Source organism: Frankia sp. AgPm24 (genome assembly GCF_023243055.1).
Classification (GTDB): Bacteria; Actinomycetota; Actinomycetes; order Frankiales; family Frankiaceae; genus Frankia; species Frankia umida.
This window is the reverse complement of the sequence record NZ_JALKFW010000203.1, coordinates 1-56,151: the sequence shown is the minus strand read 5'-3', so window position 1 is coordinate 56,151 and position 56,151 is coordinate 1. Positions and strand designations below refer to the sequence as shown.

Genomic DNA, 56,151 nt, shown 5'->3' with positions numbered 1-56,151 from the left:
ACTGACCGATCTCGGCCGGTCGTTGTTGCAGCTCATCGACGCGGCTCGGCGGTGGTCGCGGGACAACCTCGACGATCTGCTCGCCGCCCGCGAACGCTACGACGACGACGCCCGGCTCGGCGCGGCCGGGCGGCTCTGATCGGCCGGGCGACCCTCGGTGCCGCGGCGGGCGATCGCCCGGTGCGAGCCGCCGAACTAGACTGATCAGCGTGACTGTCACCCTTACCCTGCTGGGCGGGGTGCGGTGGGAGGGCGCCGCGGTGGTCGGCGATCGGTCGCAGGCTCTGCTGGCGGCGCTCGCCGCCGAGCCGGGGCGGCCGGTGCGGGCCGAGCGGCTGGTCGAGCTGATCTGGCGGGGTGAGCCGCTGGCCAACGCCGCCAAGGGTCTGCAGGTGGTGGTCTCCCGTACCCGGGCGGCCTGCGGTGCCGCGGCCGTGGTGCGTGACGGGGCGGGCTACCGGCTCGGCCTCGAACTGACCCAGGTCGACAGTGCGCTTCTTGGCACGCTGGTGGCGCAGGCCCGCAGGCTGGTCGCCGCCGATCCGCGGGCCGCCGCTGACCAGGCCCGCCAGGCGCTGGAGCTGGGCGCCGCGCTGCCGTCGGTGCCGGCGGACGAGCAGGGGCCGCTCGCCGACGTGCGGCGCGCGGCCGAGCGCGATCTCACGGCGGCGCGTCTGCTGCTGGCCCGGGCCCGTTCCCGCACCGGGCAGCACGCCGAGGCCTTCCCCGTCCTGCTGGCGGCCTGGGCCCGGGCCGAGGCGCGGGGTGGGGCGGGGTCCCCGCCCGGGCGCCGGGGAGACGACGGCGACGACGGCGACGACGAGGAGCTGCTGGCCGATCTGCTGCGCAGCGAGGCCGCGGTGCGGGGGGCCGGCGCGGCCCTCGAACGTTACGAGCGCTACCGCCGCGACCTGCGCGAACGTCTGGGAACGAGCCCCGGGGAGGCGCTTGTTCGGGTGCAGCGGGACCTGCTCGCCCGCGACCGGCCCGTGCGCACCGGCATCAGCCATGACGCCACTCCCCTGCTCGGACGTCAGCATGATGTCGAGCGGCTGCTGGGTCTGCTCGGTCAGTCCCGGGTGGTGTCGATCGTCGGACCGGGGGGTCTGGGTAAGACGCGGCTGGCGAACCTGCTCGCCCGCGAGGCCGAACTGCCCACGGTGCATGTCGTCGGGCTGGTCGGGGTGAGCGCGCCCGAGGATCTGCTCGGGGAGATCGGGTCGGCGCTCGGCGTGCGGGAGTCGATCGGCGAACGTCGGGTGCTGACCCCGGCGCAACGGGCCGACCTGCGTTCGCGCATCGCGGCACGGTTGTCGCGGGGGCCGACCCTGCTGGTGCTCGACAACTGTGAGCATGTGCTCGCCGAGGTCGCCGGGCTGGTGGCCTTTCTCGTCGCGACCGTCGCTGACCTGCGGGTCCTCACGACCAGCCGAGCGCCGTTGGCGATCGGGGCCGAGCAGGTGCATCTGCTCGGGGAGCTGGCCCATCCCGATGCCGTCGAGCTGTTCCGTCAACGCGCCGCGGCCGCGCGCCGGTCGGTACGCCTCGACGACGAGGTGGTCGGGCGGATCGTCCGGCGCCTCGACGGCCTGCCGCTGGCGATCGAGCTGGCGGCGGCGCGGGTGCGGGTGATGTCGGTGCACGACATCGACCGCCGCCTGGCCGACCGGTTCGCGCTGCTGCGCAGCGGGGATCGGACCGCCCCCGACCGTCACCGCACGCTGCTCGCGGTGATCGACTGGTCGTGGAACCTGCTCGCCGCACCGGAACGCCGCTCCCTGCGCTGGCTGTCGCTGTTCCCGGACGGCTTCACTCTGGACGCCGCCACGGACGTCCTCGCCGAAGCCGACCGCGCGGACCGCGCGGAGCCGAGCGCGGTGGCCACCGACACCGACGCCGACGCCGCGGACGCCATGGACACGGTGCAGGCGCTGGTCGACCAGTCGCTGCTGGGGGTACGGGAGTCCGCCGGCGGGGTGCGCTACCGGATGTTGGAGACCGTCCGCGAGTTCGGCCGGCTGCGGCTGGCCGAGGCCGGTGAGCTGGCCGCGGCACGGCGGGCGTTACGGGTCTGGGCGGTGGGCCATGCCAGCCGGCACGGCGCCGAGCTCACCACCGCGGGGCAGTTCGCCGCGATCGACGCGGTCGCGGCCGAGGAGACGAACCTGGCCGACGAGCTGCGAGCGGCCCTCGCCGACGGCGATGTGGAAGCCGCCGTCCGGCTGGTCGCCGTGCTCGGCACGTTCTGGGAGATCCGCGGTGAACACACCCGGATACTGCTGCTGCTCGATGCGATCAACGCCGTCCTGTCCGGGTGGACGCCGCCACCGCCGCTGCGCACCGTCGCGCTCACGGCGGTGACCGTCGTGGCCCGCACCATGCTGTACATCGGCGACGGCGGTCTGCCCGCGGCGCTGCGCGAGCTGCTCGTCGAGCTCTGCCCGCGGGCGGGGGACGATCCGAGGCTGCAGGGCACGGCCCGGGCGCTGCTCGCGATCGGCCAGCTCGAGCCGGCGCAGGTCGAGGCGCGGCTGGCGATCCTGGCGGCGGACGCCGACCGCCACACCCGGCTGGTCTGTCTGGTGTGGCTGACGCACTGGCGGGAGAACGCCGGCGCGCAGCGGGCGGCGGCCGAGGCCGCCACCGAGGCGCTGACCCTGGTCACCGCGCGGGACGGCCCGTGGATCACCGCGCTGCTCCACGCCCAGCTCGCCGAGTTGACGATGCAGCTGGGCGAAGCCGACCTCGGCCGTTCCCACGCCCAGGCGGCGCTGCCCGTGCTGGAACGTCTCGGCGCCCGCGACGATGTCGCGCAACTCCACGTCGCGCTGGCGATCGACGCGATCAACGACGGTCGGTTCGCGCAGGCCGAGGACTATCTGGACGGGATCGACCCGTCCGGCGGGGCGCCGTTGGGCGGGGCGATGCTGGCGGCGATCGGCCGGGCGGAGCTCACCCTGGCCCGCGGCGACATCGCCGAAGGTCTGCGCCGTCATCGGGCCGCGACGACCAGAATGCGTCAGATCCAGCTGCCCGGTGTCGAGCTGACCGGCACCGAACCGTGGGTGGTCGTCGCGGATGCGCTGTCGCTCGCCGCGTTCACCTGGCACGCGACCACCGCCGACGAGCTGGCCACCGGCCGCGGCCTCTTTCGGGACAGTCTGCGGCGCTGCGTCACCACATTGCGGCGCGAGGCCACCTCGATCGACTATCCCGCGTGCGGCGCGCTGCTGTTCGCCCTCGGCGCCTGGTGCCTGCGCCACGGCACGGACGGCGAGGGCCGCACGGACGGCGAGACGCTGGGCGGCGAGGGTCTGGACGGCGAGACGTTGGACGGTCTCGGTGGCGGCGGACGGGCATGGGTGACGGTGGGGGAGGCGGTGGAACTGCTCGCGCTGGCCCGCCGGTTCTCCCATGTCACGACAACGCCGTCGCTGTCGTGGCCACGGGTCGAGGAGCTCGCCGAACGGCGGGCACCCGGGGCGTTGCGCACCGCCAAGGCCCGGGCCGGCGATCAGGCGGATCGACGCCAGCCGCTCGACGAGGCCCGCCTCCTCGTCGACCGGCTGGTCGAGCGGCTGGTCGAGCGGCGGACCGGGTCGCCCACCCGGGTGGTCAGAGCTGGCGCCGGTAACTGAGCACGGACAGCGGCAGGAAGATCACGATCACCGCCAGTCCGGCCAGCAGGGTCCAGCCGACCTGCGCGGTCAGCACGCCGTTGTTCGCCAGGTCCCGGCTGGCGGAGACCAGATGCGACACCGGGTTGACCCGGACGAACGCCTCCAGCCAACCCGGCAGGGTGGTGGCCGGGACGAACGCGTTCGACAGGAACGTCAACGGGAACATGATCATCATGGAGATGCCCTGCACGCTGCGGGCGCTGTGGGCGATCGTGCCGATCCAGGTGAACGCCCACGCGATCGACCAGCCGGTGACGACCGCGAGCACGACCGCCCCGAACACCCCGAGCGCTCCGCCGCCGGGCCGGTACCCGAGGATCAGACCCATCGTGTAGGTCAGTGTCGCCGCGAGCAGGTATCGGACCAGGTCGGCTACCATCGGCCCGGCCAGCGGCGCGACCCGGGACATCGGCAGGGACCGGAACCGGTCGAAAACCCCCTTGTCCATGTCCTCGCGCAGCTGCGTTCCGGTGGCCATGCAGGTGGTGAGCACCGTCTGCGCGACGATTCCGGGAACCAGCAGGGGCAGATAGGTGTGCACGCTGCCCGAGATGGCGCCACCGAAGACGTAGGCGAACATCGCGGTGAACAACAACGGCTGCAACGCCACGTCGAAGTACTGCTCCGGACTACGCCGCATCTTCATCAACGAGCGCCACGCCATGGCGAACGTCTGCGTGACGGTGTCGCCGAGGCCGGCGCGGTGGCGCGTACGGGCGACCGCCGCGGCCGGATCCACGGTGGCCCGTGGTCGCGTGGGCGTGGCGGGTGTCGCGACGGGCGTCGCGGCGGATGGTGCGGACACAACGGTGCTCATCGGGCCACCTCCAGGATGTGGTCGTCGGCCTGCGCGCCGGACGTCGTCGGATTCTGTTCGGGGACCGAACCGTGGCCGGTGAGCGCGAAGAACACCTCGTCCAGGGTGGGTTTGGCCACGCTGACCGAGACGATCTCGATGCTCGCCGCCCGCAGCGCGATCAGCACGTCGGCGGCCCGGTCGGCCACCTCGAGCGGCACGCTGAGGCGACCCGCCTCGGGGGTGGCGACCGGCTCGGCGCCAAGCACGCGCCATACCACCTGACGGGCGGCCTCGGTATCGGCGCCGGGTGAGAGCTCGAGCTGCAGGGTCGAGGCACCGACCTGGGACTTCAGCGCGTCCGGGGTGCCCTCGGCGACCTTGCGGCCCTCGTCGATCACGCAGACCCGATCGGCGAGCTGATCGGCCTCGTCCAGGTACTGCGTGGTGAGCAGGACGGTGCAGCCGTCCTCGACCAGGCCGCGGATGGTGTCCCACATCTGGCCGCGGGTGCGCGGGTCCAGGCCGGTCGTCGGCTCGTCCAGGAAGATCAGGGGTGGGCGGGTGATGAGCGAGGCGGCGAGGTCGAGGCGGCGACGCATGCCGCCGGAGAACTCCGAGATCCTGCGGTCGGCGGCCTCGCCCAGGCCGAACTGGTCCAGCAGCCGGCGGGCGGTGGCCCGGGCGTCCCTGGAACTCAGCCCCTGCAGACGGCCGAACAGCCGCAGGTTCTCCGCGCCGGAGAGATCCTCGTCCACCGAGGCGTACTGGCCGGTCACGCCGATGAGCTGGCGCACCCGGTGTGCCTCGGCGGCGACGTCCACCCCGAAGATCTCGGCCCGGCCACCGTCGATCGACAGCAGCGTGGCCAGCATCTTCAGCGTCGTGGTCTTCCCGGCGCCGTTGGGCCCGAGCACACCGAAGATCTCCCCGGTGCGCACCTCGAGGTCGACGTGGTCGACGGCGCGCAGGTCGCCGAACTTCTTGACCAGGCCACCGGCCAAGACCGCGGGCATCGTGGTCACAGCTGCTCCTTCCGTCCAGGATGGGATGCGGGCCGAGCGGGAACCGGGCGCCGCGGGATCGGACCTGACAGACGTTAGGCAGCGCCGGTATCACCGCCCCTACACGCCGGTTTCACCAGCACCCGGCCCCTGACAGCCGGCCGACACCCGGGCGCAACTCACCAGGATGAGACGGCCGGGTGCCCGGTCCTCATGGGGCTCGACCGTCCCCCGATCGCAGACGACCAGGGGCTGGCAGGGTGGAACGGTGGACATCGCGCCTTCAACCCACGCACCCCGCCCGTCGCCGCAGGTTCGGGAGCCCGACCCGTTGGCGCTTGATCCCGATACGCGGCCGGGACTGGCGATCAAACAGGCCGAGCAGGCACTCATGCGCGAGAAGTCACGGCTCCTGCGCGCACTGGGCCTGACGGTGCCGCAGTATGCGGCGATGCTGACGCTTTCTCGCTTCCCGGAGCTGTCCGGCGCCCAGCTGGCCCGGCACTGCCTGGTCACACCTCAGTCAATGGCGAGCCTGCTGGCCACACTGGAACGGCGATCCCTGGTGCGCCGAACGACGTCGGCCGTACACGCGAAGGTCTTCCCGGTCCACCTCACCGAGGCCGGCGCCGCGCTGCTGGCCGAGGCCGACCAGGCGGCGGTCACGGTGGAGCGGCGGCTCGCGAACGCCTTCACGGACGCCGAGCTGGACGTCCTGCGCTCCCTGCTGGCCAGAGCCACGGTGGCGCTGACGGGCGGCACGGCGGAGGACGTGAGGCATGAATCAGAGCTCTGACATGTATTCGAATACTGATACTGTGCAGGCATGCTGATTCCCGAAAGCCATCTGGACCTGCTGGAACGGCCGCTGTTCGGCCACCTCGCGCAGCTACGCCCCGATGGGCGACTCCAGTCGAATCCCGTGTGGTACCTCTGGGATGGCGACCGGCTTCGACTCACGACGACCAGCGACCGGCAAAAGGGCCGCAACGCCGTGGCCGACGCCAGGGTCGCGCTGTCGGTGCACGATCCCGATCAGCCGTACCGGTACCTGGAGGTGCGCGGCGAGGTCGTGGCGACAGAACCGGATCCCGAGGGCGAGTTCTTCGACGTTCTCGCGAAGCGGTACAACCTTGCCTACGACGAGCTGCCGGACGCTCCTCGCCGGATCGTGCTCGTCCTCGCACCAGCCGCCGCCTCCTGGCAGTAGCTGGTCGCGTGCCCGGCTGGCCAGGCGGGGCACTGATGACCCGTTCAGACATCGCCCTTGCCCGCGCGGTGCCCGCGAGGTCCTTCCCCGAGTCGCACTGGCCTGCGATGGTCAAGCCGTTGCCGTCGTGCTCCAGTGGGAGGGACCAGCGCGCACCAACATCGAAAAACCACACGTGGAGCGCCCCGTACCAGCCCGATCCCGGTCAGGGCAGGCGCCCTCCCCGACTGCCGAGCAGGTCCTGCCCCGGTCGGCTCAGGGGATCATGGAGTTGCAGCGCACCATCGGCAACGCCGCGGTCACACGCCTGATCACCGCCCAGCGCCGGATGGCCGCCCCCCAGCAACACGGCAAAGAGCCGGCAACGGCACACGAGGTACTGAAAACGTCGGGTACTCCCCTGAACGCCTCGCTACCGGACCATCCCGTCGGCGCCGTGACCGACCCTCGCCCCGCGCGCAGCCATGTCCGTCCCTGCCGTCCGTATGCCCGCTATCAGAGCATCACCAGGTCAGGCCCGCGCCTCCGGGGTGCGCAGCAGCGGCAACAGCTGGGTGCCCTGGCGTTCGGCCTCGCGCAGGTAGGGCGTGTCCGACAGGACGAAGTGGGTGATGCCGAGCTCGGCATAGCGGTGCAGGGAGCGGGCGACGTCCGCGGCCGAGCCGACCAGCCAGGTGGTGCCGGCGCCCTCGCCGCCGATGCGGCCCGGCGCGGTGTAGAGGTTGTCGTCGAGGACCTCACCGCGGGTCCGCAGGTCGAGCAGCCGCTGCTGGCCCACGGCCTGGGCGGGATCGTGGCGCCCGGGGAGGTCGCCGGCGCGGTCGACGGCCGTCAGGGCGGCGACCTTGGCCTCGGCGTCGGCCCAGGCCTGCTCGGTGGTGTCGCGCACGACGGTGGTGATCCGCAGCCCGAACTCCAGCGGCGGGTGTTCGCGGCCCAGCTTCTCGGACAGCTCCCGCAGGCGGGCGATGCGCTCGGCGATGTCGTCACGCGGCTCGCCCCAGAACAGCTGGACGTCCGCCTCGGTGGCCGCGACCTGCTCCGCCGCGGCGGACGCCCCGCCGAAGTAGAGCGTCGGGTGCGGCCGGCCCGGGCGGGCCTGCACCTGGGAGGCCAGGCTCGAGCCGGTCACCTGGAAGTACTCGCCGCGGAAGGTGACGTCCCGCTGCGTCCACAGTCGGCGCACCAGACGCAGGAACTCGCCGGTGCGGGCGTAGCGCCCGGCCCGGTCCGCCTCGCTGTCACCGTAGGCGGCGAGCTCGTCCTGACCGGAGACGATGTTGATCCGCACCCGTCCACCCGAGAGCTGGTCGAGGGTGGCCGCGGCCGCGGCGAAGTGCGCCGGGCGCCAGTAGCCGGGACGGATCGCGATCAGCGGCTCAAAACCGGTCGTGCGCGCCACCAACGCGGTGGCGACGGTGAAGGTGTCCGGCCGGCTCCAGCCGGCGCCCAGCAGCGCACCGCGAAAGCCGTACCGCTCGATCGCGACGGCCTGCCCGGTCAGCGTGTCCAGGCTGTTGTGGTCGGCCACCGTGTCGTCGCCGCGATGCCCGGGCCGGACCTCGTTCGGGATGTACCAGAGAAACTCCGGGCTGGTCACCTCGCTGGCCGTGGTCATACCGACGACGCCGGGGCGGGAAACGGTCGGCTCGGGATGTCGGCGCGCAGGACCGGGGCGATCTCGGCGTGGAACAGTTCCAGTGTCGCCCGGTGCTCGGCCGGGGTGAGGCCGTCGGCGTCGATGGGCAGGTGCATCACCTCGTGGCCGAGCCGCTCGTGATACCAGTGCACCTTCTCGATGATCTGCTGCGGGCTGCCGACCAGGATCGAGCTGCGGGCGATGGCGTCCTCAAGTGTCGGGAAGACCGGCGTCTGGCCGAGCCCGCGCTGCAGCGCCGTGCGCGCGTCGAAGATCGGCCGGTAGCGGGCGATCGCGTCCTGCGAGCGGCGGGCGGCGTAATAGCCGGCGGTTCCCGCGCCGATGAGAATGTCGGCCGGATCGTGCCCGTGATCCACCCAGCGTTGCCGGTAGTGGCGGACCAGCCGCTCGTACGGCTCCACGGGATTGGTCACGTTCGCGGAGAACAACGGGTCGCCGTAGCGGGCGGCGAGCTCCACCGAGGCCTCGCTGGTCGCGCTGCCATGCCAGATGCGCAGCTCCGGTTGCAACGGCCGCGGCCAGGTCTCGGCCTCGTGCAACGGCGGGCGGAACCGGCCGGACCAGGTGACCTTCTCCTCCCGCCACAGCCGGCGAAACAGCTCGTAGGACTCGCGGTTACGGTCCCACTGATCCTCGGCCGTGACGTGGAACAGCTCCGCCTGCGCCGCGCCGTTGCCCTTGCCGACCATCAGCTCCAGGCGCCCGCCGGAGAGCTGGTCGAGGGTGGCGTAGTCCTCGTAGGCCCGCACCGGGTCGAGCAGGCTCAGCGTCGTGACCGCGGTGAACAGCCGAATGGTGGCCGTGCGGGCCGCGATGTGGCTGAGCACCACCGGCGGCGACGACGAGATGAACGGCCGCTCATGGCGCTCCCCCACCCCGAACCCGTCGAATCCGAGCTCCTCGGCCAGCACCGCGCCGTCGACCACCGCCCGCAGTCGTTCGGTGGTCGAGCTGCGCACCCCGGTCAACGGGTCAGGAGCGTGCACGATCAGGGTGATCGCCAGAAACTTCACGTTTCGCTCCCGACCTTTTGTTGATCACCGCAGGAATGCTGTTGGCCTGATGCCACACCATTGCTCGGCCCGAGCGCAATACCCCGCAACAGTTCAGCAACAAATGCGCTCCGCGTGTCCGCTCCAGCCAGGCGCGTCACCCATCAGCCTGAGTGACAACGGCACGCTGCGTGATCCCGACAAGCTGGGGCCGCACGGTGAGCCGCTGGGTATCAGCCGCCTGGGCCGACCGGGTCGCCAGGCAGGGCGTCCCGTTCGCGGTGCCGGAATGGGGTGTGAACGACCAGAGCCGAGGTTCGACGGTTCGGCCGGCTCGGCCACCGCCCTGTTCTACTGGCGGGTGAGGCCGTCGAGGAGATGGTCGAGGGCTGCTGTCATCTCCGCGCGCGCGGTCGCGGGGTCGTCGGCACGGGCGATGTAGAGGGCGGCCTCGTCGCTGGCGCCCATCAGCAGGTGGGCGAGGGGGCCCACCGGCTGCGCGCTGATGCGTCCAGCGTCCATACCGGCCGCCAGCACGTCGCGGACCAGACCGAAGACATGGCGTTGGCACAGTTCCCGCCACCGCGCCCAGCCCAGCACGGACGGCCCGTCCAACAGGACCACCCGGTGCACCTCCGCCTCGACGCAGATCCGCAGCCAGGCGCGTGCGGCCAGGCGCAGCGCCTCGACCGGGTCGGTGCTGCCGGCGGCCGACACCTCGGCGGCGATGCGCGCCGCGACGTCCGCCTCGACCGCCTCGACCACGGCCGCGAACAGTGCGGTCTTGTCGACGAACTGGTGGTAGAGCGCCCCGCGGCTCACCCCGGCCGCGGCCACGAGCGCCTCGGTGGTGACCGCGGCGAAACCCTGCCGCGCGAACAGCCGGCGTCCGACGGTGATCAGTGCCGTGCGCGTCGCCGCGGACCGGTCCGCCTGGCGGCGCCGTGGTGGTCTCGGATCCGGATCCGGCAGCGCGGGCACGAGCTCGATTCTGCCCGCTCCCACCCGGGATTGATTTACATACAGTCAGTCCGTATGTTTTCTGCCATGGATGCCGCACCGCACGCCGCTGTCCTCGACCTCGCGCAGGGCCAGATCTCCTACCGCACGGCCGGCCCGCGCGACAGCGACCGTCCGCCGGTGGTGTTCCTGCACGGGCTGCTCGTCGACGGGCAGCTGTGGGAGGCCGTGGCCGCCCGCCTCGCCGAGCAGGGCGTGCGCAGCCACGCACCGACCCTCCCCCTCGGCGCCCACCCCACGCCGATGCGTCCCGAGGCGGACCTGACCCCCCGCGGCATCGCCCGGCTGGTCCTCGACTTCCTGGTGGCGCTGGACCTGCGCGACGTCACCCTGGTCGGCAACGACACCGGTGGCGCGATCGCCCAGTTCGTCCTGGCGACCGACGCCACCCGCATCGGCCGCGTGGTGCTGACCAACTGCGATGCCTTCGACACCTTTCCGCCGTTCCCGTTCACGCTGCTCGTGCGGCTCCTGCGGCATCCGGCGCTGGTCGCGGCGCTCGTGCCGGGGTCGCGGTCGGCGTGGCTACGGCACAGCCCGCTGGCGTTCGGCCCGTTGGCGAGCCGGCCGTTCGACCCGCGGGTGACCCGGGCGTGGGTCGCGCCGCTGGCCCAGCCCGCCGTCCGCCGCGACGCGGCGAAACTGGCCCGCGGCATCGACCCGGCCGACCTGCTCGAGGTCTCGGGCCGGCTCGCGAAGGTCGACGTGCCGGTGCGCGTCCTGTGGGGCGACGCCGACCGCTTCTTCCGCGTCGACCTCGGCCGCCGGCTGGCCGCCGCCTTCGCCACGGCGACCTTCGAGACCGTCGCGGGTGGCCGCACGTTCCTTCCCCACGACCACCCCGACCGCGTCGCCAGCGCCATCGTCGCCGCGACCTGAACGCGGACGCGGCGACTGTTCGAGCCGGTGATCTTCTGCGGGTTCGTGAACAGCGCGAGCAGCGGGCACTCCGTCTCGACGATCCGGTAGAGCTCGTCGATCCGCTCGGCGGGTGCCGGCGAGGTGACGGCAGCCCGGTAGGTGATGTGGTGCGGCTCCCGGGGCACCTGCTCGAAGACGTGGGTCAGGCAGCTGGCGAACCCACCCAGCACCAGCTCGGGTGAGCCGGGGCCGGGGCCGGGGCCGAGGTCGAACCCGGCGTGGTCGGGAGCCGAGTCGCTGAGGATCTGATGCTCACGGACCCGGATGCGCCGCACACCGCTGCGCCCCTCGGCGGCCGAATGGGCCCGCAACACCACGGGCAGGGCGTAGGTTCCCGCGGCGATCGCTCCTCGCGAGCCTGGATGGCCGCGCGCTTGTGGCCGAGGAACTCCCGCAGACCAGAGCCTGGGCCGGATGTCGAAGTGTCGGTCGTGGGCATGGTTCTCCCTCCAGAAATGGTGGTCTGACACTCCGCCCGATTCCTACCGGGCCCGGTGACCACACCTGGCTACACTTCCGAGCGGACACGGACGATTGCCCGTGGGCACCGGGATTCTTTCGGAAGAAATGGACGATGCCACCACGTCCGACCTTTCCATCTCCGTCCGAGGTGGATATCGCCGAGAGGGGCGGGAATGACCCAGATATCAACACATGTCGCCGGAGCCAGGTCAGGAACCAGCAGGCCGCTGACGACCGGGGACCGCGCATTCCTGTCGTTCACGCTGCAGTATCCCGGCGAGTTCCTGGAGGGAGGCGTGGTGCTCTGCGTCGAGGACCCCGGGCTGACCGAGCGCGACCTGCGCGCGCACGTCGCGGCACGGCTCGCCGAGGCACCGGCGCTCACCGAGCGCCTCGTGCGGCCGATCGCGTCCGCCCCCGCACCCGGTGACGTCGTCTGGCAGCATGACGACGCCCTCGATCTCGACTACCACGTGGGTGTGCTGGACCTGCCCGCCTACAGTGCGGCGGGCGGCCTACGGGCCGCGCTGGACGACCTCGCCACCCGACCGCTCGACCTGGAACGCCCGCTGTGGCGGCTCTGGCTGCTGCGCGGTCACAGCCCCACCGAGGTCGCGATCGTCTACCGGTTCAGTCACATCCATCAGGACGGCAGTGCCGCGCACCAGGCGCTACACCTGCTGTTCGGCGACGGGCACGGAGCGGCACGGCGCACACTGCGGACCTTCGACGTACCGCACGCCCGCGACTACGCGCGGATGGCCGCCAGCATCGCCCGCAGCCTGCCCCGCACCCGCCAGCTCGCGTCCTGGGGCGGGCCGCCGCGCGGTGCCGCCCGGCACACCTGGGCGCTGACCGAACTGGACCGGCTCCGGCGGATCGCCCGACGCGAGAGCGTCACGGTCAACGACGTCTATCTCGCGGCGGTCGCCGGCGCCGTGCGCACCTGGTCCCTGCCCGAGTGGACGCCCCCCACACCCACCGGGGCGGATCGCTCCCGCGGGGCCGGCCGCATCCGCCACGCCATGACGCGCATCCCTCGCCAACGCGCCTTCTACACGGCGATGCCGATCAATGTGCGCACCCCGGACGAGCAGGAGGTCCTGTCCAACTTCACCCTGGCCACGCGGGTGCCGCTGCCCTGCACCGAGGCCGATCCGCGGCGCCGGCTCGCCCTGGTCGCCGCACAGACCCGGCGGGCCAAGGCGGACGGCCGGTTCGGCGTGATCGAACGCAGAATGCTGGACAGAACGCCGCCGGGCATATCCCCCCGCACCTTCGCGCTGATGGTGGCCGCCGGAGCCCGCCCGGCCGACACCGCCCTGTTCACAAGCAACGTGGGAACGATGTGGGGTCCCTACACGGTGGCTGGCCGCCCGGTCAGCACCCTGATCGGCATAGCGCCCATGCTCGTGGGCCGCCAGCACCTGTCGGCCGCCCTGTACGGCCTGGACGGCCAGCTCTGCGCGACGTTCACCGCCAGCGCGAGCGTCCCCGGGCACACGGAGCTGGCCGGTCACTGGCTCGCCGAACTCGCCGCCCTCGAGGGCTCCCCCCGGCCCGGCCCGCCAGTCGCCACCACCACGCCCCCGGTTCCCCCGAGGCCGCCGGTTATCCCGACCCCCCGCACCGCGCCGCCTCAGCACACGGCGCGACAGGACGCGGGGCGGCGCTCGTCCCAGGTCTCGTAGAGTCGGCGATCGGCGGCCCGGCCCACCGGATCGGCTGGTGAGCCGACCCGCGTATCCCCAAGGAGCCGAGCGGATGAGCGAACCCTGTACCCACCTGGCCTCCGCCACGGTGACCGACCTGCCCGCCGCGATCCGCGGCTGCCAGGAATGCCTGGCCAGCGGTGGCACCTGGGTCCACCTGCGGATGTGCCGCGGCTGCGGGCGGATCGGCTGCTGCGACAGCTCGCCCAACCAGCACGCCAGCCGGCATGCCGCGACCGCCCGCCATCCCATCGCCCGCTCGGCCGAGCCCGGCGAGCGGTGGAGCTGGTGCTACGTCGACGAGGTCATGGTCGGGACACCCTGACTCCCCCAGCTGTGATCGGCCCGAACCGCTCGTCGATCAGGCCCTCGAGGTCGAGTTCACCGGCCCTGGTCTGCGCGCCGGCGGCCAGGGCGACGGTGAACCGCTCGGCGGCGGCCGGGCCGGTGAACAGCGGCCAGAGCAGTTCGCCCTCGGCCGTGAGCCCGTCGGCGAGGGGCAGCACCGCGGCGGCGTCCACCGCCTTCTTGGCCGCGGCGACGGCGGGCCAGGGGTGCGAGGCGATCCGCAGCGCCAGCCGCTCGACGAAACCGTCGAGTTCCGCTGCCGGCAGGGCCCGGTTGACCAGGCCGTATCGCTGTGCGGTCGCGGCGTCGAGAAGGTCCGAGCCCAGAATCATCTCCAGGGCGCGGGAACGGCCGAGCAGGCGTGGCAGCAGCTGGGTGCCGCCCCCGCCGGGCAGGATGCCCAGGCTCACCTCGGGTTGCCCGAACCACGCCTGCCCGCTGGCGGCGAAGCGCATGTCCAAGGTCAGCAGGAACTCGTGGCCGCTACCGCGCACGCTCCCTGCGACCTTGGCGATGGTGACCTGCTCCAGGCTCCGGTAACGCGCGAGCAGGCCCGGCCCGGGGCCCGCCAGGAAACCCTGCGCCACCGCCGGGTCGACGACCAGACGCATGTCGCCGTGCCCCAGGTAGAACTCCGGGTTGGCGCTTTCGAACACGATGACCCGCACCGTGTCGTCGGCTCGCACCTCGGTGTGGAAACGGTCGAGATCGGCGATCAGCGCCTCGTCGAACAGGTTGAGCGGTGGGTGGTCGAAGACGACGAACGCGACCCCCGCCTCCCGCCTGACCGTGAGCGTCTCGTACGTGTCGTAGCCCATCCGCGACTCCCCTGACTTCGATTTTCCTAGCCAGGAGACTAGCTCACTTCTCGATCAGAAGTCAGAGGGTACGATGGCCCGCGTGGAATGGACAGATGTCGATCTTGACAATTGCTCCATCGCGAAGGCGCTCGAGGTCGTGGGAGCGCGATGGACCATCGTCGTCCTGCGCGAGGCGTTCAACGGAGTACGTCGCTTCGAGGACTTCCAACGACATCTGGGCGTCTCACCGTCCGTGCTCAGCCAGCGCCTGCGGAGCATGACCCGCGACGGGCTCCTCGAGCGCGTGCCCTACCGCGAGGAGGGCGACCGCGAACGCCACGAGTACCACCCCGCCGCCAAGGCGTGGGATCTGTATCCCGTCATCGTCGGCCTCATGCAGTGGGGCGATCGCCATCGCGACGACGGCGCCGGCGCCCCCGTGCACCTGATCGACGCGGCCTCCGGCAAGCCGGTGATCGCGGCCATCGTCCCCTTCGACAGCCCCACCTGCGCCCCGTCCGACCTCATCGTGCGCCCCGGGGACTGCCTGCGCGTCCTGCCCGACCACTAGCCACGGCCGGTGCGGCTCCTCGGCGAGGTGAGCGCGCCCGCGTCGCGCTGTCACGCGGGCGCGCTCAGCCCCGCCCCGCAACGACGCGGCGGACGCGGCGGATGCGGCGGATGCGGTGCGCTACCAGGCGAAGTGTTCGGGGGCCGTCCGGTAACCCGGGAAGATCTCGTTGAGGCGGGCGAGCGCCTTGTCGTCCAGCTGGACCTCGAGCGCCCGGACGGCGTCGTCCAGCTGCTGCTGGACGCGTGGGCCGACGATCGGCGCGGTGACCGCCGGCTGGTGCAGCAGCCAGGCGAGCGCGACGTCCCCGGGCTCGTGGCCGAGCTCGGCGGCGAAGTCCTCGAAGGCCTCGATCTGCGGCCGCTTGGCCGCCAGGGTCTGCGCGGCGCGACCCTCGAGGCGCCGCCGGCCGTCGCGTTCCCTGCGCACCACACCGCCGAGCAGCCCGCCCTGCAACGGCGACCACGGCAGCAGACCCACACCGTAGTGCGCGGCGGCGGGCAGCACCTCGAGCTCGATCTCCCGGGTGAGCAGGTTGTAGATCGGCTGCTCGCTGACCAGGCCGAACGTCCCCCGGCTGGCCGCGGCGGCCTGCGCCTGGGCGATGTGCCAGCCCGCGAAGTTGCTGCTGCCGACATAAAGGATCTTGCCGGCCGTGACGGCGACGTCGATGGCCTGCCAGATCTCGTCCCACGGGGTGTCGCGGTCGACATGGTGGAACTGGTAGAGGTCGATGTACTCGGTCTGCAGCCGGGTCAGGCTCGCGTCCAGCGCCCGGCGGATGTTCAGCGCCGAGAGCCGACCCTCGTTGGGCCACTCCCCCATGGCACCGTAGACCTTGGTGGCCAACACCGTGCGCTCCCGGCGCCCACCGCCCTGCGCGAACCAGCGACCGATGATCGACTCGGTGTAACCCCGGCCCTCGCCCTGACCCGACGTGCCGGCCGAACGCAGACCGTAGGCGTTGGCCGTGTCGAAGAAGTTGATGCCGTACCCGTGCGCCGCATCCATGATCGTGTGGGCGTCGGCCTCGCTGGTCAGCGGGCCGAAGTTCATCGTGCCCAGGCACAGACGCGACACGGACAGACCGGAACGACCAAGCTGTTTGAACTGCATCCTGGACGAAGTCCTCTCCGATGAGGGATCAGCCGGCGCCCGACCACACCGGCACCGCGCCACCACGCAGTCTTCACCTTCGAGCGCGCTCCAGGTCAATCCCCCGCGGAACGCGCGAGGCGGAAGCCGACGTCGTCGACCTGGAAGTCCGGATGGCCACGGCGACGCACGGATGCCCGGCAGCTCCAGTGCTCGTCGAACCAGCCGCCGCCCCGCAGGACCTTGTAGTCGCCGTAGACCTCGGTGTCATAGGTGTCCCAGCACCAGTCCCAGACGTTGCCCAACATGTCGTACAGGCCCCACGGATTCGGCGCCCTGCCCCCCACCTCGCGCAGGCGCTCCCCCGAATTGCCGCGATACCAGGCGATCTCCTCGAGCGTGCCATATCTCGGGCCGGCTGTCCCGGCGCGGCAGGCCCGTTCCCACTCGGCCTCGGTGGGCAGCCGGTACCCCTCGGCGGCGACGTCCCACTCGACCGCACCCTCGCCCACGCCGACCCGGTAGACGGGAGTCAGCCCTTCCTGACGCGACAGCGCGTTGCAGAACCGGACCGCGTCCCGCCAGGAGACGCTTTCCACCGGCAGCCGACCGCCCCGGGCCGCGCTCGGCCAGGCGCCGGTGACCCGCGCGTACAGCTCCTGTGTCACCGGAAACACGCCCAGGCGAAACGCCTCGACCTCGACCGACCACGTTCGCCGCGTCCGCCGATCCGACAGCGTCACCCACCCGGCCGGAATCGCGACCAGCAGACTTTCCACGCCCGGAGGCTAACGTGACCGAAGACGTCATCGCAGAGCTGATGTTCGTCGACCAGACGACCGTCTGATGTACCCGGCCAGCATCAGTGCCACTGTGAGGGCTAGCGCGATCACGGCGAAACCTTGAGAGCGCCTTTCTCGTTTCAGTCTCAAACCGAATATGGGCCAGGTATGCACGGTGTTCTCCTAGGGAGGTCAGGCGGGATCGGGTCAGGCATCGCTCACAGCAGTCAACGACAGCCATTACGCGAACTTGCCGCAGCCCTGGGTGGGGGCCGGTCAGGGTGAATCTCGGAGCGGAGGCCGCGACCGCGCCGAACCCGCGCAGGGCAGCGGCCGTCAGGTCGATCTCGTCCTGCCAGAGCGCCGGGTCCAGACCGGTGCGCTGATCGCTGCGGGACGCCCGCATGCTACCCGGATCCCCGCCGGCCAGGGCGGAGGTGTGGAGGCCCAGGCAGGTGCGGACATGCGAGGCGAAGGCGGTCAGGACCGCACCTGCTCCTCGACCTCGCCGGGCAGGTCGTAGACCCGGCTGCCGTCCACCACGAACAGATGCGCCCCGTGCGCGCTGTGGAACAGGTGGGCCTCGGCGGCGGCACCCGGCGCCGCGTTCGGCGGGTGCCGGTCGTCCGGCTCGGGGTGTCCGTCCGCGGCGGACGCCGGGGGCCACTGCGGGGGGCGGCGGCCGATCTGCAGCAGGACGCTCACGTGCCCGCCTCGATATCCCGCCGCAGCGCGGTGCTCCAGGCCCGGAGCAGGTCGTGCTGCCGCAGGGTGAGGCGCAGAGGACGCGCTCGAACAGGTCGCGGACCTCCAGCGTGGTGCGGTCGGTGTCCGCCACGTAGGCGGGTCGAGGACGTCGGCGCGCCGGACCCGGTCGGTCAGGCCGTCCGCGGCCGAGGTGAACGGGCGCTGGCCGGGTGCGAAGTCCGGCGCGCGGGCGACGATGCGGGCCGTGGCGCTCAACCCGGCCGGCCGCTGCGGCCCCGCGGGCAGGACGACCCGCACCGTGCCGCCGCAGACATCGTCGACGAGACCGAGACCGGAGTTGCCCTGCGCACCCGCGAACAGCTCGCGCGGGTTGGTGCGTGGGTCGTCGCCGCTGGCGGCGTCCGGTGTCGTCCCCGGCGATGCTCACCGTCGCGACGATCCGGTCGTCGTCGACCTGGGTGTAGTGGTGCGCCTTGAGGTTGGCGACCTCGACCTCCCAGCGCACATCGGCGAGCGCGCGGCCGGCGGCGGCGAGGACCTCGACAGTGATCGGCCCCTCCCGGGCCACGCCGTCGACCGTCCAGGCGCCGTGCAGTTCGAAGAACGGGCACACCGGACGGAAGCCCGCGGCGTCCTTGAACGTCACCGCCGCGGGCCGCCGGACGGTGACCGTGCCGTCCTCGGTGACCTCCAGGGTCTCGACCGGCTGGACCGTCATACGCCCGGTCCCCGCGACGACAGGTCGTTCGGACCCCAGCGGTAGTTGTCACACGGGGTGGGCGACGGGTCTCCTGTTCTTCTGCTACGCCCGCGCGCCGGCGTTTCCCGCTGCCGCGCACATCCCTTCGGACCGGGAATCCTGGAATCCGCCGACGGAGTCGGCTACGGCTATCTTTCGGCGTTCACCGGCGATTCCACGAACTCACCGCGATGACATTTTCCCGCTCATCCCGTGCGTCATCGTCCCGACCACGCGCGGAAATCCCGGCCATCGCGGACCGGATGACAGGAAGGTGGTTATTCCACGCTCAGATCTATCACATTGATGCCACCGGACACCATCCCTTGGATGCCGCCACGCGGGCGGCTGTCGTCCGACGGACAGTGGGCGTTTCCCGCCACCGACGCCCCCTCTCCCATGCGAGTATCCGCCTGCCCCCCAAAGCTTCCGACCAGATGGGAGACGCAGGTGCCAGTCGTGTTCGGACCCCCCGGCGGTCTCGATGACTTCACCGCCATACCTGGCCAGAAAACCGCCTGGCACACCGCTATGTCGGTTTTCTTCGACCAGGCGGTCGCCAGAACCGAACAGTCCGTCGGCCGCGGCAACAGCCAGTTCTTCAATCCGGCCCGCATCGATCCGGCAGCCCCGGTCACCAGGCACGTCATAAGCTGGACCGGTTTTCCCAGGAGCCTGCTCGACGGCGCGAGCGAAGCCCAGGCCCACAAGGAGGCCGAGCAGCTGCTGGAAGGTGTGGTCGGCACCCGCCGGGTGCGTTTTCGCCCCCAGGACGAATATCTCGAGTGGCACGCCACCCGCGATGTCGACGGCCGCCTCCTCGCCGTCGACTTCACCTGCGAGGGGCCGGAGTACTGGACCGCGTTGGCGCACGGCTACCCGGACGGTGTCCGCCCCGGGCCCGGCACGCCCACGGCCCGGGGCAGTATCGCGAAGGTGCTCGAGCTGTACCGGCGTTACGTCAGCCCGCGGGTGCGGCGTGAGGACCTGCTGCTCCGTGGCCGCTACGACCCGTGGAACCGGTGGAACACCGAATCCGGCGCGATGCACCTGACCCATCCCAGCAACTCGTTGCAGGCCGAGATCTTCCTCGCCGCGGACGCGACGGTGACCCGCCAGCGGGGCGGCCAGGTCCTCACCGACGCCGACGAACTGATCGGGTGCGCACGCTACGGCGTGGCGACCCGGGCCAGTGACCCGACGATCGGCGCGGCGGTCAACGGCCTCGCCCGGCTCGGTGCCCGGGTGTCCCTGCTCGCCCCGGTGGGCCTCTACATCGACTCGCTCGACACCACCGGCTGGTCCAGGCCCGACGGCACCCCGGTGGGCGACTACTGGCGTGTGCTGCGCGGTTCGGGTGACGCGGCCGTGCGGGTGCGTTACGAGGTTCCGGCCAGCGAGGGTTTCGTGCTGGGCGACATCCGCATCGGCGGCGAACCGATCGAGTACGCCGGGCAGATCGCCGAGCATGTGACGATGAAGCTCACCGGGATCGCGGCCGAACGTGGCCGGCACACCCGGCCCGCGCGGCCCTGCGAGGCGGCCTCGCCCCCACCGCCCGCCACCCTGGCCGCTACCAAGACCGAACCCGTCGAGCCGGGAACCCGGCTTCGGTGAGCGCACCCACGCGTCCCCCCGGTGCGACCGGTGCGACCGGTGCGACTGGCCTGGCCAGCTCGGCCGGTGCGACCAGGCAGGCCGGCGCCGCGGAAACAGGCCACGTGGCCGTCGAGCCGGTGCTTGCCGCGCACGAGATCCAGGGTGACGTCCTCGCCGGTTTCCGCAAGGACAACGCCGTCTACCTGTTCCTGCGCATCACCGACACGTCCGGTGCGCGCCGGGCGCTGACAGCGCTGCTGGGGCGGGTCAGCCCGCTGGTCGACGTCGCCCGGTTCAACCGTCTGTTCCGGTCGGTGCGCCGGCGCCGGGGCGAGGTACGTGGATCGCTGAGCGCCACCTGGCTGAACATCGCCTTCACCGCGACCGGGCTGGCCGCGCTCGTCGGCGAGGAGGCGGTGCGTCAGTTCGACGACGACGCGTTCCGGCTGGGGCTGGCCGCCCGGTCGGCGTTGCTGGGCGACCCGACCGACCCCGCCTCGGCCGGTCATCCGGGCAACTGGCGTGTCGGCGGGCCGACGAATCCGGTCGACGCCGTCGTCATCGTCGCCGGTGACAGTCCGGCGGACCTGACGGCGACCGCCGCCTGGGTGAGCGACATCGCCACCCGCCCGCACGAAGGCGCCCCGTCCGGTTTCGCCGTGGTCTTCGAGCAGCGCTGCGCGGCCCGGCCGGACCTGCCCGGTCACGAGCACTTCGGCTTCCGGGACGGGGTGTCCCAGCCGGGTCCGCGCGGCCGGCTGGGCGATGGTCCGGACGACTACCTCGTCCCCCGGGTCATCGCCCCCGGCGACCCCCGCTCCCGGTTCTTCGGCCGCCCCGGCGAACGGCTGGTCTGGCCGGGCGAGTTCGTACTCGGCCTGCCCCGCCAGCCACTGCCACCGCGCGACGAGTTCGACCCGCTGCCCGGTGCGGTCGCCGGACCCGCCTGGGCCCGCGACGGCTCCTACCTGGTCATCCGACGTCTACGGCAGGACGTGGCCGCGTTCACCTCGTTCCTGGACGAGACCGCGGCCCGACTGCGCCGCGACGGTACCTTCCCCGATCTCACCGCGGACCGGCTCGCCGCCCTGCTCGTGGGCCGCTGGCCCAGCGGGGCGCCGCTGGTACGCACGCCGCTGACGGACGACCCGGCTCTGGGCGCCGACGACTTCGCCGTCAACGACTTCTCCTACCTGACGGCGGAACCGCCCTGCCCGCTGCGGCCGGGTGTGCATCCGCCCGACCGCTTCCCGGCGACGATCGCGGACCCGCAGGGGCGTCTGTGCGCGCATGCCGCCCACATCCGCAAGGTCAACCCGAGGGACCAGGCCACCGATCTCGGTGGTGCACGCACCACCCTGCACCGGCGCCTCCTGCGCCGCGGGCTGCCCTTCGGCCCGCCGCTGACGACCACGGTCGACGACGAGGTGGACCGCGGCCTGCTCTTCGCCTCCTACCAGGCCTCCATCGAGGACCAGTTCGAGTTCGTCTCGCAGAACTGGGTGAACCGCACCAACCGGCCCTCCGCGGACCCCGGCGGCCACGACCTCATCCTGGGTCAGGCCGCGGCGGCCCCCGGACGGCGACGCGTCACCTACCTCCTCGACGCGGCCGGCGATCCCGTGGAGATCACCACGGCGACGGAGTGGATCACACCGACGGGCGGCGGATACTTCTTCGCCCCGTCCATCTCCGCCCTGCGCGCCCTCGCCCAGCCCCCCGCCTGACACGTCCGCCTATCGCACCGACTCGTGCTCGACGGGACGTATGTGGTCGCCGACGTGGCGCGCGGGCGCCAGGGTGGGGGCGCTGTGCAGCGCGGCGGCCAGCGCTGGTCCGAGATAGGGGGCGAGCAGCCGCGCGTAGGTGTCCGAGAGGTGGCTCCAGTCGCGGTAGACGAGCGTGTTCCCGACGACCAGCGGGCAGCCGTCGGCGGTGCACAGCCAGCCGGTCGGGTCGATGAGCAGTGCGCCGCCGTCGCGAGCCCCGCGGTTGTCGATCTCCCGGGCCGCCGAGGTCAGTCTCGACGCCGCGATCGACACCGCGCACGCCGAGATCTTCGACGGATGCCGGGCCAGACAGTCCAGGACGTTGAACCCGGGGAACGGGGTGTCCCGCAGGAAGGCGACGCCCGCGCCGGTCGCGCGCAGGTCCCGCATCAGCCCGGTCATCGCCGCCGGGCCCTGACCAGCCAGCTGCGCGCGTGCCTGCGAGCCGACCACGACCAGGTTCGGCCGCAGCTGGACGATCTTTCGCAGGACGGCGGCCCGCCAGGTGTCACACTCGGTGTACGTGCGGCCGAGAGCGTCCTCGAAGTAGTCCGGATACGGCGCCGGCGGGCAGTCGGCCTTGGCGAACAGGACGACCCGCCAGTGCCGTTGCGCCCCGACGGCGTCCAGCGGCGCGGACCACTGGCTGGCGTGCGAGTCGCCGAACAGCACGACCGTCCTCGACCCGGACGGATCCCCGACGACACAGCCGGTCGGCGCGGTCTGCGCGAACATCGCGAGGCACCGGTTGGCCTGGTGGTCGTCCCGCGCACCGTCCAGGGTGGGGGTGAGGTCCGAGGGCAGCCGGTCGACCCGAAGCGCACGCCGCAGCAACGAGGTGAGCGGGCCCGCCGTGACCCCGTCGAAGCCGGACTCCGCCGACAGCCTGACCAGCGCCGCCCGCAGCACGCTCTCGGCGGCCGCCGTCGGTGCGACCGCCGGGCTCCCCAGCGGACGCGCCGGTGCCGCGACAGTCGCTGCCGGCACCGTGACCAGGGCGGCGGCCAGAATCGAGGTCGTACCGGCCACCGCCACACACGACGCGCCGAAGCCAAGACCCAGCAGCGGGCGGCGGACCAGCACCGGCCGGGACCGGGCCGGTCTCTCCACCAGCCGGTAGGTGAGCGCGGCGAGCAGCAGCGACGCCACGGCGGCCGCCGACCGCTGGGCGGTGGACAGCGGACGGTCGGCCGCCTGCGCCCAGATCTGCAGCAGCGGCCAGTGCCAGAGATACCAGCAGTAGCTGAGCCGGCCGAGCAGCCGCAGCGGTGCCCGGTCGAGCACCAGCCCGGCGCCGTGCGTCGCGGCGGCGCCACCACCGGCGATGACGCAGGCGGTGGCGAGCACGGGCAGCGACGCGGCGACACCCGGGTAGGGCACGCCCCCGTCCAGCAGGAGGGCGGCGGTGAGAATCCCGGCCAGACCCACCCAGGTCAGCAGCGATGCCAGCACCGGACGCGGCCGCCCACGGCGCTGCCCGCAGATCGCGACCACCGCGCCCACCGCGGGCTCCCAGATCCGGGTGTGTCCGCCGAAGTACGCCCACGGCGCCGACCGCCCCGTGACGATCACGTTGAGCGCGAACGAGCTCGCGGCGACGGCGAGGAAGACCAGGAGCACCGCTCGATCCGCGGTGCGCGGATGTGCCCGTCCGGTCTCGTCCGCCGCCCGCCACCGCGTGCCCAGGGCGCGCAGGCGGGCCGGTGCGGCGACGGCGACAACGATCAGCACCGGCCAGACGAGGTAGACCTGTTCCTCCACCGCCAGCGACCAGAAGTGCAGGAACGGAGACGGTGCGCCGCCGGCATGGAAGTAGTCGGTCGCCTCGCGGGCGAACACGAGGTTGATGACCGAGAGAATCGCCCATATCCCCTCGCGGGCGATGGTCTGCAGCCGCAGCGGCGACAGCCAGATCCACGACGCGAGGGTCGTCACGACGACCACCAGGGCGGCCGCGGGGATGATGCGCCGTGCCCGGCGTGCGTAGAAGCGCGGCAGCGATATCCGACCGGTTCTCGCCCGTTCCCGTTGCAGTTGCCGGGTGATGAGGAAACCGGAGATCACGAAGAAGACGTCGACGCCCACGAATCCGCCGGGAACGCCCAGAGCCGCGTGGTCGAGAACGACCAGGAGCACCGCGACCGCGCGCAGGCCCTCGATGTCCGACCGGAAGTACCGCTCCTCGCTCCCCGACCGGCACCCGCGCGGACACCGTTCGATCACGTCAGACAGCCAGGTCGCACCCGGCGATAGTCGCGCGCCGCTTCCCCGCCGCCAACTCGAGCGGTCGGTTCGGCCACACCCGACGGCGACAAAGAAGAAAGCCAGAATCGTCGAGTTCTCCGGATGGATGACCGGAGAACACGATCACCCGCGGCAGCAATATTTCGGTAACAAAGGAGCGCGGACCCCGCCGGGCGGATTAACGTGCCGGTCATGACGACAGATCACATCGCGGGACATCTGCGCGCCGGCGGCCATCCGCCCGGCGGTGTGCGCGACCATGCCGATGTCCGGGTGCGTCAGCACAGCCTGCCGCGGACGTACACCGCGTTCGCGGCGCTACCGGACGCGACCGGCGAACAGACCGCCGCGGTGGTGCAGGTCCTGGCGCGTTACGGCCATGCGATCGACACCGGCGACGCGAGTCTGCTGGCCCAGGTGTTCCTCGACCCGCCGGGCCTCGACCCGACCACCGCCTCCCCCGCCCATCACACCGTCAACACCGAGGTGAAGCGGGTTCCCGGTGGCCTGGCCGCGTGGAGTCGGCTGCTGACGATCGCCGGTGACGGCAGCGTCGCGAGTGCCGACGCCGTCGACAGCCTCGTCGAGACAGCCGACGGCTGGCGGGTGGCCACGCGGACCGTGCATCCGCGCCACGGCGGACCGGCCGTCATCACCGACGGGACCGCTCCATGGGCGTAGACGCCTCCGCCGCGCACACCCCGACCCCGATCACACCGGACCCGCACGCGCAGGATAAGCCGAGCGTCGTGGGCTCCACGGTCGCGCAGGTGCGGATCGTGCCGGTCGACGCGGCGACCTACGCCGAGGTCAGCGAACTGCTCGCCCGCCATGCGCACCTGTTCGACAACGCCGCGGCCGCGACCACACCGGCGGCGTACACCGACGACGCGACGCTCGCCGGGGTCCCGCTGGACCGGATTCTCGACGGATTCCCCGCCGACCGGGTGATGTTCCCGCATCACACCACCGACATCGTCGTCCACCGGATCGACGACGACACGCTGCGGGTGTGGGCGAAATACCTGATCATCCGCGGTGACGGCACGGCCGGCTCCGGCGACTACCAGGACACCGTGGTCCGCGTCCCGCGAGGCTGGCGGATCGCCGAGCGGGCCGTCAGCCGCGGCGACCGGCCCGCGGACGATCCCGACGGCCCGTCGACGCGCACCCTGTCCACAGCCACGTGGCTCGCCCCGGGGAACTGACATCCCGGCCGAGCCGCGTCCCCAGGCCGGGAGGCGGACCGACCGTCGACGAACCGGCCATCGGCATGGCTTTTCCCACCAGGAATAGCGGCGCTCCGCGGCCACATCATGCCCTGATACACCCCGGCGGACCAGACACCCGCGACCACAGAAATATTCGAGACACAAAGCAACAACAAACCTCGACTGCCTTTGGCCGACCAAAAGCGGGACCATGGACAAAGCCCTCGTCGCGGTCTAGTTTTCTGGACCAGATCCTTTGTCCGCTCGCCGATCCGCGGGCCGAGCGCCGCATCGCGTAGGTGTTGGACCCGGGGGGAGTTGTCGGTGTGAGCGTCCAGCGGGTGGATGTCGTGGTGCTCGGCGGCGGGGCCATGGGGTCGGCCGCCGCCTGGCAGCTGGCCCGCCGCGGGGTCGAGACGGTGCTGCTCGAACGGTTCGCCGCCGGGCACACCCGAGGCGCCTCACACGGGGCGTCCCGGATCTTCCGCCTCGTCTATCCCGACGTCGGCTACATCCGGCTCGCCCAGCGCGCCCTCGTCGGCTGGCGGGAACTCGAGGAGCTCACCGGCACGGCCCTGCTCACCGTCACCGGCGGGCTGGAGCACGGCGGCGACCCGGTCCTTGACCAGGTCGCCGAGGCCGCCGCCGAGGCCGGGGTGGGTGCGCGGTGGCTGACTCCCGAGCAGGCCGCCGACCGCTGGCCCGGGCTGCGCTTCGACACCCGGGTGCTGTTCCATCCGGAATCCGGCCGGTTGCACGCCGACCGCGCGGTGGCCGCGCTACAGGCGAGCGCGGCCCGCCACGGCGCCGAGGTGCGACACGAGACACCGGTGCGTGCCCTCACCGTGCGGGGCGACGACGCCGTCGAGATCCACACCCACGATGACGTGTACCTCGCCCGACGGGTCGTCGTCGCCGCCGGAGCCTGGACGACGACGCTGCTCGACGGCCTCGTGGCGCTGCCCACGCTGCGCGTCACCCAGGAGCAGCCCGCGTGTTTCGCCCCGCTCCTCCCCTCCGGAACCGACGGGGCGGACGGGGCGGACGGGGCGGACGGGGCGGACCCGTGGCCGAGTTTCGTGCATCTGTTCGGCGCGGGAAGGCGGGAGTTCGATGCCTTCCACGGCGGCGTCTACGGGCTGCGCACCCCGGGCCAGGGCATCAAGGTCGGTTTCCACGGCGCCGGCCCGGTGGTCGACCCGGACCAGCGGGACTTCGCCGCGGAACCGACCCAGCTCGCCGCGTTGCGGGAGTACGTCCGCCAGTGGCTGCCCGGTGTGAACCCGGACGTCTGCCATCCGATCAGCTGCACGTACACGACGACGCCGGACAGCCATTTCGTTCTGGACCGCCACGGCCCGGTGGTCGTGGCGGCGGGATTCTCCGGCCACGGTTTCAAGTTCGTCCCGGCCATCGGCGCCGTGCTCGCCGAACTGGCCCTCGACGGCACACGTCCCGATTCCCGATTCGCCGCCACCCGCTGATCCGGCGCGTGCGCGGGCCGCGTCCCCACAGAAAGCGGTGATCACGATGTCCGAGAACGATCCGCTGCATCTCGCCGTCGCCCTGGACGGAGCAGGCTGGCACCCGGCCGCCTGGCGGGCGCCGTCGGCCCGGCCGACACAGTTGTTCGCCCCGGGCTACTGGACCGACCTGGTGCGGGAGGCCGAGCGCGGTCTGCTCGACTTCGTGACGTTCGAGGATGCCCTGAACCTGCAGTCCACCCAGATCGACGGCGCCCCGGACGGCCGCACCGACCTGGTGCGCGGCCGGCTCGACGCGGTGCTCATCGCCTCCCGGGTGGCCCCGCTGACCTCCAGGATCGGTCTGGTGCCGAGCGTGTCGACGCTGAGCACCGAACCGTTCCACATCTCCAAGGCCATCGCGACCCTGGACTTCGTCAGCGGCGGCCGGGCCGGCTGGCGGGTCCAGGCCAGCCGGCCCCGGGAGGCTCTGCACATCGGCCGCCGGGCGCCCGACCCGCCGCTGCACCCCGACACCTTCGGCACCCCCGAGATCCAGGCCTACATCACCGAGACGTTCGACGAGGCGAGTGAGCACGTCGAGGTGGTCCGCCGGCTCTGGGACAGCTGGGAGGACGACGCGGAGATCCGCGACGTCGCCACCGGCCGGTTCCTCGACCGCGACCGGCTGCACTACATCGACTTCGAGGGCCGGTGGTTCTCGGTCCGTGGACCCTCGATCACCCCCCGGCCGCCGCAGGGCCAGCCGCTGGTCACCGTGCTCGGCCACATCTCGGCCCCCTACCGGCTCGGAGCCCGCCTCGGCGACGTCGTCTACGTGACCCCACGCGACATCGACCATGCCCGTGCCATCGTCGCCGAGATCCGCGCCGAGCAGGACAGCGCCGGACGGGCTGGGCAGACCGTGCACATCTTCGCCGATCTGATCGTCGTGCTCGACGACGACGGCGACGCCGCCCGGCAGCGGCTGGGCCAGCTCGACAGCCTCGTCGAGCAGCCACCCCGCTCCGATGCGATCACCGTCGCCGGTTCCCCGGGTGAGCTGGCCGACCTGCTGCTCGACTGGCAGGCCGCGGGCATCACCGGCTACCGGCTGCGCCCCGCGGTGCTGCCCGTCGACCTCGAGGCGATCAGCCGCGGGCTCGCCCCCGAACTCGCCCGCCGCGGCCGGTTCCGCACCGCCTACACCGCCGACACCCTGCGCGGCCACCTCGGCCTGCCCCGACCCGCCAACCGCTACGCCACCACCAGGATCGAGGCCGCAGCCCGATGACGACTCCCCGCAAGCAGATCATCCTCGGCCACTATGTCGGCGGCGTGAACCATCACACCCTGTGGTCGCACCCGCGGGCCGGCAGCCAGATCGACTTCGCGTCGTTCCGGCACGCGGCGCGGACCGCCGAACGCGGGAAGTTCGACTTCTTCTTCCTCGCCGAGGGGCTGATCCTGCGCGAACGACTCGGCCAGATCTTCGACCAGGACGTCGTCGGCCGGCCGGACACCCTGCCGGTCCTCACCGCGATCGCCGCCGTGACCGAGCATCTCGGGCTGGTCGGCACCCTCAACGCCACCTTCAACGAGCCGTACGAACTGGCCCGTCAGCTCGCCTCGCTGGACCATCTCAGCGGTGGCCGGGCCGGCTGGAACGTGGTGACCTCCTTCGACGCCTTCACCGGGCAGAACTTCCGCCGCGGCGGTTTCCTGAACCGGGACGACCGGTATGTGCGGGCCCAGGAGTTCGTCGCCCTCGCCCGGCAGCTGTGGGACTCCTGGCCCGCGGACGCGATCGCCGCGGACACCGCGCGGGGCCGTTTCCTGCGCGCGGCGGACGTCGGCGTGTTCGGCCACCACGGTCACCAGTTCGACGTCAGCGGGCACTTCAACGTCCCGCGCAGTCCACAGGGACGTCCGGTGGTCCTCCAGGCCGGGGTCTCCGACCAGGGCCGGAACTTCGCCGCCGCCACCGCGGACGCGATCTTCTCCCCGTTCCACGAGCTCGGGCCGGCGCAGGAGTACTACCGCGACATCCAGGCCCGGGTCGTGCGCGCCGGCCGGCCGGCGGGCTCGGTGAAGCTGCTGCCGGGCGGCTCGTTCGTCCTCGGTGACACCGCCGCCGACGCGACCGAGCGGGCCCGCGAGGTCGCCCGCGCCCAGGTCAGCGGGCAGACCGCGCAGATCCTGCTGGAGACCGTGTGGAACCGTGACCTCTCCGGTTACGACCCGGACGGCCCGCTGCCCGACGTCGACCCGGACCCGACCGGCCCGCCGGTGATCCAGGGTCGGGCCCGGCTCGCCCAGGACCCGTTCGAGACCGTGCGGCAGTGGCGGGCGCTGGCAGCGCAGCACCGGTACTCGCTGCGTGAGCTCGCGATCCGGGTGTTCGCGCACACCGAGTTCGTCGGCACCCCGACCGAGATCGCCGACCGGCTCGACCACTTCGTGCAGAACGACGGTTCCGACGGTTTCATCGTCGGCTCGCACCTCACCCCCGGTGGGATCGACGAGTTCGTCGACCGGGTCGTCCCCCTGCTGCAGGAACGCGGCTCGCTGCGCGCCGAGTACACCGGCGCGACGTTGCGCGACAATCTGGGCATCCCGCTGGCTCCGGTCGGCGCCGACCGCGAGACGGCGGGCGCCGTCGGCTGACGGCCCGTCCACCGGCGAGCCTCGAAGGTGGGCCCGACGCGGCGGCACCGGATCTCCATCCCGATCCCAGCCACTGATCACAGCAGGTTCCGTAGAGTTGCGATCAGTGGTCTGGGGCCGGGAGGTGACAAGTGGTAGCCCGTTCGTTCAACACGACGGGGCCGTGCGTGCCAAGCGATCACTACATGATCCCGGCATCGGCGCGACTCCCGGAGGTACCCGAACTCGTCCAGGAAAAGAAGTACTTCGTCGTACACGCCCCACGACAGACCGGTAAAACGACAGCGCTACGCGCGCTGGCCACCGAACTGACCGCGAGTGGTCGTTTCGCGGCGGTGGTCCTGTCGATGGAGGCCGGCCAGCCCTGGCCCGATGACATCGGTGCGGCCACTCGGGCGATTCTCACCGGCGCGCGTCGCACGGCGCGCACCAACCTACCGGCCGAGCTGCGTCCACCACCCTGGCCGGAAAGCTGGGAGGAGGGCCTGCTCTCGGATGCCTTCGCCGCCTGGAGCGAGTCCTGTCCGCGACCTCTCGTGCTTTTCCTTGATGAGATCGACGCGCTGAGTGGACGGACACTTCTCAGCGTGCTCCGTCAACTTCGAGACGGTTTCGCCGATCGCCCCATCGGATTTCCGGCCTCGGTCGCGCTCTGCGGGCTGCGTGACGTCCGCGACTACAAAATCGCCTCAGGTGGTAATCCCACCACGATGGCGTCCCAGAGCCCGTTCAACATCACCGTGGCGTCGCTGCGACTGGGTGACTTCACTCTCGACGAGGTCCGCGACCTCTACCGCCAGCACACCACTGACACCGGCCAGCGGCTCACTCCCCAGGCCGTCGAATACGCCTATGCGCTGACCATGGGCCAACCATGGCTGGTCAATGCTCTCGGCTATGAGATCACCAGCCGGATGAGAGTTCCCACGACGACATCGATCACCACCGACCACATCGACGAAGCCACCGAGCGGATCATCCTCACCCGCGCGACTCACGTGGACTCGCTCCTCGACAAGCTCCGCGACCCCCGGGTACGGCGGATCATTGAGCCGATCCTCGCCGGCACCGAGTTCAGGTTCGACCCGTTCTCCGATGACCTCGCCTACACCACCGACCTCGGCCTGGTCCGACGCACCACCGCAACCGTCGAAATCGCCAATCCGCTCTACCGCAACGTCATCACCCGGGTCCTCGCCGACGGCCTGTTCGACGGCGTCGTCGGCGCACCAGCACCGCACTCGTTCGCTCTGCCCGATGGCCGCCTCGACCTCGACAGGCTCCTGGCCCGCTTCACCGAATTCTGGCACCGCACCGAGGACGTTCTCACCGCCGACGAGCCCTACCGCGAAGTGACTCCCCATGTCACCCTGCTCGGATACCTCGACCGCGCCATCAACGGCAATGGTTTCGTCGACCGTGAATACGGCGTCGGCCACGGCGCCATGGACCTCCTCATCCGCTGGCACCACGCAGGCCCCGACGGCAGGCCCACCGTCCAACGCGAGGCGCTGGAGCTCAAGACCCACCGCCCCGGCAGCACCGACCCCACCGACCCCACCGAGGCCGGCATCCGCCAGCTCGACAGCTACCTGCTCCGCCTTGGCCTTCCCGCCGGCCATCTCGTGATCTTTGACCAGCGACCAGCCGAACGCAAACGCATCAACACCGAACTCGGCGCCCAGACCATCACCAGCCCCGCCGGACGAACCATCACAGTCGTACGCATATAGACAAACGTCCACGTAAGCGACACGCCGGACGGTGAAAGCCCGGGGACAGGCGGGACGCGGCCGGTCAGGGCTGGTGTCCGGGTCTGGCGCCCGGGCGTACCAGACCCGATTCGTACGCCACGATCGTCAGCTGCACGCGGTCTCGGACGTCGAGTTTCGTCAGCAGATGACTGACATGGGTCTTGGTGGTGGCCAGGCTGATGTGCAGGCTCTGGGCGATCTCCGCGTTCGACTGGCCCTGCGCGACCGCCACCAGCAGTTCACGTTCCCGGGCGGTGAGGCGGGCGACCGGTTCGCGGTGCCGGTCGGACAGGGTCGGCTGACCGGCGAAATAGGTGATCAGCCGGCGGGTGATGCGGGGTGCCAGCAGCGCTTCCCCGGTCGCGACGACCCGCACGGCGGCCAGCAGGTCGGTGGCGGTGACGTCCTTGAGCAGAAAGCCGCTCGCTCCGGCCCGCAGCGCGTCGTGGACATGACTGTCGAGGTCGAACGTCGTCAGGATCACCACCCGGGTGTTCGCGGTGGCCGGGTCGGCGACGATCCGGCGGGTCGCCGTCACCCCGTCGAGGTTCGGCATCCGGATGTCCATCAGCAGCACGTCCGGCCGGGTCCGGCGGGCCAGTGCGATGGCTTCCAACCCGTCCGCGGCCTGACCGGCGACCTCGATGTCCGGCGCGGAGTCGAGCAGTGCGACGAATCCGCTGCGGACCAGTTCCTGGTCCTCGGCGACCCCCACCGTGATCATTCGGTGCTCGGAGCGGGGATGTGGGCCCGGACCTGGAAGCCACCCGCCGGCCGGCCCGCGGCCACCAGGGTGCCCCCGAACAGCGCGGCACGTTCACGCATCCCGGTCAGGCCGTGACCGGGATGGGGCGGGACGGTGGACGGGCCGGGCCCGTCGTCGGTCACCACCAGCTCGACGGCGTCCGGCTGGTAGGTGATGACGACGTCGGCGGTGGCGTCCGCGGCATGTCTGAGCACGTTGGTCAGCGCCTCCTGAATGATCCGGTACCCGCACGCCTCGGCCGCCGGGGACAGGCTTCGGGCTGTGCCCTCGGTGCGCCACCGGACGACCAGCCCGGTGGCGCGGACCCGTGCCACGAGCGGTTCGATGTCGGCCAGCGTGTGCGCCGGCGCGCTCGTGACCTCCGGGCCGTCCCGGGTGACCGCGTCGATCCCGGCGGCTGTTCCCGGCGTGCCATCCGGCGGGCCGCCGCCGTCGGGACCGTCGTCGCGCAGCACCGACAGCAGCTGGCGCAGCTCGTCGAGGGCCTCCCGGGCGCTGGTGCCGATGACCCCGAGGGAGCGCTGGGCGGCCCCCGGATCGGTACTGGCCAGGTGTTCCCCGACGGTCGCCTGCACGGCGATGACGCTGACCGTGTGGGAGAGGATGTCGTGCAGTTCGCGGGCGATCCGAAGCCGCTCCTGCGAGACCACCAGGGCCGCCCGGCCGGCCTCGAAACCGGCCCGTTCCTCGGCGGCCGCGGCCCGGGCGACCAGACTCCCGCGCCGGCTGCGGACCAGCCGGCCGGCCACCCAGAACACCGTGAGCAGGCCGAAGGTCCAGCCCACGTTCGACCGGTCCAGCCCCGGTGGGCGGCTCGCCACGACGATGCCGAAGCCGCCGAGCGCGACCCCCAGACCGGGCAGCGCGACCGGCAGATCACGGCTGTCGGCCAGCGAGAGCAACAGCCCGCAGACCACGAACGGCAGCGCGTCGGTGATGTCGTAACGCAGCACCGTGGCGACAACCACGGCGGCGGTGCAGACCGTCAGGGCCGCGAGCGGTGCCACCCGCCGCCACCCGACGGCCATCGTCGCCGTGACCGTCAGCGCCACGGCCGCCGTGTCCGGCGCGGTGAACCCGGTCTCGCGCCACGACACGTGCAGCACCGCCCAGACCACCAGTGGCGTCAGGACCAGGGCCACCGCCAGATCCGGCCACGGCGGACGCGGGCCGACCGGGGACGGCCGGGCAGTGATCGTCGCGCGCACGGGGCGAGCGTATGCCGGCCGTTTCCCGGTCCGCATCGTTCCCAGGGATGACGCCGGGGCGGCCTCCGGTCAGTCCCGGGACGCCTTTCGCGACGACCGCCGCCCGATGTGCCGACCGGCCCGCCGCGCTGATCATGTGGTGACCGGCCGGACAGCGGCCGCATCGACCCGGAGGTCCCCATGCCCGCCACCGCGCTCCCGCCCGCCGCCATCCCCGTCGTCCGACCCGCGCCCGACTCGTTCACGGTCGGGTCCGAGCCGGATACGCCCAGGCCGCGAGCGGCCACGTCCGCCCGCCGGACGGCGCTGCGCCAGGCGGCGGCCTACACCGTGCTGGCTCTGGGGGCCGAGACCGGCATCGGACTCGCCTTCCGGGGCAGTTCCAGCCCCGCCGCCCCGCTGCTGTCGATCCTGGTACCGGTGCTCGCCGTCGTCGCGGTGACCCTGACCGTGACGCCCCGCGGCCAGCGGCGGGCGAGCTGGGCCGGCGTCGGCCTGCGACGGGCGGGAGTGCGCTGGTGGCCGGCCGCGATCCTCGTCCCGGCGCTGATCATCACACTCCCCTACCTGGTCGCCTGGATGTTCGGGCTGGTCACCTTCCATGATCTCGGCCAGATCGGACCCGACCTGCTCTTCGGGGGCGTGGTGTTCTCCGTGGTCATCCTCGGCGAGGAGATCGGCTGGCGGGGATTCCTGCTGCCCCGCCTGCGCGAGGTGACCTCACCGCGGCGGGCCGCCGTCCTCACCGGTCTGCTCCACGGTCTGTTCCACGTCCCCCTGATCACCCTGACCTCCAGCTACGACTCAGTCGGCAGCCCGTGGCTGGTCGTCCCGATCGTGGTGGTCACGATCACCGCCGCCGGCGTCTTCTACGCCTGGCTGTGGGAGCGCGGCGCGAGCGTCTGGCCGGTCGCGATCGCGCACAACGCCGTCAACACGGTCATCGACGCCGCCGCCACGACCACGCTGACAACGTCACCGGTGGCGCTCAGCTACGTGGCCGGCGAGTCCGGTCTGGTCACCATGGCCGCGGTCCTGCTGGTGGCGGCGGTCCTGCTGAGGCGGTCGACAGTCGCCAGGATGTCTCGGCGGACCAGGCCACTGCCGGCGCGGATGGCCGCCCAGTAGAGGGCGAACCTGATACGGGTGGCCCGGTCCGTCGGATATCCCCGGGTCTCCGTGCTCAGGATGGTGCCCGCCGGGCCGGAGCGAACGTGGAAGTCGGTGAGGTACTTGACCCAGCCAGCATCGTCGAAGGCGGTGAAGTCCTCGATCGAGGAGACCTCGACGCGGCTCGAAGTACGCTGCCACGGACGTGCGATGGACGCACCGAGAGCGTAATGCGGCGCCTGGACGGCGACCAGGGTGATGGGCCCCTCCGTCAGCAGGGGCCGGGCTGTGGGCATCTCTCGTGAGCCGAGGTGCCGCAGGATGACCAGGGGTCTTGCGACCGCAAGCTGATCCAGCGTCAGTCCGGTGAGGGCGTCCCAGACATGGCGAGGATCGGCGGGAAGTACCCGCGAATGCCGTTCGCGGAAGTGGTACACCGGCATCGTCGTCTCAAGAAGCGTGGGCACTCGCAGCTCCGTGACCATCAGTAGGAATCCTCTGTTTGCTGGCCTGGTTGTGGGCCCTGCCGCGCAGGCCCGCGGTGGTCGGGAAGGCTCAGCGTGGAAAGGACCGACCGGAAGACCCGGTCAACGACATCGCCTGCCACCGGGCTGTCGGTGACGAGGAACAGCTCGGCCCAGACCATTCCAAGCAGGTGCGCGTGGACCTCAGGCGCCCCGATCGGCTGACCGGTCCGGAGCTCGCCGCGAGACCGGGCCCGGGAGAGAATGCTGGCGATCAGGTCGCGCTCGGCTCTGATGAACCGGGCCTGGAACCGGCGGCGGACCTCCGGGGTGGTCTGCAGGTCCGCGACGAGACCGGGCAGGGCGTTGCGCGCGACCGGCGTGTCCAGCAGGGCCACGACGTGCTCGACGAGGGCGTGCAGATCGGTGGCGAGGCCACCCTGGTCAAAACGCCGGGCGTCCAGCTCAGTCCCATGCACGACGGCGGCGAACACCAGCTCTGGCTTGGAGGACCAGCGCCGGTAGATCGCAGCGCGGCCGGCACCCGCCAGGCCACTGATCCGCGCGATCGAGACGTCGGCGTAGTCGGTGTCAGCCAGCAGCGTGCGCACCGCCTCGAGCAGCCGCACATCGACCACGGCCTCCCGCGGTCGACCCCGTGGCATCGCCATGCCTCCTTATATACGGAACCGCTGTTCCCGTAAACAACGAGCTGTGGGCTCAAACCTGGCCAGGCCAGGCTGACCGCTGTCCACCGCCGACCGATCTGGAACGGCGACGAGGGAACATCCATGGTCACCCTGGTAAGTCGGTCGTGCGGGTGACCGGCTTCCTGATGTCGGCCTGGGTCGGGCCGACGAGTGGGAGTTCCCGATGTTGACGGCGAAAGTCGGGGAGAAACACGAAGAGCAGCAGGGCGGTGGCTGTGCAGGCGAGGCCGCCGGAGACGACGGAGGTGGCGTCGCCGAGCACGGAGGCGACGGTGCCGGCCTCGAGGTCGCCGAGACGCGGTCCGCCGGTGACGACCGAGATCTGAAGGCCGGTGAGCCGGCCTCGCAAGGCGTCGGGAGTCGAGAGCTGAAGGATGGTGGAGCGGAACACGGCAGAGATGACGTCGGCCCAACCGGCCACGGCAAGGAGGGCCAGGGCAGCAGGGAGCCAGGTGACAAGTCCGAAGCCAGCGATGGCAAGACCCCACACGATCACCGAGACAGCCACCGCTCGGCCCTGGCGTTGGACGCGGCTGACCCAGCCGGTGGTGAGCGCGCCGACAAGCGCGCCGACCCCGGGGGCGGCGTAGAGAAGGCCGACAGTGGCGCCGCCGCCCCCGAAGACCGTGGTGGCCAGGGCGGGGAACAGGGCTCGGGGCAGACCGAAGACGGTGGCGCCGAGGTCGATCAGGAGAGCTCCCTGGATGACCTGGCGTCCCCGGACAAAGCGGATGCCCTGCGCGAGCGAACGCAGGCCGGGGCGTTGACCGTCACCGGTCGGGGGCTGGGGACTGATCGCCAGCGCGGCGAGCGCGGCCGCGGCGAAGGTGGCGGTGTCGGTCCAGTACACGAAGCGGACGCCGGCCCCGGCGAGCAGCAGGCCGGCAAGCGCGGGGCCGACGATGAGGCCGACGTGGAAAACCGCCTGGAACAGGGCGCTGGCTGCCGGCACGTCGCGGCGGCGTACCAGGTTGGAGACCACCGCGCCGATGGCCGAGTCCTCGAAGGTGCCGAGCCCGCCAGCCAGCACGGGGCAGACGAACAGCGGCCACAGCGCAGGCCGGGACGACGCGTTGAGGGCAAGACCGGCGCTGAGCGCGGCCATGACCGCCGAGACGGCGACGAGGAGGCGACGCCGATCGGCGTAGTCCACGATCGTCCCGCCGATGAGCGCCCCGGCGAGCAGCGGTCCAAGGGCGGCGAGCGAGACCAGACCGACCTCGAGCGACGATCCAGTCAGCGTGTAGACCTGGTACGAGACAGCCACCGTGGTCATCTGGGTGCCGAGCACCGAGACCGCCTGGCCGGCGACCAGCACCCGAAGACCCCTGGATCGGCGTAACGGTCCGACGTCGATCAGCAGGCCCCGACACAGTCCACTCAGCCGGCTCGGGGAGCGGCGCCGGATCATGGCGGGCACCGGCCCCCTACCCGTGACCAGCCGGGACGACACCCCGCGGGACCAGCGGTGTCCTCCGCTTCCTCGACCCTGCAGCGGCTGCCACCGGAGCAGTGGCGACCACACGGCTCGGGCACGGCCCTCGGGCTGTCGACTGGACTCCGACCATGGTGCGATCTTGCATGTTCAAGCCGGCTTGAACACAAGTGGTTCGGGTGCAAGACTTGGCCAGCCATGAACGACAGTGACATGCAGACTCAGGCAGCCAGCGAAAAAGAAACCGATCCGATCCCCATCGATGAAGTGGCCCGTCGGCTCGGGGTGCGCGCCTCGGCAATCCGTTACTACGAGGAGCGAGGCCTGGTGCAGCCCGTCTCCCGGCGGTCCGGGCGACGCTGGTACGGGCCGGCCGAGATCCGCCGGCTGGCCATCATCCAGTACTGGCAGCGCACCGGGCTGATGAGCCTCGAAGAGATCGGTGACATTCTCGCCGGCCCCGCCGCCACCCGAGGCTGGGCCCACATCGTCCAGGAACGCGTCGATACCCTACGCCGCCAGGCTGAACGCATGAACGCCGCCAGCGATTACCTCGAGCACGTGCTCTCCCACCACCGTGACTCCCCACCTGACGGCTGCCACCACTACGAATCCCGCATCCTCCACATGCCTCTGACCACGGTGGGGACAGACCTGCCCGGTGAACCACTCCGTCCTTCACGGAGCGGTTCCGCAGGCCGGTAACCCGCCCTCGGAAAGGCACCTCATTAGTCGATGCCCCGCCGCCACCAAGGTCGGATTCGACCCGTTCCCCGAAAACTTCTTCCACTACGCGGTCATCGAGGGAGCCCGACCGCCCCTGCGCCACCACCAGGCGTCCTTCCAGGTCCTGCCCGGCGAGGACGGGCGCAGCCGACTCCGCTGGATCACCGACGTCCTGCCGGCCAGCCTGGCAGGCCCGATCGAAGCCCGCACCGCGCACGGCATCAAGGAGATGAAGGAAGTCCTCGAACTACCGGCCACCGCCCTGGGCCGCTGACCGCACCGTCCGACGCACGCTGATCATCCGTCGCCGCCGACCGCTCATTTCGTGCAGACCGCCACCGGGCCGGGATAGTGTCGAATACACACCGTCGCGTCGACGGCCCTGGTGGCCAAGGCGGTGCCGGTAGTCCAGCCGAGGTGAGGAGCACACAGATGCTACGTGTTGGCGACATCGCACCGGAATTCGAGCTCCCGGACGAGACCAACACTCCGCGCCGACTTTCCACCCTCCTGGCGGCGGGTCCGGTCGTTCTGTTCTTCTACCCGGCGGCGATGACCAAGGGCTGCACCGCGGAGAGCTGTCACTTCCGGGACCTCGCGGCCGAGTTCGCCAAGGTCGGTGCGCAGCGGATCGGCATCAGCACCGACACCGTGGCCAAGCAGAAGGAGTTCTCCGACAAGCACTCCTTCGACTACCCGCTGCTGTCGGACGCCGACGGCACCGTGTCGCGGGCGTTCGGCGTGAAGCGGCCGATCGACCTGCTGCGAGTCAAGCGCGCCACCTTCGTGATCGGTACCGACCAGGTCATCATCGAGGCCATCGCCAGCGAACTGAACATGAACACGCACGCCGACAAGGCACTGGCCGCCCTCGCCTGAAGTCAGCCATGAGCCGGGGGCGCCGACGTGTCACGCAGGGCACGACGTGCCGCCTACGGCTCCGTCTCAACGGCGCTGTCCCTGCGCCGTGACCGCGCGCTGAGCGAACCGGTGGCGGAGGTGGCATCGCACGCAGTCGGGTGAATATTCTTCACCATCACGATTGACAAAACGCTGACAGGTGTGAGGTCCTCGTGTGATGCCTGTCGTCGCCCGTTACGGGGATCCCGCCGCGACCCTCGACCTGCTCAACGACGTCCTGCGGGTGCAGCTCGCGCACCGTTCGGTACGCAGCTTCGGTCCGCGCGACGTCAGTGAGGACGAGCTGGCCGCGCTGGTCACGGCCGCACAGTCCGCCTCGACCTCCTCCAACCTGCAGGTGTGGAGTGTGATCGCGGTGCGCGACCCCGAGCGCAAGGCCCGCCTGGCCACGCTCGCCGGCAACCAGCAGTTCATCGCGCGGGCCCCGCTGTTCCTGGTCTGGATCGCCGACCTCAGCCGGGTCCACCGACTCGCCGAACGGGCCGGAACCCAAGTGGCCTCGGTCGACTACCTGGAGACCACCATCGTCGGTTTCGTCGACACCGCCCTGGCCGCGCAGAACGCCGTCATCGCCGCCGAGTCGCTGGGCCTGGGCACCGTGTTCGTCGGCGCGGTCCGCAACCGCCCCGAGGAGATCGCGTATGACCAGCGACTGTCCGCCTACAACACGCGTTTTGGCCTGGACGGCGCCTGGAGCGACCGGGTCCTCGCCCGGCTGGCGGGCCCGGAGTCGATGGCGGGCCGCCACCGCCTGCGCGAAATCCTGACAAGGCTGGGCCTGCCCTCCCGCTGACCCGGTCCACGCGGGCGGCGGGCTCCCTCGGCTAGTAGCGATAAAGATTGAGCAGCATGTTGGTGTCCGGGACCACCAGGCCCGTCACCAGCGCATTTTGTCGTCGACGTCCGACGGCGTCCGGTGCCCCTCGCATTCGTCGAAAAGGCAAAGTCCGGGCGATGGCCCGGTGACGGACCCCGGCCCCGAGACTTTCAGTGCGCGGCACACCTCGTCCATCAAGATCAAAAAGGACGTCCCCGTCAACATCGTTGATTATCTTGCACATCCTGGTTTCCGTGCACGACACCACCCCTGAACAGAAGGTCAACATGGCTTCTATCAGGCATGAAGTCGTTGTCGCCCTGCCCGCGGAGCAGGTGTGGAACGCTCTGCGTCACGTGGGAGCGGTGCAGCGGCGGCTGCTACCGGGACGGGCGCTGGGCGTCAGCCTCGACGGCGACGGGCACAGACCAGGCTGGCAGCGGTAGCGGCGTCGAGTTCCGAGCAGGCTCCGCCGTGCCACGGCGTCCACCTCGCCAACGACCGACAGCGACTCACGCAGAGGCCTCCTCCCCTGCGGGCACACGGCGGCAGATGCTTCCCTTTCGGGCCAGTGGTGAACGACCCGACCCGGTTTCGTCCGGGACTCAACCTTTCGGGCGTGCGCAGGCGTTCAGAACCCCGAACACGAACGGCGGCCTTGTGCGCCGCCGACGGATCGGAGGCGAGAGTGCCTGAGTGGGAAGGCAGCGAGGGTTGCGCGACGACGAGGAACGGGCGTTCGAGGAGTTCGTCGAGCGCACGGCGCAGCGGCTGCTGCGTTGCGCCGTGCTGCTGACGGGAGACCGCGGCGCCGCCGAGGACCTGCTGCAGGGAGCACTGGAACGTACGTACCGCCACTGGCATCGGATTGGCGCGCAGGCACCCGAGGCGTACATCCGCCGAGCTCTGGTGAACGCGGCGACCAGCCGGTGGCGGCGTCGGCGTTTCCATGAGGTCCCGCTGCTCACCGACGACGCGTGGACAGCCGATGCCCGCATCGCCGACCACGCCGAGGTGTTGTCGCAACGTGATGGGCTGATCCGCGCGCTGCAGGCACTGCCACCCAGGCAGCGCGCGGTCATCGTGCTGCGCTACCTGGACGACCTGCCGGAGGCCGAGGTCGCCACGGCGCTCGGCTGCTCCGTCGGTTCGGTGAAAAGCCACGCCTCACGCGGCCTCGCCCGGCTGCGGGAGAGCACCCATCTGTCGCTGCCACCGGACGATGACGCCGCGGCCCAGGCAGACCCGGCGGCGGACCCCGGCGCCAGCCGCAAGGCCTCCGGCCGGGCTGTGACCTCCTCCCACAGCCGCGTCACCGCCGTCGGCGGCGATCACCCGACGGCCGCGACCAGGAGCATCCGGTGACGACAACCCCCACCTCGCCGTTCGAACAGGCCGTCGCCCGCGAACTGCGCGCCCTCACTGCCGGAATCACCATCGGCAGCGGCCTCGCCGACGCCACTCGGGAGCGTTGTCGGCGCCGGCGGCGCGCCCGGCTCACCGTGGCCGCGGCGGCCCTCGCGGTCCTGGTCTTTCTCGTCCCGGCGGGTCTGCTGCTGCACGTCGGCGGCGGTGACGGTGTTGCGCCCGCAGCGAGTTCGGCGGCGGCCGCTGCCCATCCCGTCGGCGTGCCCATCGCCAGGCCCCCGACAGCAGCCCCGGGCGTGTCCGGACCGGTGATCGGCGGCGTCACCATCCCCTGGCTGCCCACCGGGCTGACGCCGGGCGGTACGTCGGTAGGCATCGCGACCGACCCGCGGGACACCCGGTCCGGCGTCCGTTCGTACCGGGCCGACTTCTCGACGACCGACGGGCCGGTCGGCTTCGTGTCCTTGCGTGCGGAGTGGGGGCCGACCGGGACCCTCGACGAGGTCGCGGAGCGTGCTCGGGCCGGCGGCTCCAGTTTCGACTCCTATTCCCGTACCACCGTGCGCGGTCATTCGGCGATCCAGCGAGGCAACGCCGCCAAGGCGGAGTTCGGCTTCACCTGGATCGAGCGTGAAGGCCTGGTCCTCACCGTGGAGGGCGGTACGCCGATCACCTTCGATGAGATCCGCCGGGTTACCGACAGGCTGGTCGTCGCCACCGCGCCGCCGGCCACCCCGGATCTCGACGCGGCGGTCCAGGCCGCGGCGAGCCGGGCACTGCGAGCCGGGGTTCCCGCGGCCGAGGCCATCGGCGCCGTCGACGCCCCCAATGCAGCCGCACTCATCGCGGCCAGGACGACGTTCGCCGCCGCCTTCCCGGGTTTCGCGAGCACGGCCCATGTCAGGCTGCTCGCCACCGCACCCCGGGCCACCGACCGCGTCGACATCCAGCTGTCCCTGACCTTCAGCGACCCCCGGCTGCAGGCATACTCGGGCGGGCCATCCGCAAGCACAAGGGTCTTCGGCGGTGAGGCAGTCCGTACTCCGACCGGCTGGAAAATCACGCAGAACACGTACTGCGAGGCCGTCACGATGATCTGTCCACCCTGACCAAGGACCGGTCCGGCGATCGAACACGCTGCCCGCCTTCATGGCACGCGCCGGCAGGGTCACCCGGCCGGGCAGGCGGCCCCGTACTACCCGCCGGACTACCCGCCGGAGCCAGTGCCGGCCGGCTGCGGTGCCTGCTGGGAGTCGAGGACGCGGAGCAGGTCGAGCGCTGCCGCGGCCGGGCTCCCCGGCTCGGCCGTGTAGACGACGAGCCGCTGGTCAGCCTCGGGCAGATGCAGCACGTCGCAGTCGACCTCCACCAGCCCGACCGCGGGATGGGCGATCCGCTTACGCGCGCTGCGGCGCTGGGCGGCGCCGCGCTGCTGCCAGCGCCGCTCGAAGTCCGGGCTGATCCGGCGCAGGTCGGCGATCAGGCTGCGAACACCCGCGTCCCCAGGGTAGCGGGCCGCAGCGACACGCAGGTCAGCCACGATCTCGTCGGCCCAGGCGTCTTCTTCCTCCGGGGTGCGGACCAACCGGCCGGGTGGGCCGGTAAACCGCCACCAGGCCACGTTACGGTGCCCGGATGGCCAGGTCGTGAAGTCGCCGAGCAGGGCCACCGCGAGCGGATTCCAGGCGATGGTCTCGCCCTTCGCGTCGCACAGGATCGCCGGATCGGACAGCCTGCCGATCAGTCGCAGAACGCTGGGTCGGACGGTGCCGTCGATGCGGCCGGCACGCGGCGGGTGGGCGCCCGCCAGGTCGAACAGATGGTCGCGCTCGCCCTCGTCAAGGCGCAGCGCCCGGCCGAGCGCGGTCAGCACCGACCCGGACGGATGCGGACCGCGGCCCTGCTCGAGCCGGACCAGGTAGTCGGGCGAGATGCCGGCGAGCAGCGCCACCTCCTCCCGCCGCAGCCCTGGGGTGCGTCGGCGTGGCCCCTGGGGCAGCCCGACCTCGTCCGGGGTGAGCCGGGCACGCCACGTCCTGAGCATGGCTGCGAGTTCGGCGCGGTCCATGGTTTCCAGCATGCACCCCACCCTCAGATCTCCCCGCGATCCGCTGCCTGGGATCGTCGGTCCCAGGCTGAACGGTCCCTGGCTGGGTTCCGCGTCCTGCCACACAGTGAACCCATGACCGACATCGTTTTGGTTACCGGGGCGAACAAGGGACTGGGCTACGAGACGGCACGCCGGCTCGGCGAGGCGGGCGCCACGGTCCTGCTGGGAACGCGTGACCCTGAGCGCGGCAGGGCAGCCACGGCCACGCTGGCCGCGGCCGGCATCGATGCCCGTTGGGTCGCCGTCGACGTCACCTCCGACGAGGCTGTCGGGAAGGCCGCCGCCGAGATCGACGCCGAGTTCGGCCGTCTTGACGTGCTCGTGAACAACGCCGGGATCATCGGGGCGCGGGTCCCGGTTCCCGAGGTCCGGCCGGAGGACTTCCGGTCCTGCTACGAGACGAACGTGTTCGGCCCGGTGCGGGTGACGCAGGCCTTCCTTCCGCTGCTTGCCCGATCGGGACTCCCCCGGATCGTGATGGTGTCCAGCGGAATGGGCTCCCTGACCGTCACCACGGACCCGCAGCGGTTGGAGTCGAGCATCCACAGTCTGGTCTACCCGTCCTCGAAGGCCGCACTGAACATGATCACAACCCAGTACTCGAAGGTCCTTCCCGGGATGAAGGTGAACGCGGCCGACCCTGGTTACACGGCGACCGATCTCAACGGCCGTTCGGGGCACCAGACCGTCGAGGAGGGCGCGGAGATCATTGTGTGGCTGGCGACGCTGGGGGCGGACGGGCCAACCGGCGGCTTCTTCGACCGCCACGGGCGCGTCCCCTGGTAGATCGGGCACCCGTCACGTGCCGGCCGCGGGGCTTCTCCCTGCGCGAGCAGCATTCTGTAGCGCCCTGATCGTCGGCCTCCAACCAGTGCCATCGCGGTGGCCAGCCCGCGCCCAGGCAGGCACCACGATATTCAGGCGTTCCTGGGCGGCCGCGGCGGAAAGGCGTTCTCCAGGGCCGTTGGTTCCGCTTTACCGGACCGATCCCACTGACACAGCGTAGCCAGAATCGGCGGCCGGCACGTTCCGACCGTGATCCGCGGGCGGGCGTGGTCAGCCACCATCCGCTCGCCGTGAAACCCGATGATTTTCTTTCCGAGAGCAAGCCCGCACACGGTTGACGCGACCTCGGCGTTGAGATGGTGGCGCATACAATTCCGCCGGTGAGCGACGCCGCGGGAACCGAGACAACTGCCGATGCGCAACAGGAGGTTCCCCTCCGGCACAACGAGGGCTTCCGTATGCTGTGGATCGGCCAGCTGCTCTCCGACACCGGCTCGGGGATCGGCTTGCTCGCCTACCCGCTGCTTGTTCTGGCGCTGACCCACTCGGCGGTGCTCGCCGGAGTGGTGGGGACGTCGCGGGCAATCACACTGCTGTGCCTGCAGCTACCCGCCGGGGCGCTCTCCGACCGGTTCGACCGGCGGCGGACGATGATTATCTGCGACATCATGCGCGCGGTCCTGCTGGCCCTGCTCACCATCCTGATCGTGACCGATCTCGCGTCCTGGCCGGTCGTCCTGGTCGTCTGCCTGATCGAGGGGGGCGCGGGCGCCATCTTCAACCCGGCGGCGGCCGGGGCACTGCCGAGAATCGTGCCGGACCGACAGCTGGAGCAGGCCTCGGCCGCCACCGAGGCCAGGACCTACACCGCCGCTCTGGCCGGCCCGGCGCTCGGCGGGGCTCTTTTCGGGCTGGGTCAGGCCGTCCCGTTCCTCGCCAATGCTGTCTCCTACGTTGTCTCGTTCGGCACGGTGAACAGAATCCCGGGGCAGTTCCGCCCGGAGAACGCGGCCGAGCGCAAGGCTCTGTGGCGTGAGGTGGCCGACGGCTTGCGGTTCGTCTGGCGAGTGCCGATCCTGCGCGCGGTGGCGATAACGGCACCCCTGACGAACTTCGCCTTCACCGGCATGATCTTCACCGTCACGCTCGCGCTGCGTCATCATGGCACCTCCACCGCGGTGATCGGCGTGCTCCAGGCGACCATCGCGACCGGTGGACTGCTCGGCGCCCTGCTGGCACCTCGGCTGCAGGGGCGCCTGCGCCTGGGAACCCTGGCCACCACGATCACCCTGGCCGGGGCCCTGCTGTTCGGTGCCGCGGCACCGCTGCTCCCGTCGCCGCTGGTCGCGGCGCCGATCGCCATCGCGCTGCTGCTCGCGCCGGCCGTGAACGCCGCGCTGTTCGCCGTGACGCTGCGCAGCGCCCCGGCGGAGATGCGCGGCCGGGTCATCAACACCGTGGTGATGGCGACGACCGCGTTGGCGGCGCTGGCGCCGCTGACCGCCGGGCTGCTTGTCCAGCACGTGTCCGGTGCCTGGGCGGTGGGCACCTTCGCCGCCACGGCCGCCGTCGCGGCCGCGCTGTGCCTGCTCCTGCCAGGTCTGCGCCATGCCGCATGAGCAGGGCCGCATGAGCAGGGCCGCATGAGCAGGGCCGCATGAGCAGGGCGGGCGCCAACAGGCGAGCTGGCGGCCACGGTGTCAGTATTCGGCCCGGGGGCTGTCGGCCCGGCGCTCCCGACGGCGTGGCGGGCAGCGACCAGCCCACGGATCAGGGGCGGCCACATGATGAACGGGCGTCCGAGCGCTGCCAGCCGGACGGCAGCCGGCCAGGCCCGCGGGGGCGGCGCGACCGAGGACGAGACGGCGGTGACCGGGCGAACGGAACACGCCACCCAACCCGCCCTGGCCCGCGTCCTGAGTGGGCGGATGCTGTTGTTTCTCGTCCTCGGTGACGTTCTCGGATCGGGAATCTACGCGCTCACCGGGCAGATCGCCGCCGACGTCGGCGGGATGATCTGGGCACCGTTCCTGATCGCCTTCGCCCTGGCCTTCCTCACCGGGACGTCCTACGCCGAGCTTGTCGGCAAGTACCCCCGGGCGGCCGGCGCGGCGCTCTACGCCAACGAGGCGTTCCGCCGTCCGTTTCTCACCTTCATGGTCGGCTTCACCGTGCTGTCCGCCGGTATCACCTCCACCGCCACGGCCGCACGGGCCATCGGGGGCAAATACCTCGCGGAGTTCATGACGGCTCCGACGGTCGTCGTCTCGGTCGTGTTCATCCTGCTGACCGCGGTCCTCAACGCCCGTGGGATCGAGGAGTCGGCCCGGGTGAACCTGGTGCTCACCGTGATCGAACTGGCCGGACTGCTGCTGATCGTCGGGATCGGCGTGGACGCACTGGCCACCGGCGCGGGCGAACCGGGACGGGCCTTCGAACTGCGTACCGAGGGGTCCGCCCCGCTCGCCCTGCTCGCGGGCACGACACTCGCGTTGTACGCGATGCTCGGCTTCGAGAACTCGGTGAACCTCGTCGAGGAGGCCCGCCGGCCACGCCGGGACCTGCCCCGGGCGCTGTTCGGCGGCCTGTTCATCGCCGGCACGGTCTACCTGTTCGTCGCGTTCACCTGCGCGATGCTGGTCGATCCCGGCATCCTCGCCGGCTCCGGTGCCCCGCTGCTGGAAGTGGTGAAGGCCTCCGACGTGCCGGTGCCGTCGAAGCTGTTCGCCGCGGTCGCGCTGGTCGCGGTCGCCAACACCGCCCTGATGAACATGGTGATGACCTCCCGTCTCGTCTACGGCATGGCCGTTCAGGGCTCGATCCCGGCCGTCTTCGCCCGGGTCCTGCCTGGCCGACGCACCCCGCTGACAGCGATCGGTTTCGTGACGGCCCTGGCGGTCGCGCTGGCCAGCACCGGCCAGCTGGCCGGCCTCGCCGACACCACCGTCGTACTCCTGTTGCTGGTCTTCTTCGTCGTCAACGTCAGCGCGCTGGTGCTGCGACGCGAGCCCGCCCCGCCGGGCGCCTACCGCGCCCCCACCTGGGCCCCGGCGCTCGGCGCGCTGTCCTGCGCGGTGCTGGCCTCCCCGCTGGTCCACCGCGAGGGCACCGTCTACCTGCGCGCCCTCGGCCTGCTCGCCTTCGCCGCGGTCCTCTTCCGCGCCCAGAAGGTTGTCGGCGGCCGGTTCCGCGCGGGTGAGCTGTCTGGTGCCGCCGGACCGCCCCCGTCACAGCCGTGAGGATCTGATGGCCTGCCACAAATCACACAGAGGTGTCTGGCCGGATCTCCAACAGGGAGCGACGGACCGGGCCTTCGGCGCCGTACTTGGAGTCCATCGCGGTGGTGACGCCGACAGCGCGCGGGTCGCGACCGCGGTCGAACGCGGCGAGACACAGCGGCCGGTGGCCGTCCCAGTCGAAGCCGACGACCCGGCGGGGCAGCCGGACCGGGACCTCCGCGCGACCGCCGGTGTTGCCGGCACCGATCTGGGCGAGGTCGTGTAATAGCTGCTGGTCGCTGAGAAACAGCGCGCCGCCGTCCACGACGTAGGCGGACCGCCGGTCGGCCTCGAAGTCGGCCGGAGCGGCGGCCGGCCAGTCCACGATCAGGCCGAGACGCCAGTGTTCATCGAGAGTAATCGTTTCCGGGCTGTCCCACAGCTGGTCGAACGCGGCGTTGACGTAGAAGCCGAGGCCACCGAGCACGCTGGTCTCGTAATGGCGGACATTGCTGCCGTCGCGGTTGTCGGAGTCGCCGAAGAACGAACAGATCGCCTTGTTCCCGGCCAGGTACAGCCGGGCCGGCGGAAGCGCGGAGAAGACCTTCAGTTCGAAGGTGTGCGCGGTGCTCACCGACAACGTCTCCGACCAGTCGTGGAACGCGAGCAGGACGCCGAAAATCGCGGCCCGGGCGTCGTGACGACCACCCATGTCGGAGGTTCTCTGCCGGGCCGCGTCACTCGACGGGTCCAGGACGAGAATCTGCACCAGAACCCGGGCATCGATGGCCCGGTGCATCACGCCCAGGAACTCGCTCCGGTGCACCGGCTCCATCCCATACGGCCAGGCCCCCATGATCTTGATTCCGTCGGCGGTGTCGGACATCGCGTTGAGGAACCGACGCTGGGGGAAGGTCAGGTGCACGACGACCTCGGGTGTCTGCGCCCGCTCGATCAGCGGTTGGAGCACCAGTACGGTGACGACCGCGCCGACGGCGGTCGCGCCGAGGTTCATCAGCAGGTCCGACAAGAACGTGTCATCGGTGGCCTTCGCCCACAGAAGGATTCCTACCCCGACCGCGGTGAGCCCCATGATTGTGATGCTGTAGCGCATCCTGCGCCGTACTACGGACAACGCCAGCCGCCGGATCCTGCGCACCCCGCTCCCGCCCGGGCCCGGACCACGGCGCCGACACCCACTTCCTCGGCGCCATGCTCTCACACGACGCCCGCCGAAGCGGTGTATTCCATGACATCACCGCCGCGAAGGCCCCCTCCCGCCAGGAGGTGCGGAAGGGTGCGTTCCGGGTGGTGCGTGCCGTCTGACCCATGGAAGTACCTCACCGACGGCTTGTCCCGTACCGCCCTGGTCACAGGCGGACCGTCGTCGCGCCGGAAATTCTGACTGTCGCCGACCGCGTCGCGTGGCGCTCCTGGCTCGACGCGAACGAGGACGTCTCCGACGACGTCTGGCTGGTCCTGGCCAAGAAAGGCACCACGTCGCCGGCATCGTTGCGCTACGACCTCGCGCTCGAGGAGGCGCTGTGCAGCGGCTGGATCGATGGGCAGAAGAAGAGCCGGGACGCCGCCACCTTCCAGATCCGCTTCACCCCATGCCGTAAGGCGTCACTGTGGTCGCAACGCAACACCACCCTGGCGGCGCGGCTGATCGACGAGGGCCGGATGCGGCCTCGGGGCCGGGCCGAGGTCGAGCGCGCGCAGGCGGGCGGACGCTGGGACCGGGCCTACCCGGGGGCGGCGGACGCCCAGATCCGACGACCTGGCCGCCGCGCTGGCGGCATCCACCACGGCCAGCGCCGCATTTGTCGCCCTGACCGGGCGCCGATCGCTACTCCCACCTGCACCGCCGGCTGACGGCCTCGAACCCGTCGACCCGCGCCACCCGGCTGGCCGCCCTGCTCGCGACGTTGGAGGGTGGCCGTTGACGTAGCGATCTCCGGTCAGCTACGGCATCAGCCTCGCGGCCCCTGGATACCCGCAACCAGCTAAAACAAGATCAAAGCGTTACCTGACCAGTTACCCCGCACACTTGCCGGCCGATATGCTTTCGAGGATTTCCTCTGTACTACACCACCCCTGAACAGGAGATCAACATCGCTTCTATCCAGCATGAAGTCGTTGTCGCCCTGCCTGCGGAGGAAGTGTGGGACGCGCTGCGCGACGTGGGAGCGGTGCATCGACGGCTACTACCGGGACGCGTGCTGAACGTCAGCCTCGACGGAGACGTCAGAACACTGACCATGCCGGACGGGCACCTGGTGCGGGAACTCATCGTCACCGTCGACGACGAGGAACGCCGGCTCGTCTACGCGGTCATCGAGGGCGCCCGCCCACCCCTGCGTCACCACCACGCGTCCTTCCAGGTCCTGCCCGACAGCGACGGGCACAGCCGACTCCGCTGGATCACGGACCTCCTCCCCGACAGCCTGGCGCCCCTGATCGAGGCCCGCACCGCACACGGCATTAAGGAGATGAAGGAGGTACTCGAACTGTCCGCCACTACGTGATCACGACCGTGTCCCCGTTCCATGCGGGTGACCTGCGCGCAATACTCCTAGCTCCGGCGGTAGCGCTTGACGTGGCGGCGGTGGCGTCGAGGTCCTGGCGGCTTCACGGGCCGCGGCGAGCGATCCGGCCCAGGACGGCGTCCGCGATAGTGTGGATGTATGGCGGCGTCACGCACCACCACGGTTACCGTCCCGATCGTCGTCGAGCGTGCCGAGGATGGCGTCTGGTGCGTGGATGCTCAGCTACGTCCAGGTGTCGGCGCCCACGGCGAAGGCACGACCGAGCAGGAGGCGCTGGACGACCTGCGCGAGGCGCTCATCGGCCTGATCGAGGAGTTCGGAGTTCCCCGGGAGTTGTCCGTCACTGTGGCAGCCTGATGCCTTCGGTTCCATCCGCTCGAGGCATCCGCGTCGTCCGAGCGCTTGAGCGCCACGGCTTCAAGGCGGCTCGGGCCAACGGCAGCCTCCACATCATGCGTCACCCCGACGGGCGGAGAATGGGCGGTGGCTCGCACGTTCGGCACGGCTGGGCCGTGCGTACCAGGCAAGCACTTCATGATCCCGGCATCCGCACGGCTCCCCGAGGTGCCCGACCTGGTCGCGAGGGAGAACTACTTTGTCCTGCATGCCCCGCGCCAGACCGGCAAGACGACAGCTCTGCAGGCCCTCGCCACCGACCTGACCGCGAGTGGTCGCTACGCGGCGGTCGTGCTGTCGATGGAGGCCGGGCGTCCCTGGCCGGATGACATCGGCGCCGCCACCCGGGCGATCCTCGGACGCGCTCGGCGCACCGCACGGACCAACCTGCCAGCCGAGCTGCGTCCGCCACCATGGCCGGACAGCTGGGACGAGGCGCTCCTGTCCGAAGCGTTTGCCGCCTGGGCCGAGGCATGCCCGAAACCGCTGGTGTTGTTCCTCGACGAGATAGACGCGTTGAGCGGACAGACCCTGCTCAGCGTCCTCGGCCAGCTGCGCGACGGCTACCGCGACCGGCCTTCCGGCTTCCCCTCCTCGATCGCGCTCTGCGGCCTACGCGACGTCCGCGATTATAAAATCGCGTCAGGTGGCGACTCGACCAGGCTCACCTCGCCCAGCCCATTCAATATCAAGGTGATCTCGCTACGGCTGAACGACTTCACCCTCAACGAGGTCCGCGCCCTCTACCAGCAGCACACCGCCGACACCGGCCAGAACTTCACCCTCCAGGCCGTGGAATACGCCTACGCCCTGACCATGGGCCAGCCTTGGCTCGTCAACGCGCTCGCCCACGAGATCGTCGATCGCATGAAGATCCCCACGACGACGACGATCACTGCCGACCATGTCGACGAGGCCGAAGAACGACTCATCGTCGCGCGCGAGACTCATCTGGACTCCCTGCTCGACCGGCTCCGTGACCCCCACGTACAGCGGATCATCGAACCAGTTCTCGCCGGCACGGAGGTCAGGTTCGATCCCTTCTCCGACGACCTCGCCTACACCACCGACCTCGGCCTCGTCCGACGGACCGCGTCGACGGTCGAGATCGCCAACCCGATATACCGCAATGTGATCACACGAGTTCTCGCCGATGGACTGTTCGACGGCGTTGCCGGCGCACCACAGCCACGTTCGTTTGTTCTCGCCGACGGCCGCCTCGACCTACCCGGACTGCTCGAACGTTTCACCGAGTTCTGGCACCGGACCGAGGACGTCCTTGCGGCCGACGAGCCCTACCGCGAGGTGACCCCCCACGTCACGCTGCTTGGATACCTCGACCGCGCTATCAATGGCAGCGGGTTCGTTGACCGCGAGTACGGTGTGGGCCGCGGCGCCATGGATCTACTCATCCGCTGGAGCCACACCGGGCCCGACGGCAGGGCTACTGTCCAGCGCGAGGCGCTGGAGGTCAAGACCCACCGCCCTGGCGACGCCGACCCGACCCAGGCCGGCATCCGCCAGCTCGACGGCTACCTGCTACGCCTCGGACTGGCCACCGGCCACCTCGTGATCTTCGATCAGCGACCCGCCGAACGCAAACGCGTCAGCACCGAGCTGGGTACCCAGATCGCCATCAGCCCCACCGGGCGCACCATCGCGGTCGTGCGCATCTGACAGCCCTGCCCAGCCAGAGGGCCTCCTCCACGAAGGCGCACTGACGTCCGCCGCAAAGCCTTCTCGACTTGCGTACCACATCGATCGCTGCACGATCGGGATGCGTTTGGGGACGTAGGTCCTCAAGCAGACGCACGGGGGCAACATCGGGGCCGATGGTCAGCCAGATCCGCCGCGCCCCGAGGGACTCCGGGCGGCTGGCCACTGGACCTGGGCAGGCGGGTGGAGCCCTGAGTCCTGGCCCGTCCAGATCACGTGAGCATCAGGCTGGCGGCGACCGTTGCCCCGAGCTCCCAGCAGGCCTCGCGCACCGCGGCGTCCGCCTCGCCGACGATCGACAGGGGCTCGCGCAGGCGCTTCCATTTCAGGCCGGTGGCGATCGTCTCCACGCTCCGGACCGCGCCGGTCGTGTCGCTGCCGCCGTGGACGTACAGCGCATACGGCCGGCCGACGGTCGCCTCAAGCACCGGGTAGTAGATCTGGTCGCAGAACTTGCGGAAAGTCGTGTACGTCGCGCGGTCACACTACGTGTCGCGAGAGCTCGTCGCCGCTGCCTACGGGAGGCCCTTTCCAACGCCGGGGTCTGGCAGCGACATGTCAGGGACCGACCTCCCAGAGCCGACGGTAGAAGGCGGTCCGGTCATCGTCCGGCGCGACACCATAGGCATCCAACAGAACGTGCTCCCAGCCGGGGCCGTAGTTCCACTCGGTGCTCCAGGTGGCGACCGCTAGATCCGCCCACCGGTCCGCCACCCCCAGCGCGCCGAGGTCCACATGCCCCGACCAGCGTCCGTCCTCGCCCAGCAGAGTATTCGGGGCACAGGCATCGCCCTGGCAGACAACGAGCACGTCCACCGCGGGGGCGTCTGCCGCGAGATCGGCCAGGCGACGCCGGTGCTGCGCAGTCGTCGCCCGCGCCGACGCCTCGGCCAGCCGATCCGCCACCGACCAGGAGAACGGACACTCCGCCACGATCGCACTAGGCATCGGCACATCGTCGTCCCCGGGTGAACCGGCAAACACCTGGTCATCGTAGCCAACCCCAGGCCACGCTGTCCGCGACCCGGTGGTGACGCCGAGTTCCAGGCGAGCAGCGCGGATCGCGGCGAGCGATCAGTGTTGAAGGCTGCGTCCGCGATATCGTGGGTGCATGGCGGCGTCGCGCACCACCACGGTCACCGTCCCGATCACCGTCGAGTGTGACGAGGACGGCGTCTGGTGCGCACATGCCCAGCTGCGTCCCGGTGTGGGCGCCCACGGCGAGGGCGCGACGGAGCAGGAGGCAGTGGACGACCTGCGCGAGGCGCTTGTCGGCCTGATCGAGGAGTTCGGGGTTCCCCGAGAGCTGTCCGTCACCGTAGCGGCCTGATGCCTCCGGTCCCCTCCGTCCGAGGCATCCGAGTCGTCCAGGCACTGGAGCGGCACGGCTTCAAGGTGGCGAGGGTCAACGGCAGCCATCACATCATGCGACACCCGGACGGGCGTGGCACGACGGTCCCGGTGCACGGCACCCGCGATCTGGCCAAGGGCACCTTGCGCGGCATTCTCCACGACGTCGGCCTGACGATCGACGAACTCGCCCCCTAGCAGCCACGCCGACGACGGGGGCGACCAGAGGGGTCCAGGTCACGCGGACATCAGGCTGGCCGCGACCGTGGCCCCGAGCTCCCAGCAGGCCTCGTGGCCCGTGGCGTCCACCTCGCCGACGATCGACAGGGGCTCACGCAGGCGCTTCCACTTCAGACCGGTGGCGATCGTCTCCACGCTCCGGACCGCGCCCGTGGTGTCGGAACCACCGTGGACGTACAGAGCGTATGGCCGGCCGATAGTTGCTTCAAGGCAAGGGTAATACGCCTGGTCGCAGAACGTGCCGAAAATCGAATGCGCCGAACCGCTACACAGCGTGTCGCCCCTCTTGATCTCCTCGCCCGCCCGCCCGTGACCGTGCGCCACGACGGCTGGGTCTTCCCGCGGTCGAGCGTCGCCTTCCGTTGGTGATCGAGGCGGAGCCGGCAAATGCTCGGGCGGGAAACCGCACCCGGCCGGTGGACCTGGCTGATCGTCCAGTGCGCCCTGGTCGCGCATCTGGAGCAGCCCGAAGCAACCTCGACGCGACGCCGGCCGAAGACCAGGAAATCGGTTGCCCGGAACATCTTTTCCGTGGTTTTCTTGGGGCGGGTTGAGCAGTAGGGAGCATGCGTACTCCGCCATCGTCCAGACACCCCGGGCCGGAAAGGACACCAGCATAACCGGCACCCTCGAAATATGTGCAGACGCAACCACCCATCTCCGACCGAGATTACTTCGGGCAACGTCCGCCCTCGACCGAACGGGAAGCGATCTCATGCGCGTCATTCATTACTCCCGCACGTTCCTGCTGCCGGCAGCACTCGTCTGCCTGGTGGTTCTCAGCAGCCCCGGACTCAGCCACGACACGCAGCAACTCGGCTCCTACGCACCGACCGTGACGTCCTTCTCGACCGAGCTCACCGTAAGCGACGGCACTCTCCAGGCGACGCCGGTGGCCCAGTCGACGTACGCCCGCAAGGTGTTCACCCCGCAGGCGCGGACGTTCGCCCAGTCCGACAAGAACGGCAGTCTCCAAGCCGCGTACAACTACGAGTCACCCGGGACCTTCTCCTGGCGATACAATGTCAACTCGGCTCTCTGTCAGGGGGGGGTGCTCGTGGGCCAGGCCGTGGCCAACATCTACAACAACGGCGGGCTGGTGCCGGCTACCCACTACTCAAAAACCGGCGTGAGCCCCTGCTACGGCTTCCACGCCTCCTTCCCAGGCAACAAGAAGATCAACAACAAGGGCAACTACCAGCTTTCCGGGGGTCTGACCTGGAAGCGGGGGAACGCCACCTACAACCTCGGTTTCGTCTTCAACTTCACCATCACCTACGTCTGATAGGCGCACCCACATGGCGAGTCTCCACGACCTGACAGCAGAAATATGGCGTGATCTCGGGCCGCACGCCGACGAGACGGTCTCGGTCGAGCCGGCAGGTGTGGTCCGAGTGCGTACGGGACCATCGAGCGAGGAGTTCTCGGTGGACGCCGACGACTCCGCGACCGACGCCACCTGGAAGGTCGCCGACCAGCTCCAAGCGATCCTCATCGAAGCTCGCCACCAGCCCGTTCCCACCTGCCCACGGCATCCGCGCGGTCATCCGCTCCGCGCCGTCGGGTCCGACGGCAGCCCTGTGTGGATCTGCCCGGAGGACGACGTCACGATCGCGACGATCGGACGGCTGCACACGACGTGAGGCCGGCCCGAATCACGCCGCCCGACCAGGGCCGTCGCTCGGCAGCCCGGTCACCACCATCGACCTACCCCTCGACGTGGCACGCGTAGGAGTCCGAAGCCGACACCACCGGCCAGTGCTGCTACGGCACCCAGGAGTAGCGGGAACTGCGCGCCCCGCGCGTCGAGCAGCGCTCCGCCGACCACAGCGCCCGCTGTGATTGCCACCTGGAACGCTGTGACCTGGAGCGACACCGCTGACTCGACGCTGTCTGGCTCGACCCGGCTGACCCACAGCTGCGTGGCCACCGGGACCATGTTGAACGCGAAACCCCACAGCACGATCCCGATCGCGAGCAGGCTGGAGGAGTTTGCCACGGCGGTGACCAGCAGGCCCGCACCCAGCAGGACCGGCGCCGCAGCCGCAAGCAGGCGCAGTCTCGCGGCGAACGCGCCGGCAAGGACATTGCCCGCCATGCCACCGAGGCCCCAGGCGACCAGCAGCCAGGTCGTGTGCTGGGAGCCCACCCGCTCGATGGCGAGCCTGATGTAGGGGTAGCTGGCAAAGTTCCCGAACGCGACCAGGCCGACGCATCCGATTCCCGCCATGAGCCGCCGGTTCCCGACCGCCCTGCGCAGCATCGGCAGGCCGGCCGACGGATGCGCCGGAACCGGTGGCAGGACACAAGCCAGCCAGACCGCGGCGAGGACGCAGAGGGCGCTCGCACCGGCGAACGCGGCCCGCCAGCCGACGCCGTTGCCGACGAGCGCGGCGAGCGGCACGCCCAGCGCCGTCGCGAGGCTCACCCCGAACGCGAGCGCGGTCGAAACGACCCGCGGCCTGCCGGGCAGAACCGTCGTCCCCACCCCGAAGGCGAAGGACCAGAAGCCGGCGAGTGCGATGCCGAGCAGGAGCCGTCCCAGCAACAGGACGGCGAAGTCCGGGGCGAGTGACACGGCGAGATTGGCGACCGCTCCGGCGGCCAGGAGCGCGACGAGCACCGTGCGCCGACTGGTTCGCGGGAGCACAAGCGCGACGGTGGGGGCGGTGACGGCACCGGCGATCGCGGTGACCGCGATCGCCAGGCCAGCGACACCGTCGCTGACACCGATGTCCGAGGCCATCGTCGGCAGCACACCTGCGGGAAGGAACTCGCTCGTCACGAGCGCGGTCGTCCCCGACGCGAGGGCGATCACCGGCAGCAGGGTCGTCGCCGGTGCGCCGGCCCCCTCGACCGACCGGCGGTCGGAGATCTGACTGCTCATGGGTTCACCGTGCAGCACACCCGGCCGACGGGAGCGATGGCGTGATCCTTCCCCATCTCCCGCGGCTTCGACCGCCACAACACACGTCCTGTTTGACATCCTCCCCGGCCTGAAGACCGGGGATTCCTACCCTCGCGGGCAGGTTTTCCTGTTTCACTGACAGACGC

Annotated in this window: 54 protein-coding genes and 3 pseudogenes (1 of these 57 only partly in view); 36 read left to right on the top strand and 21 right to left on the bottom strand. The window is 70.9% G+C overall.

Annotation, left to right across the window (positions count from 1 at the left end; translation table 11 throughout):
* Together MXD61_RS18630 and MXD61_RS18625 are read left to right on the top strand one after the other, a co-directional pair.
* Positions 1 to 139 carry the end of a helix-turn-helix domain-containing protein gene (locus MXD61_RS18630; RefSeq protein WP_248814759.1) on the top strand. 293 nt of this gene lie to the left of the window's left edge, so the window shows 139 of its 432 coding nt (coding positions 294-432); the start codon falls outside the window, past its left edge; the stop codon is at positions 137 to 139.
* Between the two features lie 70 nt (positions 140 to 209).
* Positions 210 to 3,638: an AAA family ATPase gene (locus tag MXD61_RS18625; RefSeq protein ID WP_248814758.1), complete on the top strand. Its 3,429-nt coding sequence runs from the start codon at positions 210 to 212 to the stop codon at positions 3,636 to 3,638.
* On the opposite strand, the gene MXD61_RS18620 is transcribed toward MXD61_RS18625, so the two are convergent.
* Both MXD61_RS18620 and MXD61_RS18615 read right to left on the bottom strand, forming a co-directional pair.
* Positions 3,616 to 4,497 carry an ABC transporter permease gene (locus MXD61_RS18620; RefSeq protein ID WP_248814757.1) on the bottom strand — a complete coding sequence of 294 codons (882 nt, stop codon included), beginning with the start codon at positions 4,495 to 4,497 and terminating at the stop codon, positions 3,616 to 3,618. The genes MXD61_RS18625 and MXD61_RS18620 overlap by 23 nt on opposite strands.
* On the bottom strand, positions 4,494 to 5,501 hold the full coding sequence (locus MXD61_RS18615) for an ATP-binding cassette domain-containing protein (protein ID WP_248814756.1): 1,008 nt from the start codon (positions 5,499 to 5,501) through the stop codon (positions 4,494 to 4,496). Before MXD61_RS18615 ends, MXD61_RS18620 begins: the two co-directional genes overlap by 4 nt.
* A 247-nt stretch (positions 5,502 to 5,748) precedes the next feature.
* Between MXD61_RS18615 and MXD61_RS18610 the strand changes: the two genes are divergently transcribed.
* Complete coding sequence (locus tag MXD61_RS18610; protein WP_248814755.1) at positions 5,749 to 6,276, top strand: MarR family winged helix-turn-helix transcriptional regulator; 528 nt, start codon at positions 5,749 to 5,751, stop codon at positions 6,274 to 6,276.
* 30 nt (positions 6,277 to 6,306) lie between these two features.
* The gene (locus MXD61_RS18605; RefSeq protein ID WP_248814754.1) at positions 6,307 to 6,690 is read left to right on the top strand and encodes a PPOX class F420-dependent oxidoreductase; all 384 of its coding nucleotides are present in this window, start codon (positions 6,307 to 6,309) and stop codon (positions 6,688 to 6,690) included.
* 511 nt (positions 6,691 to 7,201) lie between these two features.
* Here the strand turns inward: MXD61_RS18605 and MXD61_RS18600 are convergent.
* The 3 genes from MXD61_RS18600 to MXD61_RS18590 all read right to left on the bottom strand — a co-directional run bounded on the left by MXD61_RS18600 (position 7,202) and on the right by MXD61_RS18590 (position 10,323).
* On the bottom strand, positions 7,202 to 8,308 hold the full coding sequence (locus MXD61_RS18600; RefSeq protein WP_248814753.1) for an LLM class flavin-dependent oxidoreductase: 1,107 nt from the start codon (positions 8,306 to 8,308) through the stop codon (positions 7,202 to 7,204).
* Positions 8,305 to 9,363 (bottom strand): LLM class flavin-dependent oxidoreductase, encoded by a 1,059-nt coding sequence (locus MXD61_RS18595; RefSeq protein WP_248814752.1) that lies wholly within the window; start codon positions 9,361 to 9,363, stop codon positions 8,305 to 8,307. Before MXD61_RS18595 ends, MXD61_RS18600 begins: the two co-directional genes overlap by 4 nt.
* Positions 9,364 to 9,693: 330 nt before the next feature.
* Entirely contained in the window at positions 9,694 to 10,323 is a 630-nt protein-coding gene (locus tag MXD61_RS18590; RefSeq protein ID WP_248814751.1) for a TetR/AcrR family transcriptional regulator, read from the bottom strand.
* A gap of 66 nt (positions 10,324 to 10,389) precedes the next feature.
* Here MXD61_RS18590 and MXD61_RS18585 point away from each other — a divergent pair, with 66 nt between their 5' ends.
* The 3 genes from MXD61_RS18585 (at position 10,390) to MXD61_RS18575 (ending at position 13,782) form a co-directional block, all read left to right on the top strand.
* Positions 10,390 to 11,241, top strand: coding sequence for an alpha/beta fold hydrolase (locus MXD61_RS18585; RefSeq protein WP_248814750.1), 852 nt, complete (start codon positions 10,390 to 10,392; stop codon positions 11,239 to 11,241).
* A 677-nt stretch (positions 11,242 to 11,918) separates the two neighbouring features.
* Positions 11,919 to 13,436, top strand: coding sequence for a wax ester/triacylglycerol synthase domain-containing protein (locus MXD61_RS18580; RefSeq protein ID WP_248814749.1), 1,518 nt, complete (start codon positions 11,919 to 11,921; stop codon positions 13,434 to 13,436).
* 73 nt (positions 13,437 to 13,509) lie between these two features.
* Positions 13,510 to 13,782: a UBP-type zinc finger domain-containing protein gene (locus MXD61_RS18575; RefSeq protein WP_248814748.1), complete on the top strand. Its 273-nt coding sequence runs from the start codon at positions 13,510 to 13,512 to the stop codon at positions 13,780 to 13,782.
* On the opposite strand, the gene MXD61_RS18570 is transcribed toward MXD61_RS18575, so the two are convergent.
* Positions 13,763 to 14,623 (bottom strand): enoyl-CoA hydratase/isomerase family protein, encoded by an 861-nt coding sequence (locus MXD61_RS18570; RefSeq protein WP_248814747.1) that lies wholly within the window; start codon positions 14,621 to 14,623, stop codon positions 13,763 to 13,765. The two genes, MXD61_RS18575 and MXD61_RS18570, sit on opposite strands and share 20 nt — an antisense overlap.
* An 82-nt stretch (positions 14,624 to 14,705) precedes the next feature.
* On the opposite strand from MXD61_RS18570, the gene MXD61_RS18565 reads away from it, so the two are divergent.
* Entirely contained in the window at positions 14,706 to 15,176 is a 471-nt protein-coding gene (locus MXD61_RS18565) for a helix-turn-helix domain-containing protein (RefSeq protein WP_248814746.1), read from the top strand.
* 120 nt (positions 15,177 to 15,296) lie between these two features.
* Here MXD61_RS18565 and MXD61_RS18560 read toward each other — a convergent pair whose 3' ends face one another.
* From MXD61_RS18560 to MXD61_RS18550, 3 genes are all read right to left on the bottom strand, one after another.
* Complete coding sequence (locus MXD61_RS18560; protein ID WP_248814745.1) at positions 15,297 to 16,292, bottom strand: aldo/keto reductase; 996 nt, start codon at positions 16,290 to 16,292, stop codon at positions 15,297 to 15,299.
* Between the two features lie 95 nt (positions 16,293 to 16,387).
* Positions 16,388 to 17,041: a formylglycine-generating enzyme family protein gene (locus MXD61_RS18555; protein ID WP_248814799.1), complete on the bottom strand. Its 654-nt coding sequence runs from the start codon at positions 17,039 to 17,041 to the stop codon at positions 16,388 to 16,390.
* A 492-nt stretch (positions 17,042 to 17,533) separates the two neighbouring features.
* Complete coding sequence (locus MXD61_RS18550; protein WP_248814744.1) at positions 17,534 to 17,758, bottom strand: hypothetical protein; 225 nt, start codon at positions 17,756 to 17,758, stop codon at positions 17,534 to 17,536.
* Between the two features lie 247 nt (positions 17,759 to 18,005).
* On the opposite strand from MXD61_RS18550, the gene MXD61_RS18545 reads away from it, so the two are divergent.
* The 3 genes from MXD61_RS18545 to MXD61_RS18535 all read left to right on the top strand — a co-directional run bounded on the left by MXD61_RS18545 (position 18,006) and on the right by MXD61_RS18535 (position 21,826).
* Complete coding sequence (locus MXD61_RS18545; RefSeq protein ID WP_248814743.1) at positions 18,006 to 18,524, top strand: hypothetical protein; 519 nt, start codon at positions 18,006 to 18,008, stop codon at positions 18,522 to 18,524.
* 426 nt (positions 18,525 to 18,950) lie between these two features.
* A complete protein-coding gene (locus tag MXD61_RS18540; protein ID WP_248814742.1) occupies positions 18,951 to 20,117 on the top strand; it encodes a hypothetical protein in 1,167 nt (388 codons plus the stop codon).
* Positions 20,114 to 21,826 (top strand): Dyp-type peroxidase, encoded by a 1,713-nt coding sequence (locus MXD61_RS18535; protein ID WP_248814741.1) that lies wholly within the window; start codon positions 20,114 to 20,116, stop codon positions 21,824 to 21,826. The genes MXD61_RS18540 and MXD61_RS18535 overlap by 4 nt, the downstream gene beginning before the upstream one ends.
* A gap of 9 nt (positions 21,827 to 21,835) precedes the next feature.
* On the opposite strand, the gene MXD61_RS18530 is transcribed toward MXD61_RS18535, so the two are convergent.
* Positions 21,836 to 24,091: an acyltransferase family protein gene (locus MXD61_RS18530; RefSeq protein ID WP_248814740.1), complete on the bottom strand. Its 2,256-nt coding sequence runs from the start codon at positions 24,089 to 24,091 to the stop codon at positions 21,836 to 21,838.
* A 213-nt stretch (positions 24,092 to 24,304) separates the two neighbouring features.
* Here MXD61_RS18530 and MXD61_RS18525 point away from each other — a divergent pair, with 213 nt between their 5' ends.
* The 6 genes from MXD61_RS18525 to MXD61_RS18500 all read left to right on the top strand — a co-directional run bounded on the left by MXD61_RS18525 (position 24,305) and on the right by MXD61_RS18500 (position 31,186).
* The gene (locus MXD61_RS18525) at positions 24,305 to 24,793 is read left to right on the top strand and encodes a nuclear transport factor 2 family protein (protein WP_248814739.1); all 489 of its coding nucleotides are present in this window, start codon (positions 24,305 to 24,307) and stop codon (positions 24,791 to 24,793) included.
* A complete protein-coding gene (locus MXD61_RS18520; RefSeq protein WP_248814738.1) occupies positions 24,784 to 25,320 on the top strand; it encodes a nuclear transport factor 2 family protein in 537 nt (178 codons plus the stop codon). The genes MXD61_RS18525 and MXD61_RS18520 overlap by 10 nt, the downstream gene beginning before the upstream one ends.
* Before the next feature lie 329 nt (positions 25,321 to 25,649).
* Entirely contained in the window at positions 25,650 to 26,807 is a 1,158-nt protein-coding gene (locus tag MXD61_RS18515; RefSeq protein WP_248814737.1) for an FAD-dependent oxidoreductase, read from the top strand.
* A gap of 46 nt (positions 26,808 to 26,853) precedes the next feature.
* The gene (locus MXD61_RS18510; protein ID WP_248814736.1) at positions 26,854 to 28,080 is read left to right on the top strand and encodes an LLM class flavin-dependent oxidoreductase; all 1,227 of its coding nucleotides are present in this window, start codon (positions 26,854 to 26,856) and stop codon (positions 28,078 to 28,080) included.
* Positions 28,077 to 29,453, top strand: coding sequence for an NtaA/DmoA family FMN-dependent monooxygenase (locus tag MXD61_RS18505; protein WP_248814735.1), 1,377 nt, complete (start codon positions 28,077 to 28,079; stop codon positions 29,451 to 29,453). The genes MXD61_RS18510 and MXD61_RS18505 overlap by 4 nt, the downstream gene beginning before the upstream one ends.
* Before the next feature lie 167 nt (positions 29,454 to 29,620).
* Positions 29,621 to 31,186, top strand: a complete 1,566-nt coding sequence (locus MXD61_RS18500; protein ID WP_248814734.1) for an AAA family ATPase — start codon at positions 29,621 to 29,623, stop codon at positions 31,184 to 31,186.
* A 64-nt stretch (positions 31,187 to 31,250) separates the two neighbouring features.
* Here the strand turns inward: MXD61_RS18500 and MXD61_RS18495 are convergent, their stop codons facing one another.
* Together MXD61_RS18495 and MXD61_RS18490 are read right to left on the bottom strand one after the other, a co-directional pair.
* Positions 31,251 to 31,931 carry a response regulator transcription factor gene (locus tag MXD61_RS18495; RefSeq protein ID WP_248814733.1) on the bottom strand — a complete coding sequence of 227 codons (681 nt, stop codon included), beginning with the start codon at positions 31,929 to 31,931 and terminating at the stop codon, positions 31,251 to 31,253.
* Entirely contained in the window at positions 31,928 to 33,181 is a 1,254-nt protein-coding gene (locus tag MXD61_RS18490) for a sensor histidine kinase (protein ID WP_248814732.1), read from the bottom strand. The genes MXD61_RS18495 and MXD61_RS18490 overlap by 4 nt, the downstream gene beginning before the upstream one ends.
* Positions 33,182 to 33,361: 180 nt before the next feature.
* On the opposite strand from MXD61_RS18490, the pseudogene MXD61_RS28525 reads away from it, so the two are divergent.
* A pseudogene (locus tag MXD61_RS28525) lies at positions 33,362 to 34,111 on the top strand (CPBP family intramembrane glutamic endopeptidase); the annotation flags it as partial.
* Between the two features lie 62 nt (positions 34,112 to 34,173).
* Here MXD61_RS28525 and MXD61_RS18480 read toward each other — a convergent pair.
* The 3 genes from MXD61_RS18480 to MXD61_RS18470 form a co-directional block, all read right to left on the bottom strand.
* Positions 34,174 to 34,776, bottom strand: a complete 603-nt coding sequence (locus MXD61_RS18480; protein WP_248814731.1) for a hypothetical protein — start codon at positions 34,774 to 34,776, stop codon at positions 34,174 to 34,176.
* Positions 34,776 to 35,420: a TetR/AcrR family transcriptional regulator gene (locus MXD61_RS18475; protein ID WP_248814730.1), complete on the bottom strand. Its 645-nt coding sequence runs from the start codon at positions 35,418 to 35,420 to the stop codon at positions 34,776 to 34,778. The genes MXD61_RS18480 and MXD61_RS18475 overlap by 1 nt, the downstream gene beginning before the upstream one ends.
* Positions 35,421 to 35,550: 130 nt before the next feature.
* The gene (locus MXD61_RS18470) at positions 35,551 to 36,876 is read right to left on the bottom strand and encodes an MFS transporter (RefSeq protein ID WP_285223317.1); all 1,326 of its coding nucleotides are present in this window, start codon (positions 36,874 to 36,876) and stop codon (positions 35,551 to 35,553) included.
* A 222-nt stretch (positions 36,877 to 37,098) separates the two neighbouring features.
* Here MXD61_RS18470 and MXD61_RS18465 point away from each other — a divergent pair, with 222 nt between their 5' ends.
* The 7 genes from MXD61_RS18465 to MXD61_RS18435 all read left to right on the top strand — a co-directional run bounded on the left by MXD61_RS18465 (position 37,099) and on the right by MXD61_RS18435 (position 41,841).
* Entirely contained in the window at positions 37,099 to 37,605 is a 507-nt protein-coding gene (locus MXD61_RS18465; protein WP_248814728.1) for a MerR family transcriptional regulator, read from the top strand.
* Positions 37,562 to 37,900 carry a hypothetical protein gene (locus MXD61_RS18460; protein ID WP_248814727.1) on the top strand — a complete coding sequence of 113 codons (339 nt, stop codon included), beginning with the start codon at positions 37,562 to 37,564 and terminating at the stop codon, positions 37,898 to 37,900. Before MXD61_RS18465 ends, MXD61_RS18460 begins: the two co-directional genes overlap by 44 nt.
* A 158-nt stretch (positions 37,901 to 38,058) precedes the next feature.
* On the top strand, positions 38,059 to 38,505 hold the full coding sequence (locus tag MXD61_RS18455; protein WP_248814726.1) for a peroxiredoxin: 447 nt from the start codon (positions 38,059 to 38,061) through the stop codon (positions 38,503 to 38,505).
* Positions 38,506 to 38,704: 199 nt separating this feature from the next.
* The gene (locus MXD61_RS18450) at positions 38,705 to 39,340 is read left to right on the top strand and encodes a nitroreductase family protein (protein WP_248814725.1); all 636 of its coding nucleotides are present in this window, start codon (positions 38,705 to 38,707) and stop codon (positions 39,338 to 39,340) included.
* Positions 39,341 to 39,651: 311 nt separating this feature from the next.
* Positions 39,652 to 39,810, top strand: coding sequence for a hypothetical protein (locus tag MXD61_RS18445; RefSeq protein WP_248814724.1), 159 nt, complete (start codon positions 39,652 to 39,654; stop codon positions 39,808 to 39,810).
* Positions 39,811 to 40,078: 268 nt separating this feature from the next.
* A complete protein-coding gene (locus MXD61_RS18440; RefSeq protein WP_248814798.1) occupies positions 40,079 to 40,729 on the top strand; it encodes a SigE family RNA polymerase sigma factor in 651 nt (216 codons plus the stop codon).
* Entirely contained in the window at positions 40,726 to 41,841 is a 1,116-nt protein-coding gene (locus MXD61_RS18435; protein ID WP_248814723.1) for a hypothetical protein, read from the top strand. Before MXD61_RS18440 ends, MXD61_RS18435 begins: the two co-directional genes overlap by 4 nt.
* 98 nt (positions 41,842 to 41,939) lie before the next feature.
* On the opposite strand, the gene MXD61_RS18430 is transcribed toward MXD61_RS18435, so the two are convergent.
* Positions 41,940 to 42,812, bottom strand: a complete 873-nt coding sequence (locus MXD61_RS18430; RefSeq protein WP_248814722.1) for a helix-turn-helix transcriptional regulator — start codon at positions 42,810 to 42,812, stop codon at positions 41,940 to 41,942.
* Between the two features lie 102 nt (positions 42,813 to 42,914).
* Between MXD61_RS18430 and MXD61_RS18425 the strand changes: the two genes are divergently transcribed.
* From MXD61_RS18425 to MXD61_RS18415, 3 genes are all read left to right on the top strand, one after another.
* Entirely contained in the window at positions 42,915 to 43,628 is a 714-nt protein-coding gene (locus MXD61_RS18425) for an SDR family oxidoreductase (protein ID WP_248814721.1), read from the top strand.
* 380 nt (positions 43,629 to 44,008) lie between these two features.
* Positions 44,009 to 45,247, top strand: coding sequence for an MFS transporter (locus tag MXD61_RS18420; protein WP_248814720.1), 1,239 nt, complete (start codon positions 44,009 to 44,011; stop codon positions 45,245 to 45,247).
* A gap of 249 nt (positions 45,248 to 45,496) precedes the next feature.
* Positions 45,497 to 46,867 (top strand): APC family permease, encoded by a 1,371-nt coding sequence (locus MXD61_RS18415; protein ID WP_248814719.1) that lies wholly within the window; start codon positions 45,497 to 45,499, stop codon positions 46,865 to 46,867.
* A 22-nt stretch (positions 46,868 to 46,889) separates the two neighbouring features.
* Here the strand turns inward: MXD61_RS18415 and MXD61_RS18410 are convergent, their stop codons facing one another.
* Positions 46,890 to 47,939, bottom strand: a complete 1,050-nt coding sequence (locus MXD61_RS18410) for a hypothetical protein (protein ID WP_248814718.1) — start codon at positions 47,937 to 47,939, stop codon at positions 46,890 to 46,892.
* A gap of 236 nt (positions 47,940 to 48,175) precedes the next feature.
* Here MXD61_RS18410 and MXD61_RS18405 point away from each other — a divergent pair.
* The 4 genes and pseudogenes from MXD61_RS18405 (at position 48,176) to MXD61_RS18390 (ending at position 51,468) form a co-directional block, all read left to right on the top strand.
* Positions 48,176 to 48,792, top strand: a pseudogene (locus tag MXD61_RS18405) (YdeI family protein).
* 216 nt (positions 48,793 to 49,008) lie between these two features.
* Positions 49,009 to 49,374, top strand: a complete 366-nt coding sequence (locus tag MXD61_RS18400) for an SRPBCC family protein (RefSeq protein ID WP_248814716.1) — start codon at positions 49,009 to 49,011, stop codon at positions 49,372 to 49,374.
* 159 nt (positions 49,375 to 49,533) lie between these two features.
* The gene (locus MXD61_RS18395) at positions 49,534 to 49,752 is read left to right on the top strand and encodes a type II toxin-antitoxin system HicB family antitoxin (protein WP_248814715.1); all 219 of its coding nucleotides are present in this window, start codon (positions 49,534 to 49,536) and stop codon (positions 49,750 to 49,752) included.
* 126 nt (positions 49,753 to 49,878) lie between these two features.
* Complete coding sequence (locus MXD61_RS18390) at positions 49,879 to 51,468, top strand: ATP-binding protein (protein WP_248814714.1); 1,590 nt, start codon at positions 49,879 to 49,881, stop codon at positions 51,466 to 51,468.
* Positions 51,469 to 51,719: 251 nt separating this feature from the next.
* On the opposite strand, the gene MXD61_RS18385 is transcribed toward MXD61_RS18390, so the two are convergent.
* Together MXD61_RS18385 and MXD61_RS18380 are read right to left on the bottom strand one after the other, a co-directional pair.
* Positions 51,720 to 51,935: a flavodoxin gene (locus tag MXD61_RS18385; protein WP_248814713.1), complete on the bottom strand. Its 216-nt coding sequence runs from the start codon at positions 51,933 to 51,935 to the stop codon at positions 51,720 to 51,722.
* A 130-nt stretch (positions 51,936 to 52,065) separates the two neighbouring features.
* Positions 52,066 to 52,440, bottom strand: a pseudogene (locus tag MXD61_RS18380) (phosphotransferase); the annotation flags it as partial.
* Positions 52,441 to 52,618: 178 nt separating this feature from the next.
* Between MXD61_RS18380 and MXD61_RS18375 the strand changes: the two are divergent.
* Together MXD61_RS18375 and MXD61_RS18370 are read left to right on the top strand one after the other, a co-directional pair.
* The gene (locus MXD61_RS18375) at positions 52,619 to 52,837 is read left to right on the top strand and encodes a type II toxin-antitoxin system HicB family antitoxin (RefSeq protein WP_248814711.1); all 219 of its coding nucleotides are present in this window, start codon (positions 52,619 to 52,621) and stop codon (positions 52,835 to 52,837) included.
* Positions 52,837 to 53,055, top strand: coding sequence for a type II toxin-antitoxin system HicA family toxin (locus MXD61_RS18370; protein WP_248814710.1), 219 nt, complete (start codon positions 52,837 to 52,839; stop codon positions 53,053 to 53,055). Before MXD61_RS18375 ends, MXD61_RS18370 begins: the two co-directional genes overlap by 1 nt.
* A 39-nt stretch (positions 53,056 to 53,094) precedes the next feature.
* Here MXD61_RS18370 and MXD61_RS18365 read toward each other — a convergent pair whose 3' ends face one another.
* The gene (locus tag MXD61_RS18365) at positions 53,095 to 53,421 is read right to left on the bottom strand and encodes a flavodoxin (protein ID WP_248814709.1); all 327 of its coding nucleotides are present in this window, start codon (positions 53,419 to 53,421) and stop codon (positions 53,095 to 53,097) included.
* Positions 53,422 to 53,812: 391 nt separating this feature from the next.
* Between MXD61_RS18365 and MXD61_RS18360 the strand changes: the two genes are divergently transcribed.
* Complete coding sequence (locus MXD61_RS18360; protein WP_248814708.1) at positions 53,813 to 54,382, top strand: hypothetical protein; 570 nt, start codon at positions 53,813 to 53,815, stop codon at positions 54,380 to 54,382.
* Positions 54,383 to 54,395: 13 nt separating this feature from the next.
* Entirely contained in the window at positions 54,396 to 54,740 is a 345-nt protein-coding gene (locus tag MXD61_RS18355) for a hypothetical protein (protein ID WP_248814707.1), read from the top strand.
* Between the two features lie 50 nt (positions 54,741 to 54,790).
* Here MXD61_RS18355 and MXD61_RS18350 read toward each other — a convergent pair whose 3' ends face one another.
* Entirely contained in the window at positions 54,791 to 55,984 is a 1,194-nt protein-coding gene (locus MXD61_RS18350) for an MFS transporter (RefSeq protein WP_248814706.1), read from the bottom strand.
* Between the last annotated feature and the right edge of the window lie 167 nt (positions 55,985 to 56,151).

What these genes read in the sequence shown, in the direction of transcription:
- MXD61_RS18355 (WP_248814707.1), top strand. Translation starts at nt 54,396, where the DNA reads ATGGCGAGTCTCCACGACCTGACAGCAGAAATATGGCGTGATCTCGGG.
- MXD61_RS18360 (WP_248814708.1), top strand. Translation starts at nt 53,813, where the DNA reads ATGCGCGTCATTCATTACTCCCGCACGTTCCTGCTGCCGGCAGCACTC.
- MXD61_RS18580 (WP_248814749.1), top strand. Translation starts at nt 11,919, where the DNA reads ATGACCCAGATATCAACACATGTCGCCGGAGCCAGGTCAGGAACCAGC.
- MXD61_RS18455 (WP_248814726.1), top strand. Translation starts at nt 38,059, where the DNA reads ATGCTACGTGTTGGCGACATCGCACCGGAATTCGAGCTCCCGGACGAG.
- MXD61_RS18350 (WP_248814706.1), bottom strand. Translation starts at nt 55,984, where the DNA reads ATGAGCAGTCAGATCTCCGACCGCCGGTCGGTCGAGGGGGCCGGCGCA.
- MXD61_RS18395 (WP_248814715.1), top strand. Translation starts at nt 49,534, where the DNA reads ATGGCGGCGTCACGCACCACCACGGTTACCGTCCCGATCGTCGTCGAG.
- MXD61_RS18445 (WP_248814724.1), top strand. Translation starts at nt 39,652, where the DNA reads ATGGCTTCTATCAGGCATGAAGTCGTTGTCGCCCTGCCCGCGGAGCAG.
- MXD61_RS18465 (WP_248814728.1), top strand. Translation starts at nt 37,099, where the DNA reads ATGAACGACAGTGACATGCAGACTCAGGCAGCCAGCGAAAAAGAAACC.
- MXD61_RS18375 (WP_248814711.1), top strand. Translation starts at nt 52,619, where the DNA reads ATGGCGGCGTCGCGCACCACCACGGTCACCGTCCCGATCACCGTCGAG.
- MXD61_RS18495 (WP_248814733.1), bottom strand. Translation starts at nt 31,931, where the DNA reads ATGATCACGGTGGGGGTCGCCGAGGACCAGGAACTGGTCCGCAGCGGA.
- MXD61_RS18620 (WP_248814757.1), bottom strand. Translation starts at nt 4,497, where the DNA reads ATGAGCACCGTTGTGTCCGCACCATCCGCCGCGACGCCCGTCGCGACA.
- MXD61_RS18450 (WP_248814725.1), top strand. Translation starts at nt 38,705, where the DNA reads ATGCCTGTCGTCGCCCGTTACGGGGATCCCGCCGCGACCCTCGACCTG.
- MXD61_RS18600 (WP_248814753.1), bottom strand. Translation starts at nt 8,308, where the DNA reads ATGACCACGGCCAGCGAGGTGACCAGCCCGGAGTTTCTCTGGTACATC.
- MXD61_RS18505 (WP_248814735.1), top strand. Translation starts at nt 28,077, where the DNA reads ATGACGACTCCCCGCAAGCAGATCATCCTCGGCCACTATGTCGGCGGC.
- MXD61_RS18425 (WP_248814721.1), top strand. Translation starts at nt 42,915, where the DNA reads ATGACCGACATCGTTTTGGTTACCGGGGCGAACAAGGGACTGGGCTAC.
- MXD61_RS18480 (WP_248814731.1), bottom strand. Translation starts at nt 34,776, where the DNA reads ATGGTCACGGAGCTGCGAGTGCCCACGCTTCTTGAGACGACGATGCCG.
- MXD61_RS18605 (WP_248814754.1), top strand. Translation starts at nt 6,307, where the DNA reads ATGCTGATTCCCGAAAGCCATCTGGACCTGCTGGAACGGCCGCTGTTC.
- MXD61_RS18585 (WP_248814750.1), top strand. Translation starts at nt 10,390, where the DNA reads ATGGATGCCGCACCGCACGCCGCTGTCCTCGACCTCGCGCAGGGCCAG.
- MXD61_RS18575 (WP_248814748.1), top strand. Translation starts at nt 13,510, where the DNA reads ATGAGCGAACCCTGTACCCACCTGGCCTCCGCCACGGTGACCGACCTG.
- MXD61_RS18570 (WP_248814747.1), bottom strand. Translation starts at nt 14,623, where the DNA reads ATGGGCTACGACACGTACGAGACGCTCACGGTCAGGCGGGAGGCGGGG.
- MXD61_RS18560 (WP_248814745.1), bottom strand. Translation starts at nt 16,292, where the DNA reads ATGCAGTTCAAACAGCTTGGTCGTTCCGGTCTGTCCGTGTCGCGTCTG.
- MXD61_RS18525 (WP_248814739.1), top strand. Translation starts at nt 24,305, where the DNA reads ATGACGACAGATCACATCGCGGGACATCTGCGCGCCGGCGGCCATCCG.
- MXD61_RS18520 (WP_248814738.1), top strand. Translation starts at nt 24,784, where the DNA reads ATGGGCGTAGACGCCTCCGCCGCGCACACCCCGACCCCGATCACACCG.
- MXD61_RS18475 (WP_248814730.1), bottom strand. Translation starts at nt 35,420, where the DNA reads ATGCCACGGGGTCGACCGCGGGAGGCCGTGGTCGATGTGCGGCTGCTC.
- MXD61_RS18370 (WP_248814710.1), top strand. Translation starts at nt 52,837, where the DNA reads ATGCCTCCGGTCCCCTCCGTCCGAGGCATCCGAGTCGTCCAGGCACTG.
- MXD61_RS18410 (WP_248814718.1), bottom strand. Translation starts at nt 47,939, where the DNA reads ATGGGGCTCACCGCGGTCGGGGTAGGAATCCTTCTGTGGGCGAAGGCC.
- MXD61_RS18510 (WP_248814736.1), top strand. Translation starts at nt 26,854, where the DNA reads ATGTCCGAGAACGATCCGCTGCATCTCGCCGTCGCCCTGGACGGAGCA.
- MXD61_RS18470 (WP_285223317.1), bottom strand. Translation starts at nt 36,876, where the DNA reads ATGATCCGGCGCCGCTCCCCGAGCCGGCTGAGTGGACTGTGTCGGGGC.
- MXD61_RS18430 (WP_248814722.1), bottom strand. Translation starts at nt 42,812, where the DNA reads ATGCTGGAAACCATGGACCGCGCCGAACTCGCAGCCATGCTCAGGACG.